Genomic DNA, 50,089 nt, shown 5'->3' on the forward strand with positions numbered 1-50,089 from the left:
GGGGCCTTAGCTCAGCTGGGAGAGCGCTTCCATGGCATGGAAGAGGTCATCGGTTCGATCCCGTTAGGCTCCACCAATCTCGCTCTGACACTTTGATATCCCCTCCTGCCGCCACCCGCCCGATGCGCCCGCGTCGTGCGGTTCTTCGCGTTTCGCCTGCCTCGTCGCGGCGCGGTCTCGATCCCGAGGAATACGGCATGCGTGCGAAATAGGGGTTGAGGCGGCGGCCCGATCCCAGTATGTCACCGCCATCGCCGGTGCGGCTCAGGGCCCTCCGGTGCGAACGACCACCTTGAGCGCTCCAGAGCCAAGGTGTTGAGAGTGGGGCCTTAGCTCAGCTGGGAGAGCGCTTCCATGGCATGGAAGAGGTCATCGGTTCGATCCCGTTAGGCTCCACCAAAACTTCCCTGAATCGCTCCGACATCGACGTGGACCTTTCCGCACCTGCTGCGTATGGCGGTGCGGTATGAGCACGCGCGGCGGCCACGACGTCGCGCGATGCAGGTGAATTGGACGTGGTTCGGTGCTCAGGGCTTCGGTGTTCATGGCGACGTCCCTCCCCGGCGACCCGGTCACGATCCCTGCTGCGTCGACCCTCCTGACCGACCTCCGTGATCGCCTGCTCGCCGGCCCGAGCGCCACTGCGGTCCTCGAGCAATGGTGCCTCGAACGCGGTCTCGCGCAGGACCCGGGTCTCGTCGCCCATGCGGTCCCGGCGCCCGAGCGCCCCGCAAGCCCGACTCAGCGGGAACGCCTCGCGGTGCCCCCCGAAGCGCTGGTGCGCTATCGCCGGGTCCGCCTGACCTGCGGACCCCTCGTCCTGTCGGAGGCCGAGAACTGGTACGTCCCGTCGCGCCTCACACCCGCGATGAATTGCCTCCTGGAAACCAGCGAGGTGCCCTTCGGGCGCGTCGTGCAGGCGTTGTCGCCCTCGCGCCGGACCCTGTCCCTACGCCTCCTGTCCGCTGCCGCTATCCCGGAAAAGGCCGGCCTCGCCGAACCGCTCTTCGCGATCGAAGCGCTGCTCCTGCGGAAGGACGGCCTGCCCCTGTGCGAGGTCGGCGAGGTCTATACCGGGGCGGTCCTAGGGTCCGCCTGAACCGGGGGCCGCGCCTTCTCGCGTGAGGTCTGGCCAGTGCCGAGGCCTAGCGCTATGCCCCTCGCCCTGAAGGGGCTCAGGTCGAGGAATTCGGACATGGCGATCACGGGACGGGTGCTGCGGAGTGTCGGATTAGCGGGCGCGCTCACGTTCCTTCCCGGGAGCGTGGCGACGGCCCAGCAGGGGAAGGACGCCTCGGGCCTGTGGCTGACCGAGACCGGTGCGTCGAAGGTGCGGATCAGCCGCTGCGGTGACGGCTATTGCGGCACGCTGGCGAGCGTCGCCGGTCCGGGGCTCGACGCCAAGAATCCGGATCCCGCCCTGCGCTCCCGCAGCCTGGTCGGCGTGCAGATCATGAACACCCGCACCGCCGGGACGAAGGGTTACGAGGGGACGCTGTACAACCCCAACGACGGCAAGACCTACGCCGGCACCATGACCATCAAGAGTCCCGACACCGTCGAGGTCTCGGGCTGCGTGATGAGCGTCTTCTGCAAGACCCAGAGCTGGAAGCGCGTGAACTGAGCGACCGCCTGCCCCTCCGGATTGCGCGGAGGGGCGGTCCTGTCAGGGTCAGGCGGCGAGCGCGGCGCGGATCGCGTCGATGGCCGCCTGGGCGCCCGCGCCCTCCGGGCCGCCGGCCTGGGCCATGTCGCGGCGTCCGCCGCCGCCCTTGCCGCCGAGATGCCCCGCGCCGGCCCGGACTAGGGCCACGGCGTCGAAGCGCTCGGTGAGATCGGGGGTCACGCCGACGACGAGACCGGCCTTGCCGTCGGGGGCGATGCCCACGATGGCGACGATGCCGGAGCCGAGGCGGGTCTTGCCCTCGTCGGCGAGGCTCTTGAGGTCGCGCATCTCGACGCCCTCGACCACCCGGGCCATGACCTTCACGCCGGCGATTTCCACGATGCCGTCGTCGCCACCCGAGCCGGCGCCGCCCATGGCGATCTTCTTGCGCGCGTCGGTGAGGTCGCGCTCGAGGCGGCGGCGATCCTCGATCAGGGATGCGAGGCGGTCCGGCACGTCGGCAGGGGAGGCTTTCAGCAGGCCCGCGATCTCTGCGAGCGTCCGGCTCTCCTCGGCACGGTGGCGCCGCGCGGCATCCGCGGTCAGCGCCTCGATGCGGCGCACGCCGGCACCGACCGCGCTCTCGGCGACGACCGAGACCTGGCCGATCTCCCCGGTGCGCCCGGCATGGGTGCCGCCGCAGAGCTCCACCGAGAAGGCCTTGGTGCGCCCGCCCTCGCCCGCGACCGGCTCACCCATGGAGACCACGCGGACCTCGTCGCCATACTTCTCGCCGAACAGCGCGCGGGCGCCGGACTCGATCGCCTCGTCCACCGCCATCAGTTTGGTGACCACCGGCGTATTCTGCAACAGCACCGCGTTGGCGATGTCCTCGACCGCCCGGACCTCGGCCTCGTCCATCGGCTTCGGGTGGCTGAAGTCGAAGCGCAGGCGGTCCGGGGAAACCAGCGAACCCTTCTGGGCGACGTGGTCGCCGAGCACCTGGCGCAGGGCCTCGTGCAGCAGGTGGGTCGCCGAGTGATTGGCGCGGATCGCGGAGCGGCGGCCGTGGTCGACGGCGAGTTCCACGGCCTGGTTCAGCGACAGCGTGCCCGCATCCACGGTGACGTGGTGAACGAACAGGTCTCCGAGCTTCTTCTCCGTGGCCGTGACGCGCGCCTCGAGGCCCGAGGCCGACAGGATGCCCGTATCGCCGACCTGGCCGCCGGATTCGCCGTAGAACGGCGTCTGGTTGACGAGGACGAGGCCGGTTTCGCCCGCCGTGAGGCTTTCCGTCTCGGCGCCGTCGCGCAGTAGGGCGGTGACGATGCCTTCGGCGCTCTCGGTCTCGTATCCGAGGAACTCGGTGGCGCCGACGCGCTCCTTCAGGCCGTACCAGACCGTCTCGGTGGCGGCTTCGCCGGAGCCCGTCCAGGCGGCACGGGCCGCCTTGCGCTGGCGCTCCATGGCCTGGCCAAAGGCTTCCGTGTCGACGCCGATGCCGCGCGCCTTCAAGGCATCCTGGGTCAGGTCGAGGGGAAAGCCGTAGGTGTCGTAGAGGGTGAAGGCGGTTTCGCCCGAGAGGTTCTGACCGCTGCTCAGGTCGCGGCTCTCGGCGTCGAGGATCGCGAGGCCGCGCTCCAGGGTGCGGCGGAAGCGGGTTTCCTCGAGGCGCAGAGTCTCGCCGATGAGCCCTTCCGCGCGGGTCAGTTCCGGATAGGCCTGGCCCATCTCGCGCAGGAGCGTCGGCACGAGGCGGTACATCATCGGCTCGCGGGAGCCGAGGAGCTCGGCGTGGCGCATGGCGCGGCGCATGATGCGGCGCAGGACGTAGCCGCGGCCCTCGTTGCCCGGCAGAACGCCGTCGGCCACGAGGAACGCGGCGGCGCGCAGATGGTCGGCGATGACCCGATACGAGGCGACGTTGCGGGGCTCCGGCGGGCGGCCGACCGCGTGGCTCACGGCGTCGATGAGGGCGCGGAACAGGTCGGTGTCGTAGTTGCTCTTCACCCCCTGGAGGATCGCGGCCATACGCTCAAGGCCCATGCCGGTGTCGATGGAGGGGCGCGGCAGGGCGAGGCGGTTGCCCGGCTCGACCTGCTCGTACTGCATGAACACGAGGTTCCAGAATTCGAGGAAGCGGTCGCCATCCTCGTCCGGCGAGCCGGGCGGGCCGCCCTGCAGCGTCGGCCCCTGGTCGATGAAGATCTCGGAGCACGGCCCGCAGGGGCCGGTATCGCCCATCTGCCAGAAATTGTCGGAGGTGCCGATGCGGATGATGCGGTCGTCCGAGAAGCCCGCGATCTTGCGCCAGAGCTCGGCGGCCTCGTCGTCGTCGGCGTAGACGGTCACCAGGAGCCGGTCCTTGGAGAGGCCGAACTCCTTGGTGATCAGGTTCCAGGCCAGCTCGATCGCCCGCGGCTTGAAATAATCGCCGAAGGAGAAGTTGCCGAGCATCTCGAAGAAGGTGTGGTGCCGGGCGGTGTAGCCGACGTTGTCGAGATCGTTGTGCTTGCCGCCGGCGCGGACGCATTTCTGCGCCGTGGTCGCGCGATCGTAGGGCCGCTTCTCGACGCCGGTGAAGACGTTCTTGAACTGCACCATCCCGGCATTCGTGAACATCAGCGTCGGGTCGTTGCGGGGCACGAGCGAGGAGGACGGCACCACTTCGTGGCCCGCTGCTGCGAAGTAGTCGAGGAAGGTCGACCGGATCTCGTTGACGCCGCTCATCGCATCACAACTCTGTCGAAGGGTGCCGCCGGATGCGGACGCGCCGGGCTCGTCCGATGCGCACGCATGCCGCGCGCGGAGCGCCCCGCCAGTTTGGAGGTGTCCCACGCCGGCGCACTCATAAGGAGCGTTCCGGCGCAAGTCACGGTCGTTTCGCTTTTGCTCACCGCCGAGCTAGGAACGCGTCTCTCTTTCCAACACGGACATCCCGCCATGCCGGTCGAAATACGCCTCCTTGCCTGGTCCTGCCTGCTCGGCCTCGTCCACGTCATCGCCGCCTCCATGAGCGGCGTGCAGCAGCGAGGCGGCTTCGGGTGGGCGTCCAGCAACCGCGAGGGGCCGACGCCCGAGGTGACGGGCGCTGCGAGCCGGTTGGAGAAGGCGTCGAAGAATTTCTTCGAGACCTTCCCGATCTTCGCCGCCCTCGTCCTCGCCTGCGTGGCGACCGGCCGGCACAATACGGCGGTGGTCCTCGGTGCCTACCTCTACTTCTTCGCCAGGCTGGTCTACCTGCCCGTCTACGGCTTCGGCATCCCGAAGGTGCGGTCCCTGGTCTGGCTGGTCTCGATCGCCGGCATCCTGTTCGTGCTGTGGGGCCTGTTCATCAAGCTTCTGCCCTACACGCCCTGAGGCACCGGCGGCACGGCGACCGCGCTCCTCCCCTTGTCGGCGCGCCCGGCAGGCGCATATCGTCGGAGCTCAACCGCCCCGATCATGCGGGCGGATTCCGGGAGACATCCATGCGATCGGTCCTCACCGCAACGCTGCTGGCCGGTTGTGCCGCGCTGGCGCTCACAGCCGGCGCCCTCGCGCAGGGCGCGGCCCCCGCCGAGACCAAGGCGAAGGCCGACGCCCTCGAGAAGCTCACGGGGATGCAGAGCACCGGCACAGCCGAGGCGCCGGAGATTCCCCAGACCGGCCGCCGCGCCGACGCGTTGCGCAAGACGCTCGCCAAGATCAAGCTGCCCGAGGGCTTCAAGATCGACCTCTACGCCGTGGTGCCGGATGCCCGCTCGATCGCGGTCGGGCCCAATGCCGGCGTGCTGTTCGTCGGAACCCGCAAGTCGAAGGTCTATACGGTCACCGACCGCGACAAGGACCGCGTCGCCGACGAGGTCCGGGCCTTCGCGCCCGGCATCGACTTCAAGATCCCCAACGGCGTCTGCTTCTCGAAGGACGGCGTCCTGACCATCGTCGAGCAGAACCGGGTCCTGTCCTTCCCGGCAGCGGAATTCTTCTACGAAAGCCCCGACGTCGCCGCCGGCGTGCTGGTGAAGCAGGGCGATCTGATCCCCGCCGCCGAGGAGAGCTACAACCACACCGCCCGGATGTGCCGGGTCGGTCCCGATGGCAAGACCTACATCTCCCTCGGGCAGCCCTACAACGTGCCGCCCGCGGCCAAGCGCGACCTCTACGCCAAGACCGGCATCGGCGGCATCGTCCGCATGGATGCCGACGGCAAGAACCGCGAGGTCTACGTGACCGGCATCCGCAACTCGGTGGGCATGGACTTCAACCCTGCCGACAAGGCCCTGTGGTTCACCGACAACCAGGTCGATGGCATGGGCGACGACATCCCGCCGGGGGAGCTGAACCGCATCTCGAAGGCCGGCGAGAATTTCGGCTTTCCGTGGTTCGGCGGCGGCCATGTCCGTACCGTCGAGTACAAGGACGAGACGCCGCCGAAGGACGTGGTCTTCCCGCAGGCCGAATTGCCGCCGCACGCGGCCGATCTCGGCATGACCTTCTACAACGGGCGCATGTTCCCGGATTCCTACAAGGGCGGCATCTTCACCGCCGAGCACGGTTCCTGGAACCGGACCCAGCCGCTGGGCGCGCGGATCATGTTCGTACCCGTCGACAAGGACGGCAAGGCCGGCGCACCGAAGCCCTTCGCCGAGGGCTGGCTGACGCAGGACGGTGAGTATCTCGGCCGCCCGACCGACGTGGCGGTGCTCCTCGACGGCTCGCTCCTCGTGGCCGACGACACGGCCGGCGCGATCTACCGCATCTCGTACGAGGGCAAGTGAGGGTGATCCGCGCCCGTCACATCACGGTGCTGCTCTGCCTGCTCGCATCCGCCACGATCCCGTCGGCTGCACACGCAGGCGACGCGAAGGCCGGACGCAAGGCCGCCATCGCCTGCCAGACCTGCCACGGCCTCGACGGAGTCTCGAAGCTGCCCGAAGCCCCGAATCTCTCGGGTCAGGTCGAGCCCTACCTGGTCAAGGCGCTGACGGAGTATCGGGACGGCGTTCGCCGCAACGAGATCATGAACGTCGTGGCAAAATCCCTGACCGACGCGGAGATCGCCGATCTGGCCGCCTACTACGCGGGGATCCAGATCGACGTTCTTCCGCCGGGATAGGCGGCAGGTCCGTTTGGCCGAGACGCTTGAAGCTTCAAAAGAAGAAGGCCGTCGGGTGTGTCCCGGCGGCCTTCCTCGTCTGCGATCAACCACTTCTCCGCCGCTCGGCGGAGAGTGCCCTCCTCAGGCTTCGCCCTCGTCGAGCTCGTCCTCGGTCGGCTTGGCATTCTCGAGGATCTTCTCGGCGACGAGGCCGGAATTCTGGCGGATCGAGGCTTCGATCTTGCCGGCGATCTCCGGGTTGTCGCGCAGGAAGCCCTTCGAGTTCTCGCGGCCCTGGCCGAGGCGCTGGCTGGCATAGGAGAACCAGGCGCCGGACTTCTCGACGATTCCGGCCTTGACCCCGAGGTCGATGAGCTCGCCGACCTTGGAGACGCCTTCGCCGAACATGATGTCGAACTCGACCTGCTTGAAGGGCGGCGCGACCTTGTTCTTGACGACCTTCACGCGGACTTGGTTGCCGATGGCCTCGTCGCGATCCTTCAGGGTCGAGATGCGGCGGATGTCGAGGCGCACCGAGGCGTAGAACTTCAGCGCATTGCCGCCCGTGGTGGTCTCGGGGCTGCCGTACATCACGCCGATCTTCATGCGGATCTGGTTGATGAAGATGACCATGCACTTCGAGCGCGAGATCGATCCGGTGAGCTTGCGCAGGGCCTGGCTCATCAGGCGGGCCTGGAGGCCGGGCTGCGAATCGCCCATCTCGCCCTCGATCTCGGCGCGCGGCGTCAGGGCCGCCACCGAATCGACCACCAACACGTCGATGGCGCCCGAGCGAACCAGGGTGTCGGTGATCTCGAGGGCCTGCTCGCCGGTATCGGGCTGCGAGATCAGGAGGTCATCGAGCTGCACGCCGAGCTTGCGCGCGTAGACCGGGTCGAGGGCGTGCTCGGCATCGACGAAGGCGCAGACGCCGCCCTTCTTCTGGGCCTCCGCGATGGTGTGCAGGGCCAGCGTGGTCTTGCCCGAGGATTCCGGGCCGTAGATCTCGATGACGCGGCCACGGGGAAGGCCGCCGACGCCGAGGGCGATGTCGAGGCCGAGCGAGCCGGTGGAGACCACCTCGACCTCCTGGACCTTGTCGTTCTTGCCCAGGCGCATGATCGAGCCCTTGCCGAAGGCCCGCTCGATCTGCGACAGCGCGGCGTCGATCGCCTTCGCCTTGTCCTTGTCCACCATCGGGGATTCCACAACTTTCAGCGCGGGCTGGGCCATTCGTCGGCATCCTTATGCATGGGGGAGGAGCAAGGCTCAATGCGCCCCGGATGTCGATTGTGTACCTGTTTTGTTCTCATTGGACAAGGGTGGCGCCGGAGAATTCGCGCTTCGTGGGCCACGAATTCGCCGGTGTCGCCATTCAGCGGGCGATGATCTCCTTCACCGTCTCGACGAGCTGCTTCAGGCTGAAGGGTTTAGGCAGGAAGTTGAAATCCTCGCCGTCGGGGAGGTTCTTGCGGAAGGCGTCCTCTGCGTAGCCCGAGACGAAGATCACCTTGAGGTCGGGGGATTGCTTGCGGAGCTCGCGCAGTAGGGTCGGCCCGTCCATCTCGGGCATCACCACGTCCGAGACGACGAGGTCGATGGTCTCGGTGGTCTCGGCGATGATCCGCAGGGCGTCGAGACCGGAGGCGGCCTCCAATACCGTATAGCCGCGGGCCGAGAGGGCGCGGCTGTTGACGGCGCGAACGGGGTCCTCGTCCTCCACCAGCAGGATCACGCCCTGGCCGGTATGGTCCGGCGCGGGCTTGCGGGGCGCGGGCTTCTCGCCATCGGGTCGCGCGCGGTCCGAGGTTCCCTTGAGCCGGCCGGCCGCGATGGCGGCGGTCGTCTGCTGCGACGGGGGCGCCAGCGCGACGTCCGTCTCGGGCGCGGGTTCGGCGGTGGGTTCGTGGCGGGGGAAGTAGATCCGGAAGGCGGTGCCCTCGCCCACCGTGGAGCGCACGTCGATGGTGCCGCCGCTCTGCTTGACGATGCCGAACACCGTCGAGAGGCCGAGGCCGGTGCCCTTGCCGATCTCCTTGGTGGTGAAGAACGGTTCGAAGATCTTCTCCATGACGTCGGGCGGAATGCCCTGCCCGGTGTCCAGGACCTCGATCAGCACGTGGTCGCCCACCGGCATGCCGACGCGGTTCTCGCTCGGCACGGCCTCGTGCGCGACGTTGGCGGTGCGGATCAGCAGGCGCCCGCCCTCCGGCATCGCGTCGCGGGCATTGACCGCGAGGTTCACGATGACCTGTTCGAACTGGTTGACGTCGGCCTTGATCGGCCAGATGTCGCGTCCGTGCTTCAGGTCGAGGTCGACGCGCTCGCCGAGCAGGCGCTTGAGCAGCAAGGTCAGGTCGGACAGCGCCTCGCCCACATTCATCACCTCCGGGCGCAGGGTCTGGCGCCGCGAGAAGGCCAGCAGCTGGCGCACCAGGCTCGCGGCCCGGTTGGCGTTCTGCTTGATCTGCATGATGTCCTGGAAGGCCGGATCGGTCGGCCGGTGGCTGGCCAGGAGCAGGTCCGAATAGCCGATGATCGCCTGCAGGACGTTGTTGAAGTCGTGAGCGATGCCGCCGGCGAGCTGGCCCACCGTGTCCATCTTCTGCGCCTGCGCCACCTGCTGCTCGAGCTGGCGCTGCGCGGTGGTGTCGAGGGCGTAGAGGATGACCCGCTCGCGGTCGCTCTGCTCGGCCTCGTCCCGTCCGACCCCGGTCGCCTCGCCGCCCGCCGGGCTCAGCCAGACGCGGGCCGACCGGTTGCCGGGACCCGACAGGGCGATCTCGATGGGCTCGACCTCGACGAGGCCGGCCGCGGCCTTGCCCAGGGCCGCCTCCAGGCCCGCGCGATCCCGTTCGGCGACCGCGTCCCACATGGTGGGTTCGCCCTGCAGGTCGTTGCGCCCGTCGGGGAGCGCCTGGCGCGGGAGGCCGCCGAACAGGCGGGCGAAGGAGGCGTTGGCGCGGGCGATATGGCCGCCCTGGTCCAGGGTCGCGATGGCGATCGGACTGTTGTTCAGGAAGCGTGCGAGCCGCACCTCGGCGACACGCTGGGGTTCGTCGCTCTCGGCGCCGGCCGAGCGGTTGAGCACGAAGGTGCGCGACGGGCCGGGCCGGCCGTCCTGGCCGAAGGCGACGCGATGGTAGAGGCGCGCCGGGAGCGGATGGCCGTTGCGGCGGCGCAGGTCGAGGTCGAACCGGTCGGTCCGGACTTCGCCCGGCAAGCCCTCGGATGCGGTGAGGACGTCGGCGCCGGGGGCGATCTCGGGCAGGCGCAGGCCGCCGGAGCCGACCGTCGCGAGGTCGTAGCCGAGCCAGGCTGCCAGGGTCGCGTTCATGTAGACGATCGAGCCGGCCGGATCGATCGAGAGGAAGCCGGCAGGGGCGTGGTCGAGGTAGTCGATCGCGTGCTGGAGCTCTTGGAAGACGTTCTCCTGACGCTCGCGCTCGTGGGTGATGTCGCTCACCGTCCACAGGGTCGCGGCGCGCCGGGGCCGTTCGATCGGGCGTACGCTGATGCGGAACCACGCGAAGGCGCGTTCGGCGGCACTCCCGGGCGGCGGAGCCATCCGGATCTCCTCGGCGTGCCCGAGGCCGTCGCGGGACGCCTGGGCGAGGCGATAGACCGCCTCGGAGACTTCCGGCGAACCGACGAAGACCCGCTCCACCGGACGCAGGCTGGCGAAGGTCTCGCCGCCGGCGATGCGCAGGTAGGATTCGTTGGCGTAGATCAGGCGCCCGCCTTCCTCGACCACGATCGCGCCCTCGGGCGCCGCGTCGACGATCGCCTTGGTGATGTCGTCGCGCGTGGTCTGACCTGCGAACTGGATCGCCCCGATGGCGAGGGCGAAGAGGCAGAACACGCCCGCCATGGCGAGGAGCGCCAGGAGGCCGAGGATCAGCGGCTGCGCCTGCTCGCTCGCCACGAAGGACAGGCCGACGGCCGCCCCGACGAGGAGGCCCGCGAGGACGAGAAGGAGCCCGACGCGTCCGGGCCGCTCCGAGCGATCGATCGCGTTCGACGCGGGCTTGCCGTGTCCGCTGAACTCAACCATCCGCCGCCGACCCACCCCTGAAGCCCATCCGGTTAGCGCCCCGCTTCCGCTCGCAGCAAGGGCAAACCGGCGTATGTCGCCGAGAATTCTCACGAAAGAGGGTGCATAAAGCGTGGCGAGCGCAAGCGCCAATCCTCACGCGGCCCGCCGGCGTAGGCGCATGACGTAGCCGATGACCTCGGCCACCGCGCGGTAATGCTCCGCCGGGATCTCCTCGTCGATCTCGACGGTGGCGTGCAGCGCGCGCGCGAGCGGCGGGTTCTCGAGGATCGGGACATCATGGTCCTTGGCCACCGCGCGGATCTTGAGGGCCAGCGAGTCGACACCCTTGGCCACGCAGACGGGCGCGGCCATGCCGGCCTCGTAACGCAGGGCCACCGCGTAGTGCGTCGGGTTCGTCACGATGACGGTGGCCGTGGGGACGGCGGCCATCATCCGCTTCTTCACGCGCTGGGCGCGGATCTGCTTCATGCGGCCCTTCACCTCGGGGCTGCCTTCGCTTTCCTTGTGCTCCTGCTTCATCTCCTCCTTGGACATGCGCAGGCGCTGGCGCCAGCGGAAGCGCTGGTAGAGGGCGTCGCCGAGGGCGATGGCGATGAAGACCCCGAGCATGCCCGCCATCAGCTTGAGGGCCAGGGTGAGGATCGCCGCGAGGACGGCGGCGGGATCGAGGCGCGCGAACACCTCCATCCGGTCGCGCTCGCCCCACAGGATGGTGCCGGCCACCACGCCGACCATGCCGAGCTTGGCGAGCCCTTTCAGGAACTGGAACAGCGCTTCCATTCCGAAGACACGCTTCACGCCGGCCATCGGCGAGACCCGGTCCCACTTGGGCCCCAGGGCCTCGGTGCTGAAGACGAAGGGATGCTGGATCAGGCCGGCGGCGAGACCGGCCACCACGACGAGGCCGATCGGCACCGCCAGCGCCTGGGCGCAGATGATGAGCGTGCGCACGCCCATCTCGGTGTAGGCCGTCGGGTCCGACGGAACCATGTGGGCATTCATCAGGAAGCCGCGCAGGCTCGCCACGAGGTTCTGGGCGATCATGCCCGAGGCCATGAGCAGGGCCATGGTGAAGGCAGCCAGGATGAAGAAGGTGTTGATCTCGGGGCTGTTGGGAACGTTGCCCTGCTCGATCGCCTTCTCGATCCGCCGTGGGGTCGGGTCTTCGGTCTTGTCTTCCGGATCGGAATCGTCCGCCACCGCTCAGGCCTCCCCAGCGTGGCTCAACGCCCGGCGAGATCCGCCAGGTAGCGCCCGATATCGTCGAGGAAGACGCCCATCATGACGCCGAGGCTGCCCAGCAGCAGCACCATGCCGATCAGCACCGAGGCCGGGACGGCCACGAAGAACACCTGCATCTGCGGCATGAGCCGCGCCAGGACGCCGAGCCCGACATTGAACAGGATGCCGAAGGCGATGAACGGGGCCGAGATCTGAACCCCGAGGGAGAACCCGCGGGCGATGGCCTTCAGCGCGAGGCTCGCCGCCTCGCCCATGCCCGGCACCCCGTCCGGTGGAATCAGGACGTAGCTGCGCCCGATCGCCCCGAGGGCGACGTGATGGAGGTCGGTGGCCACGATGAGGGTGACGCCGAGAAGCGCCAGGAAATTGCCGATCGCCGTCTGCTGTCCGCCCTGCGTCGGGTCCACCGTCATCGCGTAGGACAGACCGAGCTGCTGCGAGACGATCATGCCGGCGGTCTGAAGGGCGGCGAGCACCATCCGCACGGTGAGGCCGAGCACCAGGCCGACCAGCAACTCGCCGATGAGCAGCGCGATCAGGCCGGGTCCCGCGATGGCGCCGCCCTGCATCGGCAGGAGGGGGCGCACCGTGGGGAACAGGATCAGCGAGAGGAGCAGCGCGAAGGCGAGGCGCAGCCGCGGCGACACCAACTGCTCGCCCACCCCCGGCATCAGCATCACCAGGGTGCCGATCCGCGCGAAGGTCAGGAGGAAGGCCGCCGCGATGCCCGGCAGGAGGAGATTCATGCCCTCTCATAGCAGGCTTCAGCCGCCGGACACGATGCGCGCGGCGATCCGGGTCATGTAGCTGCCCAGCGCATCACCCATGAAGGGCAGCATGAGCAGCAAGGTCGCGAACACGGCCACGATCTTGGGGACGTAGATCAGCGTCTGCTCCTGGATCTGGGTGAGGGCCTGGAACAGCGAGACCACGAGGCCGACCACGAGGGCGACCAGCATGATCGGCCCCGCTACCTTGAGGAAGACGAAGATGCCGTCGCGGGCGACGTCGATGATGGCGAGACCGGTCATGAGGGGGATGTCATCTCGCGTCAGGGCGGAGGTGTCGGACGAGCAAGGGCGGCTGCCCCGGCGCAGCGAGGCGGCGACGGGCTAGATCTGCATCCGCATGATTTCCTCGTAGGCGGAGATCACCCGGTCGCGGACGGCGACGAGGGTCTGGAGGGCGGTCTCGCTCTCGGCCACGGCCGTCACCACGTCGACCACGTTCGCCTTGCCACCGGCCACCGCAAGCGCCTGACTGTCGGCCTTGCGCCCCGCCTCGCCGACGTTGTCCAGGCTCGAAGTCAGGAGCGAGGTGAAGTTCGAGCCCGAGGCACCGGTGGCCGGCGCGATCTTCGGAGCACCCTTTGCGCCGATGTTCTGAATCGCCGCGTAGGCGCCGGCGGCGAAGGCGTTGGTGGTCATGGCGGCGGACTTTCAGGCGGGTCGGAAGCGGGGATCAGGCCTTGAGGATCTCGAGGGTCTTGGCGACCATGCGGCGGGTCGCCGTGACCATGTTGAGGTTGGCCTCGTAGGAGCGCTGGGCCTCGCGCATGTCCATGTTCTCGATCAGGCCGTTGACGTTGGGCATCGCCACCTCGCCCTTGGCGTTGGCGCTCGGATTGCCCGGGTCGTACTTGGTCCGGAACGGCGAGGTATCGCGGCGCACCCGGCCCGCCTCGATCAGCGACGCGCCGGTCTCCCGGTCCACCTGCTGGGTGAAGGTCGGGATCTTGCGCCGGTAGGGTTGGCCGCCGACCGAGGTGGGCGCCGAATCCGCGTTGGCGATGTTCTCGGCGATGATCCGCATCCGGCTCGACTGGGCCTTCAGGCCCGAGGCGGCGGTGGTGAGGGATTTCAGGAAGTCCATGGCGCGCTCCGTGAGACGATGGATTGCCGCTCAGCGCTTGCCGATGGCGATTTTGATGGTCTCGAGGCTCTTTTGATAGAGCGAGGCGGCCATCTGGTAGTCCGCCTGATTGTCGCCGGCCTTCATCATCTCCTCCTCGAGATTGACCCCGTTGCCGCTGGGGCGGATCTCGAAGCCCTTCACGCGGCGCGGATCGGCGCCGGGGCCGTCCGGGCCTCCGCCCGGCGCGATGTGAGATGCGTTGGTGACCGCGAGGCTGCTGCTCGTCGTGGCGCCCGAGGGCTGCGCCAGGACGGGGCCGGAACGCCCGAGCTCCGGACTCGCGAGGTCCCTCGGCTTGAAGCCCGGCAAGTCGGCGTTGGCGACGTTCTCGGCCAGCAGCTTCTGGCGGGTCTGGTGCCACTGCATGCGGGTGCGCAGCATGCCGAGGATGGGCAGGTCGGTGACGGACATGGGCTGGACCCTCGCCTCACCCGGAAGAATCTGCCCGGTGGGACCGGCAAAATCTGCCGCCCCCATGGTTAACGCCCGGTTAAATCTTCGGGCGCGTCCGCGCGGAGGAGGGTCTCAGGGGGCCCGCCGGGTCGGCTGCTGCGCCTGCGGGCATTCCGGCGGCGCCGGCCCGCTCGGGTTGAGGGGGGCGCAGGCGACGGGTGCGCCGGCAGTCCGCGCATCCTCGCTCGGATGGCGCAGCGCGCCTCGGCTCCAGAGGAGCCCCATGGTGACGGCCGCCGCGACGAACAGGGCGGCTGCGAGGAACGGGATCCAGCGCGGAACGGTCATCGATGTCAGCCTTTCTCGGATGAGCCCTGTCGGCTCTGCCAGAGCGCGTAAGGATGGTCGTCGACCGCGACGGGGCGATGTTCCACGCGCATCGGCTGCTCGCTCAGGGGCCGGCAGAGTTCGGCGTAGATGCCGGCGCCGATCAGGCCGTAGCGGTCGCCCTCTTCCGCGGTGTAGGCGAAGTAGGCCTGCGTGATCCCGGCCAGACGCATGGCCGCGTGACACATCGGGCAGGGCCGCCCGCTGGCGTAGACGATGCAGCCGTCGAGCTTGGCGCGGCCGAGATGCCGGCTCACCTCCCGGATCGCCACCATCTCGGCATGGTCGGTCGGGTCGTTGGTCACGGCCGTGGTGTTGACGGCCCGCGACAGCACCGCACCGTCGCGCACGATCACCGCGCCGTAGGGACGCCCGCCCTGGAGAACGTTGTCCCGGGCCAGCGCGACCGCGTCGCGCAGGTGTGCCTGATGCTGGTCTTCCACTGGTTCCACCCCGACCCGATACGGCGATGCCACTTCGCCAACGCGCCAGGAACGCCGGCGGGTCCCGTTTCGAGACGGCTCACGCACGAGCCTTTGATCGGCCGCTAACCGCAGCCGCCGCACCATCGCTCCAGGCCGCGTTGCGTATCGGCTCCGTCGTGGAGACACGGCACGCCCCGCCGTCCCGAACCCGGACGGTGGGGCACCGCACGACCCCTAAGCCTCGTCAGCCATTGCCGAACCCCGTTCGGGCAAAGGAGCTGTTAACGAAGTCTTAACGGAGTTGCCCGCGCTGGCGCCGGACATGATAGTGGGGGCTCAAGTGTTGCGTCGGGCCACGAGCCCCAAAAGCGAGAGACCCCGGTCTTGTCATCGTTCTTCAGCTCGGATGGCTCTTTTCCCCTCCAGTTCGCCATCATCTTCGTCGTCATCTTCCTCGTCCTCGCGGCCGGTGTCTTCCTGGTCCGGCGCCTCGGTGGGAAGGGTTCACCCCTCTCCGGCAAAAACACCCCGCGGGGCCGTCAGCCACGGCTCGGCATCGTCGACATCTACGAACTCGATCGCCAGCGTCAGCTGATCCTCCTGCGCCGCGACAATGTCGAGCACCTGCTCCTGGTCGGCGGGCCCAATGACGTGGTGATCGAGCGCAATATCCTGCGCGGCATGAGCGCCCGCTTGGCGGCGGAGGAAGCCCCCTTCGACGAAGCGCCCGAGCCGGTGCTGAACCCGATGCCGGAGCCGCCGGTGAGCCAGCAGGCTTCGATGCCGAGCCTGGCACCGGTGGTCCCGCCCGTCCCGACCTACCGCGAGCCGTCCTTCGAGATGCCGGTGACGGTCGCGCCCGTCGTCGAGGTCGCGGCGGCACCGCCCGAGATCGCGCGCGGACGCGGGGCAGTCCCCGAGCCCGGCCCGAGCCTCACGATGCCGGATCCGGCGGTTGCACCCCGCCAGCGCGATTCGCAGCTCGCGCGCGTCATTCGCCGGACCCCACCCACCCTGGCGAACCTCGTCCCGGCCGCGATCGCGGAGCGGGTCGGCCTGCCGGAACGCGGATCCGAGGCCGAGCCCGCCCGCGACGCGCAGAGTGCCGCCGCGCCGCCGCCCGTCGTTCCGGCACCGGCGGCCCGCGCGATCGATGCCGCGATCCTGTCCGACATGGCCCGCCAGCTGGAGGAGGCCCTGCGCCGGCCGTCCGCGGCTGTCCGTCCGGCCGCTGCGGATCAGTCCGCGGCGCGCGAGCCGGACCTACCTCCCGCTGCACCTCAGTCATCCGCACGCGTGGAGCCGGCGCCGCAACCCGAGCCGACCCGGGAAACGCTCGCGGGTCCGCCCGACGTCGATCCGATGGCGGCCGCGATGGCCGCCACGGTGCAGGCTCCGGCCTCCGAAGCGCAGGCAATCGAGCCCGAGCCAGCCACGGACGACGCGCTCTTCGCCGAACGCCCCGAGGACCGGGACGTCGAGGTCGCGTCGGCGGAGCCACCGGTTCCTCCTGTATCCGCCCCGGCCGAGCCGCCTCCGATATTCCGCGCGTCGCTCGCCGATGCGGCGAAGGTCGAGGCGATCACGCCACCAGAGGTGCCGCCGGCCGCCGTCGAGCCGGCGCCCGTCCCTGCGCCGGCCCCGCCGCCTTCCCCGCCGGCGCCCGCGAAGGCTCCGGCCAGTCCCAACCCCTTCTCCGTGGAAGAGATCGAGGCGGAGTTCGCGCGCCTCCTCGGCCGCCCTCTCGATCGCAAGCAGTAGGTCGTCATCGGCGGGCCGGAACCCGCCCGGGTGTCGCTGCCGAACGGGGCCGTCTCGGGTTCGTTCGGGGATGCGCGCCGGGCCGTGGATGATAAGAGGGGGCGCGGCCGCGTCGCGCCGCATCGTCCGGAGCCGGTATGTCCGAACCCCGCCCCTCGCTGCGAAGACGGCTGCGCCTGCCGATCCTGGTCGGTCTGGCGCTGGCCTGCACGACGGCGGCGGTACGGGCTCAGAGCCTCTCGGTCGATCTCGGCACGGGTGGGGTGACCGAGCGGGCGCTGCAACTCGTCGCGCTCCTCACCGTCCTGGCCCTGGCGCCCTCGGTGCTGGTGATGGCCACCTCCTTCACCCGGATCGTGGTGGTGCTGTCGATCCTGCGCTCGGCTCTGGGAACCCAGAGCGCGCCGCCGAACGCCGTGGTCACAAGCCTCGCGCTGTTCCTCACAGCGTTCGTCATGGCGCCGGTGGGGCGGGAGGCCTACCGCACCGGCATCGAGCCGCTGATCGCGGGGCAGATCACCCAGAGCGTCGCCTTCGAGCGGGCCTCGGCTCCGTTCAAGACCTTCATGCTGAAGAACGTGCGCGAGAAGGACCTCAAGCTCTTCCTCGACATGGCGAAGGCCCCGGTGCCGGCGGGACCCGAAGCCGTCGGCCTGGAGGTGGTGACGCCGGCCTTCATGATCTCCGAGCTGCGCCGGGCCTTCGAGATCGGCTTCCTGCTGTTCATCCCCTTCCTGATCATCGACCTCGTGGTCGCCTCGATCCTGATGGCCGTCGGCATGATGATGGTGCCGCCCGCCACCGTGGCCCTGCCGTTCAAGCTGATCTTCTTCGTTCTCGTCGACGGCTGGACTCTGGTGGCCGGCTCCCTGGTGCAGAGCTACGGCACCTGAGCGGCAGCGCGGAAGGCGAGCGCACAGGAAAAAGGGCGCCCGAGAGCGCCCTTCACCGTCAGCCAGAGAGAACGTTGCGAGCGATCAGCGCTCGAGATAGCTCTTGAGGGTCGAGATGCGGTTGCCGACGAGGCGGACCGCGCGCTTCAGGCGGTCCTCCGACACGCCGAGGCGTGTGGCCATCGCGGTGCGCTGCTGGCTGTCGAAGATGTCGAGGTGGGTCTTTCCGGCCTTGGTGTCGAGCGGTTCCGTGAGCATGGGGAGGCCTCTGCTGTGCCGGCTGGAACGTGCGCCGCACGGGTGATAGCGATTGAGGGCAGAACGTGGCGCGGACGCGTTTGTTGCGCTCGCGCGAACAGAATTCGCCGAATCGCATCAAGCTTTTACGCCGCATGGTGGACCTGCTCCCGAAACGCGCGTCCGGCGCCTCCGAGCGGCGTCGGCGCGGTTCAGCCAGGCGGTGTCGCCGAGGTCTGCGCGTCGGCCCGCGCATCCGCTTCGCCCTTGCCCGGAGCCGGAACGGCGCTCTCGGGATAGCGCTTGCGGTACTCCGAGAGGAACGCCTGGAGGGTCTGGGCGCTGGTGGCCTTCTGCGCGATCTCGCGGAAGCCGGCGGTGCGGACGGCGTTGAACTGGCTGAGGAGCGCGAAGGTGCGGGCATCGACGCTCTCGGCCATCGGACCCGCGAACTTCGCACGCAGGCGCTCCAGGCTGAGGGTCTCGCTGGCGAGCCCGTAGGCGATCGCCGCCCGCAGCACGTCCGTCCGGGCGGCGTCGTCGAGGGGTGCGCGCCGGCGCCAGGCATCGCCGACCAGCGCCTCGTGGGCCTCCCCCGCCTCGCGCCAGCGCCGCCCGGTCCACAGGATGTCGGCGCGAAGGCGCTCGGCATCCGCTCCCGTTTCGCCCTCGATGGTCTCCAGGGCGAGGTCGGTGCGCGACAGGTCGGACAGGGCGCGGGCCCGCAGCAGGGCCCGCGCGCGGCGAAGGTCCTCCGGCAGTTCCGGCAGGTAGGTGACGTCGAGCGTCTGGAGGGCCTGGAGCGGCTTCTCGTCCATGAGGCGGATCGCGGCGAGCCGCGCCGCGACACCGGCTTGGCTCGCGCCGGTCAGGCGATGATCGACCTGATGCTGCAGCAGCTCGCCCGCCGAATCGAGGAGATCGAGTTCGACGAGCCGGTCGGACAGGCGGCGGACGATCTCGTCGCCGCGTCGGCCCAGGGGTGCGAAGTCCTTGAAGTCGAAGTACATCGCCAGGGCCTCCACCCCCGGCACCTTGAGGCTTCGTTCGCCGAGATAGAGGTCGTCGAAGAGCGCCTGAGCCATGTCGTGCACCTCGCGCACGACGGGCGTATCCGTCCCGAGGGCATCGGCGCGACGTGCGGTGAGGAGCGCCTGGCGCCAGCGCCCCGCCTCCATGTAGAGCTTGGCCAGGCCGGCGATCGTCCGCGGCTCGATGTCGCCGCCGTGCCAGGCCAGGGCCAGCCGCTCGAGGCGCTCGATGGCGTCCGCCGTCGGGATCTTGCCGGCGGCGTGGCCGAGCAGGGTGGCGCGCAGGCGCGCCGCGGCGGCGACGTCCGCCTCGCTGCTTTCGCCGAGGCGCTCATAGGCATCGAGGGCGGCCACGGTCTGGCCCGTGACCTCGTCGATCCGCGCCCGCAGCAGCGAGAGGTGTTCCTGGGTCGGCCCGTCGGCGACCCGGGTGGCCGCGATGATCTGGCGGTTGGCCGAATCCCAGTCGCCGGTCTCGACCGCGGCCTCGGCCGCCGCGGTGCGCAGGAGGGCCTGGAGATCGTTCGGGTAGCGGTCGAGCACGCTCGCCGTGGCGCGGAACGAGCCGTCGGCCGCGCTCCAGCGGCCTTCTTGGGCCTCGGCGTAACCCTGCCACAGGCGCGCCTCGGGATCGTTCCTGAGGATGTCGACGGCGAGGCCTGCGCGCGCGTCGCCGGTGCGCCCCATCAGGGCGTTGCCGATCACGGTCAGCATCGGAATGTCGCGCTGGCCGGCCAGGACCGGATCGTCCGAATAGATGCTCTTCAGGACGCCGAGGGCTTCCAACGAAAGCCGATTGGCCAGCATGGTCCGGGCCAGAATCAGCCGGAGGGGGCCGCGCGAGGCACGCGGCGCCTCGGCGGCGGCCTGCAGCTGGTCGCGCATCAACTCGCGAATGTCCCCGCGCTGGGAAGCTTCCCAAGGCCCCCGGTCGACGGCGAGGTCGCTGAGAGTCGTGAGGGGGACCTCGGCCGGGCGCGCCACGCCGGAGACCGCCATGCCGCCCTCGCGACCGATCGCGACCCCGTCGAGATCCGGCCGTACGAGGAGGTCGTCGGCCTGCGCCAGGACCGCGACGCCCTGGCGGCTCGGCAACAGCTCGAAATCGACGAAGGCCTGTCGCTTCGGGATGCCCGCCGGCTTCGGGCCGCGACCGGTGACGACGGCGATGCGCTCCCCGTCGAGGTTGAGCCAAGATGCGACGCCGGGGTTCGGCAGGCGTACGCCGATGCCGATCCGACCGGCCGGGTCGGTGATCCGGATCGCCGCGAGGGCCTCGCTCGCGGACAGATTCTCACCGGCGACCAGTTCCCACCCGGTCGGCGCCTCGGCCGGGCCGACGGGCACGAGGTCGAACAGGCGGTCGCGCGGGACGGGAAAGCGCAAGGTCACGACGCGCCCGGTCCGCTGAGGTGGGCCGAGGGGCGTCAGCATCGGATCGCCGGGAGGCGCCCCGACGTCCTCCGCGGTCTCGAACACGAGGTTCGCGATGCCGGCCCGCTCGAACAGGGCGGCCGGAGGCAGGGTCTTGAATGGAAAGACGAGGCCCGGACCGCTCGGGCGCGGGACCGCCACCGCAGCGGGGGCCGTCGGTTTGTTCTCGGCGGGCTCCGCGCTCCGGCTCGGCATGCGCACCGGAGGCTTGTCGGACCTGGCTTCTGCGGTTCTGGGGTCGGCTGACCCGATCTCGTCGAGCTTGATGTCGACGACCTTGGCCTCGCCGGCGGGCATCGCCCCCTCCCCGGCCTTCGCGTCCGCTGCCGCGGCGGATTTCGGCTTCTCGGCGGGTTTACGGACGACGTCGAGGGTCGCCCCGTCCTCGTCGTGGAAGGTCCGGATCTCGTAGCCGGCGGCAGGGGTCACGAGGAGGCGGGCACCGGTCTCGTCGCCCTCGACCGCCAGGGTTTCGATCGCTGGCTTCAGGCGCCCCCGGGTGGCGACATCGTCGATCCGCCACGCGCCCGGAATGGCGAGGCGGGTGGCGGGGCCGACGGCGCCGAATTGCGGCGCGGCGGATGCCGGCGCCCGCAGGCTGAGGCGCGTCAGGGTCGGAAGATGGGCGAGTTCCAGCCGCAGGGTCTTCGGTTCGGCGGGCGGCCTCGCCGCGCGCAGGGCCGCTTCCGCCGCCTGGGTCCGCCGAAACAGCTCGGCCACCACCTCCGGCGGCATCGCCGGAGGCAGCCCGGTCCAATCCTGAGGCAGGAGGTCGACGAACACCGTCTCGCCGGCGTCCTGGACGTTGATGCGGTAGGGACGCTGCAGCGCGAGGCGCAGGCCGAGGCCGTCGGGATCGCGTCGGACGGCGGAGACGTAGTCCGGCATCTCCGCGGCGATCCGCTCGGGGCCGGCGCTCGCCTTCTCCGAGAAGCCGAGGACGAGCACTGACCCGGAAACCCGCGCCTTGACCGAAACGGGGGCGTCGAAGGTCAGGACGAGGCGACCGTAGCGCTCGATCTGCGCGCCCTTGATCGCCGTGAGGCGGGCGGCAATCGCGCCCGTGCCCCCGCACAGGGTCACGGCCACGATCGACATCGCGGCGAGGCCAGCCCGAAGCCGACGCCGTCGTGTCGGAATTCCGGCACCGAGAGCCATCGCAGGATACGCCAAACCCATGGGACGGACCCGCTCGCACCCGAGCCGGTTCGCCTTACGCCGCACTGTCCGGGCACTCTCGCCCGTCGAGGCTAACGGGCGCTTAAGACGCCGGGCGGCTTTGTCCCGACCGCTAACGTTTCGCGATCAGGCCAGGGATCGTCCGGCCGGTCTCGCCGAAATTCTCGGCGGCGCGGGCACAGTTGGCCGGAACGTCCTTGCCGTAGATCTCCGTATAGGCCCGGCTGCGGAGCTTGAGGTCGCCTTGGGCGAGATCGTCCGGCGCGACACCGAGGCCCGAGACGACGGAGTTCAAGCGCTCGGTGTTCGGCTTGAGATTCGGACAGGACGTCTCCACGAATGCGAGCAAACCGGCGAGCTTGGCCGCGCTGTTCTTCTGGCGCTCGGCCCTGGCCTCGGCCGCCGTCGGCGGGGGGCCGGGCGGCTTCTCCGGAGGCTGCTCCTCCTGGGCACGCGCGGAGTGCGCCAGCGATCCGGCCAGCAGCAGGGCGGTCAGGCTTCGGGTCAGCAGGGCCGATCTCTTCACGGGTACGCTCCTCGGGTTCGGCCCCGCCACGGTCCGGCTCAGTTCGTCAGGGCGGCGGCGCGGGCCAGCGCATTGGCGAAACCTTCGAGCGGAACCGTGATGGTGACCGGGTCCTTGGCCTCCGGCTTGATCCCGGACACCAGCAGGTTCTTGGCGGTCTTCATCGTGTCGGTCGCCAGGGTGGGAAGGCTGATCGGGACGAGACATCCCTCCTGGCTGCAGGACAGATAGGGCGCGCCCTTGCCGAGCACGGCCTCGTCGAGCTTGAACGAGATGCCGGGCTCGATGGCGAGGCCGAGGGGCATCAGGATGAAACCCTGGGCCCGGCCGTCGCTCGGCGGCCGGATCTCCAGCGCGAATTCCCGCCGGCCCTTGGCGCCCTGGGCCTGCATGATCGCACATTCGGCCTTCGCCTCGGGTTTGGCCTCCCTGGCGCAGGTCACGGTCCAGTCGCCATAGACCTCGCTCAGGGAGGTCGCGCCCGCGGGCCAGCCGGCGACGGGCGCCGGCGTCGCGGCAGAGGTCGGGTTGGGCGCCGCTTGCTTGGCGGGCGCCGGCTTCGGCGGTGCGGGCTTGCGCGGCTTCGGCTTGGCCGGCGCCTCGGCGGCCTCTGGTACTTCGGCGTCCTGCCCGCGGGAGGGAGCCGTCGCCAGGAGGGCGAGGCCAAAAGCGGCGAGGAATCGAATCAGGCTGGTGGACGGCACGTGCTTTGGCTCCCCGAACCCGCGCGGCGGGGACCTGACCCGCCCGGGATGCCTGCCCCTAGTCGGGCGCGGCCGAACGCGCAATGGACGGCGGCACAACCCGGTGGACGAGCGCCTGCAAGGCTCAGCGCCGTGGCGGGGGCTGCATCGGTGCGTCGATCGCCGGCAATTCGTTGGGACCGAGGCCGGCCGCGACCGTCGCGGCCGGGCCGCCGCCTTGCCCGCGCGCCCGGTTGGCCAGGGCCACGGTGAGCTTCTCGGCGGGTTCCGACTGCATGAGGGCCAGCACCTCGGCCATCTTGCGGGGGTTCATCGCCAGGACGATGGGCACGAGCACGTCGAGGCTGAGCCGGTCGAACACCCGCGCGGCGTCCTTGGGCTTCATCGTCTCGTACATCGTGACGATGTTCTTCAGCGCGGCTCGCTCGGCTTCCGCGCGCTGCGAGCCGCTGCCCTCGGCCTTGTCCTCGCCCTGCTTCAGGGTGTCGACGCCCTCCTCCAGCTTGCGCTCGGCGGTGCCGAGAAGCTGCTCGCGCAGGTCCAGGGCGTCGCTGCGCTGCTTCAGGGTGTCCCGCCGCGCGGCGAGCCGCTCCAGGATCGCGCGCTCGGAGGCCGGCATCGGCTCCGGGGGCGGCGGCGGACGGGGGGCCGGCTTCTCCGGCTCCGGCGGTGGCTTCTCCGTCTCCTTCGGGGTGACCGAGCCGGTGGTGGAGGGATCGGCGGGCTCGTAGTTCGTGCGGGCCTTGGCGAGGACGCGCGCGAATTCGGGCAGCGGCGCCGTGAGATCCGGCTTGGATTCTTCGACGGCGATGGCCGCGACCTTCAGCACCAGAAGCCCGGCGGCCGCGAGGGTCACGGCATCGATCAGGCGCAGCTTCAGCGGCCGCGTCTGACGGAACCGGACGAAGCTGTTGGATCGCCTGGCGGGCGCCGGCTTCGTCACGCGGCCTTGCTCCGCAGCCGGCCGAGGGCGCGCTCGGACATGGCGAGAGCGGCCGCGGCCGCGACCCCGAGGCGCTCGCCGTTGGGGCTGGGCGGCGCGACGCGGACGGGCGGAACCACGCGCTCGAGATCGCGCGGTTCCGGGACCGGCGCCGGACTCGCGGTCCGCGCGATCTCGCGGGCCGGGGCGGCCTGGGCGACGATGGAGGCGATGCGGGCGATCACCGTCTCGCCGGCCGCCACGTGCGCGGCGAGATCCGTGGCGTAGCGCTCGGCGGTGCCGAGGCGGTCGGCCAGGGTCCGGTCACACTCGTCCAGTGTCGCGCGCAGGCCGACGATGGCCCGCTCCGCGGTGGAGCTCGCCATGACGAGGTCGCCGATGGTCTGGCGCAGGGCCGCCTCGTCGGCCTTGAGCTTGGTGATGCGACCGCTCAGGCGCATCGAGGAGACGATGCTGGCGACGAGCAGGACGGCGACGAGGCCGTCGGCGAGGAGGGTGACGAGGAGGCTCATGGCTGGTCGCGTCACCCGTCGTTGCGGTTGTTCATGGAGGCCTCGAAGGCCTGGAGTGTGGTGCGCGACCGGCGCAGGGGCCGGGTGAGCTGCACGGCGATGTTGTCGTCGATCCGGCCGATCCGCCCCTGCGTCAGGGCCCAGTCGCCGCAGCGGACCGCGATGAGATCCGACGGCTTGGTATCGAACATCAGGGTGTCCCCGACCTTGAGCGACAGCACCTTCTTGAGCGGCAGCATCATCTCGTGCAGCACCGCCTCCATGGTCGCGTCGGCCTGCCAGATCTCGGTGGCGAGGTGGCTTTCCCAGACGTGGTCACGGCCGAGCTTCTCGCCCATGAAGCTCTGCATGAGCAGTTCACGGATCGGCTCGATGGTGGCGTAGGGAAACAGGATCTGCAGCAGGCCGCCGCGCCCGTCCATGTCGAGCTTGAGGCTGATCAGGATCGCGGCGTTGGCGGGTCGGGTGATGGTGGCGAAGCGCGGGTTGGTCTCGATCCGGTCGATGGCGAAGCGCACCGGCGAGAGCGGCTGGAACGAGAGCTCGAGGTCCGTGAGGATGATCTCCACGAGGCGCCGCACGAGCTGCATCTCGATGGTGGTGAAGGGGCGCCCGTCAAGGCGGGTCGACGAGCCGCCGCGCTTGCCGCCGAGGAGCAGGTCCAGGGTCGAGTAGGCGAGGTTCGACTCCACGGTGACGAGCCCGGAATTCTCCCAGGCATCGGCGCGGAAGACGCCGAGCAGGGTCGGCAGCGGAATCGCGTTGAGGTAGTCGCCGAAGCGCACCGAAGTGATGTTGTCGAGGGTCACCTCGACGTTGTCCTGGAAGAAGTTGCGCAGGCTCGTCGACAACAACCGGATCATCCGGTCGAAGACGATTTCCAGCATCGGAAGGCGTTCGTACTGGACGACGCCGGAATCGACGATGGCGCGGACGCCGCCCGCCCCGGAGGCCGAGAGCTCGCGCAGGGAGAAGCCGAGGACGCCGTCGATCTCGTCCTGATTCAGGATGCGGTCGTTGCCGGCGAGTTCGGGGAGATTGTCGGTCTCCCCGTCCTCGATCATCGTCGCCCATTCGGCGGCGACGTCGCTGGCATGGGTCGTGGTGCCCTGCTCGGCCAGCGCCGCGCCCCACTCGTCGGCGAGCGAGGCTTCACCGCCCTCGCCGTTCTGGGCGATGAGTGCGGCGGCCCAGTCGTCCTCGTCGATTTCGTCGTCCGGTCCGGCCATCAGACTCTCGTCACCTGTAAAACTTCGAAACATCCCGGCACGAGGCCGCGGCCGCCTACTGGATGACCACGTCCTTGAACAGGACCGCCTCGGCCCGGGCCGGCTGGATGGCGACGTTGACCCGGCGCAGCAATTCCTCGCGCAGGCGGTAGATGCCGGCCGACCCGGCGAGATCGCTCGCGCGCAGATCGCGCAGGTAGACCTGGAAGGCGTCCTCGATGCGCGGCATCAGGGGCTTCACCTCCCCCTCGACCTTGGCGTCCTTGAGTTCGATCGCGACCTTGATCTTGGCGAAGCGGGTCCGGTCCTGGCCCGGCTCGTTGGCCAGATTGACCATCATTTCGCGGACATCGAGGAACACGACCGGCTTCTTGACCTCGGCGACCGCCTCGCCGTGTCCGTCGCCGGCCTTCTTCTTCATGAAGAAGAAACCGCCGCCGCCGGCGAGCGCCAGCACCACGGCGCCGATGATGACGAGCTTCTTCTTGCCGGCCTTCGGGGCTTCGCCTTCGGCGCCCTCCTCACCCTCGGCGGCGGCCTTCTTCGGCTTCTTGGCCATCGTTGGACCTCGGGACTGCGCGGTGGGGTGAGCGACTGCCGCTCGACGGCGTCGGCATCTCAGGATGTCGGCACTCCGGAAGGTATCGGGCGAACAGGGTTAACGTGTCGTTAAGGCGGCAAAAGCTGCCGGGTCGGAGTTGCCGCGCGGCCGGGACCGGCAGGCGCTGCCGCCCAGCGGAATCAGACGTAAATCCATGAAATCGAATGGTGATTCGTTTCGTGATGGAATGGCACGGCCCGTGCGGAGATGGAGGCGTCGTCGCTCGTCGGGGCTGAGAGTGTCATGCAGAACGCATTGTTCGTGGGGGTTTCGAGCCAGGTCGCGCTCCAGCGCGAGCTGGACGTGATCGCCAACAACATGGCCAACATCTCCACCAACGGCTTCAAGGGGCGCAACAGCCGCTTCCAGGAATACCTGATGCCGGTGGCGAGCGCGGACTCGTTCCAGAAGCCGGACCGGCGCGTCTCCTACGTGATCGACCAGGGCACCGCTCTCGACCTCGCTCAGGGACCGATCGAGCAGACCGGCAACCCCCTCCACGTGGCGGTGCGCGGCGAGGCGTTCCTTGTGGTGCGCACGCCGAACGGCGACCGCTACACCCGCAACGGCGCCTTCGAGACCGACGCGCAGGGCACCCTGGTGACCAGCGACGGCTACCCGGTCCAGGGCGAGGCGGGTCCGATCCAGATCGGCCAGCAGGAGACCGGGATCGCCATCGGCCCCGACGGCACGGTCTCCACCAATCTCGGAATCCGCGGCCGCGTCCGCCTCGTCACCTTCGCCAATCCGCAGGCTCTCACCAACGAGGGCGCGAACCTCTACGCCTCCACCGCGCAACCCCAGGCGGCGGGTCTCGCCGGCCGGGTGGAGGCCGGTGCCCTGGAGCGCTCGAACGTGAAGCCGGTGATCGAGATGACCCGGCTCATGGACGTGAACCGCACCTACACCATGGTCTCGGGCGTGATCTCGCGCCTCGACGACCTGCGCGGCACGGCGATCCGCCGTCTCGCCGACGTCGCGTAAGGAGCTCCGCAGATGCGTGCCCTCTACGCCGCCGCCACCGGCATGGCGGCCCAGGAACTCAACGTCCAGGTCATCTCGAACAACATCGCGAACCTGCGCACCACGGGCTACAAGCGCCAGCAGCCGCATTTCCAGGACCTGCTCTACCAGAACCTGCGCCGGGCCGGCTCCTCCACCTCCGACCAGAACACCCAGCTTCCCGCCGGCCTCGCCATCGGCTCGGGCGTGAAGACGACCTCGACCGCGCGGGTGATGTCGCAGGGGACGCTGACCACCACCGAGAAGGAATACGACGTCGCCATCCGCGGCGAGGGCCTGTTCCGGGTGACCCTGCCGGACGGGCGCACCGCCTACACCCGCGACGGATCCTTCGACCTCTCGGCCCAGGGCCAGCTCGTCACCCGCGACGGCTATCTCGTCGATCCCGGCGTGACCGTGCCGAACAACGCCACCTCGGTGACCATCAGCGCCCAGGGGGCCGTCCAGGCCACCGTGCCGGGACAGACGGCGCCGCAGGCGCTCGGCCAGTTCCAGCTCGCCCGCTTCGTCAACAAGGTCGGCCTCGAATCGATCGGCGACAACCTGTTCATCGAGACCGCCGGCTCCGGCCCGGCGATCAACGGGCTGCCGGGTGCGGAAGGATTCGGCAACCTCCAGCAGAGCTACCTCGAGGAGGCGAACGTTAACGCCGTCACCGAGATCTCGTCGCTGATCGCGGCGCAGCGCGCCTACGAGATGAACTCGAAGGTGGTGACCGCCGCCGACCAGATGCTCTCGACCACCTCCCAGATGTTCCGCAGCTGACCGGGGTCCTGACCATGCATGCCCTCAGACAGATCACGCCTCGCCGCCGGCCCCGGGTCTCGACCCTGAGCGTCTCCGTCGTCGGCCGGACCCTGCTGGCCGTGCTGGCCTTCTCCTTCCTCACCCTTCAGGTGCTGGCGCAGGAGGTCCGGTCCGGCGCCGCGAGCCTGCGCCTGCGCGGCGACGTCACCGCGGGCGGCGACGTCCTGACCCTCGGCGACCTCGTCGAGGGGGCGGCGCCCGAGGCGGCGCAGCGTCCCTTGTTCCGGGCGCCGGCCCTCGGCGCCACCGGCACGATCCAGGCGCGGCGCATCGCCGACGCGGTTGCCGGCCTCGGGCTCGGCCCGGTCGAGACCGGCGGTCGTGTCCAGGTCTCGGTCCAGCGCGCCGCGCGCCGGGTGACCCAGCCCGAGATCGAGGCCGCCCTGAAGCGCGCCCTGGAATCGGGCTTCGGCGTCGATCCGCGCAACCTCGCCATCCGTCTCGACGGCGAGGCCCCGACCCTGCTGGCGCCCCTGGAGCTCAACGGCCAGGCGGTCGCCCTCGACCTCAGCTACGATCCACGCTCGCGCCGGATCGCCGGTCTGATCACCCTGGGCGAACGGCAGGCCTCACTTCGGGTCTCGGGCCAGGTCATGGAGATCCGCGAGGTCGCGATCCTGGGCCGCAGTCTCAACCGCGGCGAGACGATCAACGCCGCCGACCTCTCCCTGGAGCGCCGCCCCCGCGAGGCGACGCCGTCGGACGCGCAGGGATCGCTGGGCGACCTCGCCGGGCAGGTGGCCCAGCGCGGCCTCAGCGCCGGCGCGATCCTGCGCTCGGGCGACCTCGCGCCGCCCGACCTCGTGGCCCGGGGCGAGGCCGTGACCATCGTGTTCGATTCCCCGGGCCTCAATCTCTCCCTCCGGGGTCAGGCCAACGAGAGCGGCCGCCTCGGTGCCGTGATCACCGTTACCAATCCGGTCTCGAAGAAGATCCTCTCCGCCACCGTGACCGGACCCGGCCGTGTCTCCGTCGGCCCCGCGCCCCTGGTGCGACAGGCCAATGCCGCCCTCGACGGCTCCGCGCTGCAGCGCTGATCCGCTTCGTCCGCGCCCCTTTCCGGTTTGCCAAAGGTCCGGTCCCGATGACCCACCGCGCTTCCCCCGTCCTCGCCGTCGCGCTGCTCTGCACCGGCCTCGGTGCCTGCAACACCGCCGACCGCCTCTCGCAGATCGGTGCGACGCCGGCCCTCTCGGCCATCGAGGACCCGACCGCTCAGGCCGGCTACAAGCCGGTGCGCCTGCCGATGCCGGAGATCCAGCCGGTCTCCTACGCCCCGAACTCGCTGTGGCGGACCGGTTCACGCGCCTTCTTCAAGGACCAGCGGGCTGCGCGGATCGGCGACCTCGTCACCGTGAAGGTCAATGTCACGGACAAGGCGAACCTCAACAACGAGACCAAGCGCTCGCGCTCGAACGCCGAGGGCTTCGGCCTGCCCAACGCCTTCGGCCTGGAGAGCAGCAAGGGGGTGGCGGCGGCCGGGATCACCCCCGACAAGCTCCTCAACGCCACCTCGACCACCTCGAGCGACGGCGCCGGGTCGGTTCAGCGGAACGAGACCGTGACCACCAGCGTCGCGGCGATCGTCACCCAGGTTCTGCCCAACGGGAATCTCGTGGTGGAGGGCAAGCAGGAGATCCGCATCAACTTCGAGGTGCGCGAACTCATCGTGGCCGGCGTGGTCCGGCCCGAGGACATCGAATCCGACAACACCATCGATTCGAGCAAGATCGCCCAGGCGCGGATCGCCTATGGCGGACGCGGCCAGATCACCGACGTGCAGCAGCCGCGCTACGGTCAGCAGCTGGTCGACGTGCTGCTGCCGTTCTGAGCCTCGGAGCGGGCGCTCGAGGTTCGAGGCCCGCGCCGCGGTGTGGCTCCGCTCAGTCGTCGCGGTAGACGCGCTCGCGGCGCTCGTGGCGCTCCTGCGCCTCGAGCGACAGGGTCGCGATCGGGCGGGCATCCAGGCGCTTCAGCGAGATCGGCTCGCCGGTCTCCTCGCAGTAGCCGTAGGACCCGTCCTCCAACCGCGCCAGGGCGGCGTCGATCTTGCCGGTCAGCTTGCGCTGCCGGTCGCGGGCCCGCAACTCGATCGCCCGGTCGGTCTCGGACGAGGCCCGATCCGCAAGGTCGGGATGATTTTCGTTCTCGGTCTGTAACGCGACCAGCGTATCCTGAGCCTCGCGCAGAATATCAGACTTCCATCCGAGCAGTTTGCGGCGGAAATACTCCCGCTGCCGATCGTTCATGAACGGCTCGCTCTCGCTCGGTACGTACCCGTCCTCAATCGTGACCTTCGCCATTCGCGCCTCTTGCAGCCGGTCCGCGGCGATCATTTTGCGTGGCTATAATGCAGGGGGCAGGCCACGACAACGCATCGTCGTCCCTGCGCACCGCAATCCTCTCGGATGTTTTGCGCGCTGCGGCAAACACGCAACGGCTGCAAAGACGCCACTGAACGCTGTGCACTGCAACACTGGCCCTGCTTTGTCACTCACTTTCCGCCTTGCGTTAAATTGCAGGTGTCCAAGCGATCGCGGCGGGCCGTCCGTCGCCCCGAAACGCCGAGGTACCCCGGCGCGCAGAATTCCGCGGTTTACATGAGGTTGATCTGAGCGATATGTCTCAAGTAAAATCTCCGGAGAATTCGACTGTGTTATCTTTCTGGGATCAATTTACTTTGGTCGACGACAGTCGAATTATTCGATGTATTACAGTTTGATCGATTCCTGCGATCGCCTCCGATCGGTCGACGAAGCCGAGGGAACAGGCATCGAGCCGTGCGGTTCACCCGAGGCGATGCTGGCTACGGCGTGCGGGTCCCCGTTCGGGACCCTCCTCGCGAGCGCGCCCCTTCCGCACCATCCTCGATCAGGAGACCGCCCCATGGCAGCCAAGGCCAAGACCCTTCACGACGCGTTCTACGAGACGCTCAAGGACGTCTACTACGCCGAGAAGCAATCCGTGCGAGCCCTGAAGAAGTCGGCCAAGGCGGCCGAGCACGAGGAGCTGCGCAGCGCCTTCGAGACCCATGCGGAGGAGAGCGCCGAGCAGGTCGAGCGCCTGCAGCAGGTGTTCGAGATCATCGGCAAGCCGGCCCGCGCCAAGACCTGTGAGGCGATGCAGGGCATCACCTCCGAGATGGAGGAGGACCTCGAAGATTTCGGGGACAGTCCGGCGGCCGATGCGGTGCTCGCGGCCTGTGCCCAAGCCGTCGAGCACTACGAGATCGCCCGCTACGGCACATTGAAGACCTGGGCGCGCCAGCTCGGCTACGCGGATGCCGCCAAGCTCCTGGAGCAGACGCTCGAAGAAGAGAAGAAGACCGACGCACTGCTCAGCCAGATCGCCGAGCGGATCAACACCGAGGGCAGCGAGTCCGGCGACGAGGCGGACGACAGGCCGCGCGCCAAGACGAAGAAGGGCTGAATTCGGACCGCGCGCCGGTCCCTCTCCCGCCTCAGGCGGCGCGGGCGGCGGACAGCTTCGCGAGCTCGACGGCGGCCCGCAACTCGATCTCGGCGATCAGAGCGTCGAGGCGCGGGTCGCCGCTGCTGCCTCCGCGCTCGGCCAGGCGCCCGGCAATGGCTTGCAGGTCGCGTGTCGAGACGCGGCCCATGATCAGCGAGGCCTTGAGCCGGTCGAGCCCGTCGAGCAGATCGTTGCCGCGCCGGGCCGACCGACGCCGGCGCTCCTCCGGCGTGTCGGCGTTGCTCTGGAGAGTGAGGATCGCGTCGAGGCCGGCCAGCGACGCCGCCGCTGTCGCGCCCGGGCCGCTGGCATGGGGGGCCGGACCTGCGACGGCGAAGGCCGGTGCGCCTTCGCTCCGGCGTGGTCCCGCATTCGGGCTGGTAGGGGCAGTGACGAAGCGGGTGTCGACGCGCATGAGGTGGGACCGATCGGGGCGGAGGTCCGCCCGGCTCCGGCAGAATTCGTCCGCCCTGGTTAACCGGTCGTAAACGACCCGGCAGAACCTGCCGACCCGGCACGAAGCGACCCTGTCGCGCAGCGGACAGGTGCCGGTACTTTCAAAAAAGATCGTTCAAAACCAACGCATTGGCGAAATCGTCCGGTTGGCATGGCCCTGGCAGACTGTTGGGAGACCTTCCCGCCGCAAAGTGCTCCATGACCGACGCTCCGAACGGCCCCACGCGAATCCGGCGCCTCGCCCTCTGCATCCTGGCAGGGTGGGCGATGCTGGTCGGCCAGGCGACGCCCGCCTCCGCCCTGTCACGGGTCAAGGACCTCGCCAGCGTCGAGGGCGTGCGCCAGAACCAGCTCGTGGGTTACGGCATCGTCGTCGGGCTCAACGGCACCGGCGACACCCTGAACAACATCCCGTTCACGAAGCAGTCCCTGCAGGCGATGCTGGAACGGCTCGGCGTGAACACCCGCGGCGCCACCATGCGCACGCAGAACCTGGCGGCCGTGATGGTGACGGCGAGCCTGCCGCCCTTCGCCACGCAGGGCAACCGCATCGACATCACGGTCTCGTCCCTCGGCGACGCCAAGTCCCTCCAGGGCGGCACCTTGCTGGTGACCCCGCTGCTCGGCGCCGACGGCGAGGTCTACGCCCTCGCGCAGGGCTCCGTCGCCATCGCGGGCTTCTCCGCCGAGGGCGACGCGGCCAAGATCACCCGCGGCGTTCCCACCAACGGGCGCGTGCCCAACGGCGCGATGATCGAGCGCGAGATGGCGTTCAAGATGAACGACATGCGTTCGCTGCGGCTGTCCCTGCGCAATCCGGACTTCACCACCTCGAAGCGCATCGCGGCCGCGATCAACGACTTCATGGGCGCCGACACCGCCGAGCCGACCGACCCGGCGACGGTGACCCTGCAGATCCCGGCCCGCTACAGCGGCAACATGATCCGGCTCGTGACCGAGGTCGAGCAGCTCAAGGTCGAGCCCGACCAGACCGCCCGGGTCATCGTCGACGAGCGCTCCGGCATCATCGTGATGGGCCGCGACGTTCGGGTCTCCACGGTGGCGATCGCCCAGGGCAACCTGACGGTGACGATCACCGAGCAGCCGCAGGTGAGCCAGCCGGCCCCGTTCTCCAACGGCACCACGACGGTCGTGCCGCGCACCGGCGTCAAGGTCGATACCGGCGACGGCAACAAGCTCGCCCTGGTCAAGGAGGGCGTGACCCTGCGCGAACTCGTCGACGGCCTCAACGCCCTCGGCATCGGCCCGCGCGACCTGATTTCGATCCTGCAGGCGATCAAGGCCGCCGGTGCCCTCCAGGCCGACATCGAGGTGATGTGATGATCGCCGCCACCCTCCCCCATTTTCAGACGGAGAGCTGATCCCATGCTGTTCGCGCCCCTCGCCGCCAGCGCCGCCCTCGGGGTCGGCAAGGCCATCGTCGGCGACATCGCCAAGACCGTGCAGAGCGCGGTCGGTTCCAGCGCCGGCTCCGCGGCCAAGTCGGCCGCCGAGGCGAAGGCGAAGAAGGCCTCGACCGATTTCGAATCGATGTTCCTGGAGCAGTCCCTCGACCGCCTGTCGCAATCGGAGGGCACAGACGGCCCGCTCGGCGAGAACGGCACCGGCGGCGGCGTCTATCGTTCGATGTTGACCAAGGAATATGCCGGCCAGATCGTGAAGAGCGGCGGCGTCGGGATCGCCGATCAGGTGTTCCGCGAGATGATGAAGATGCAGGAGGGCACCGGTGCAAAGGTCAGCTGACGCCCCGCCGCCCCGCGTGTCCGACCGGGCCGGGGCGACGGCCCTGGTGGCGGGCGTGATCGCGAGCCTCGAAGCGCTGGAATCCGTACTGGCGCGGGAGAGCGATCACATCCGGGTCGGCCGGCTGCGGGAGGGCCTCGCCGAGACGGAGCGGAAATCCGCCCTCGCCGCCGCCTACTTCCAGGGTCTCGAGGCGACGAAGGCCAACGCCATCGCGCTCGCCCGCTTCGCGCCGGAGGGCATCGCCACCCTCAAGGCCGCCCATGCCCGCTTCACCCAGGCGCTGGAGACCAACCAGGCCGTGCTGGCCACGGCCCGGACCGTGTCGGAAGGCCTGGTGAAGACCCTGGCGGACGAGATCGGTCGGACCCGTACGCCGACCGTCTATGGCCGCCCGTCACAGGCGCCCTCCCCCTATAGCCGCAGCGGGGTCGCGCGCAGCCAGCCCCTCGTGCTGTCGCGCAGCCTCTGAACGACTGCGCCGCGCGGAGGGAAAGCCGATCCGCGCGAAGTCAGGGTCGCCCGTGGCCCATGCGGACGAAGGCGCGCACGGGCCCGAGTTCGGATTCGCTGCGCGTATCGATGGAGAGCTGTCCCGCGGTGACCGGCGCGGCGCCGTGGCCGCCGATCGCGATCCCGCCCACGGCGCGACCGCTGAGGCGGATGCAGGTGGGCGAGCCCGGCACGCGAACGAAGCCGGCCCCCTGCTTCGGACAGGGTAGGCGTGTCTCCCCCTGCACCTGCGGCCGAGGCCGCTCCGTCGCGCCGGCTCCATTCATGCCGCCGCAGACTGCCGGCACCAACACGGCCAGTGCGGTGCGCATCCTTTGTTTCATGACCCGGCTCCCGCGTTCGAACCGGCCCTGGTTAGGCCATCCCGGCCGCCGGACCAACGCTCGCCCCGTCACGCTCCTCAGCTGAGGTAGTTCACGAGGTTGAGCTTCGAGAGCATCGAGGTCACTTGGTAGCTCGCCTGGAGCTGGGTCTGGAGCTGCAGCAGCTGCGCGGTCACGTCCTCGGCCGAGATGTTCTCGACGCCGTCGAGGGATCCCTGCAGCGCAGCGCGGCTGGTTCGGTTGTCCGTCTTGGTGTCGGAGAGCGTGCTAGCGGCCAGGGCGAGGTCGCTGGCGATGCCGGGCACGCCGCCCGTCGTGTTGTCCGAGACGAGCAGGGTGCGGGCGTGATCGGACAGGGCGCTGAAGCGCTGGGCCTCCGGCGTTCCGCTCACGGCGGTGGTGCCCGCATCGGCCGCGATCATGGCGAGCCCGGCGAGCACGGTGCGGATCGGCGCTTCGTTCGCCTGCACGCCGATGTTCAGGACCCGGTTCCCGCTGATCTGCGCCGTGGCCGTGCCGCGCGGATCGGCCGAGGTATCGTCTCCGGTGTACCAGATCACGGTCTTGGTGCTCGCCTGCTCGGCATAGCCGTTGCCGTCGGCGCTGATGCGGCGGGGCGCGAGCCCGGCGGATTGCGATCCGGCGAAGAAATCCTGCGCGGCGCGCGAGGCCGAGCTCGCCGCCAGGCTCGTGGAGGCCGCGCCCTTCAGGGCGTTGGTGACGGCATTGCTGAGACTTTTGGCGACGGCGGCCTGATCGCCCGCCAGGGAGAACGTGGTGGCGGAGGCGGGGTCTGCGGTGGCGGCGGCCGTCAGGGTCAGCGTCTGGGTCGTGCCGTCCCGCAGGGCGACGCTCACCGTCACCGTATCGCCCGCGACCGGCGTTCCGGTGACGCCCAGCGTCAGCGAGGCCGGCGTTCCGGTCCCGAAATCGGCCTGAACCCCGAGGCCGGCGGGGCCCTGGATGCTGGCGACGTTCGCGGTCTTGAAGCGGTCGTTGAGGTAGGTCTGTGCCTCGGCCGCCGTGGCGAAGACCGGCATGGTGTCGGTTGCACCCGGGGTCGCGGACGCCTTCGCGGTCAGATCGACGAAGCTCTGGGTTCCGTCCGGCTGGTTGACCGCGATCCGGAGCCGGTCTCCCTCGGCCGGCGGCTTCGCCAGGGTGAAGGTCACGGCGGGCGCGGTCGCGGGCGTGGTCGCGCTCGCGGCGATCGCCGCCGCGTTCGAACTCGTCGCCGAAAGCAGCCGAAAGCCGAAATTGGCGCGTGTCTCAGTCCCGGCGGCCCCGGTGCCGTCCTCGCTGATCGTGACGGTCTGGCCCGTCGTTCCGGTCACGTTCGCGCTGAGATGTCCCGTGCCGGTTCCGAGATCGGCTTTCTTCTGCTCCGCGATCAGAGTCTTGAGACCGTCGAGGCCCTTCGCGACGTCGCCGTTGAGAATCGTATCCGAGGCGACCACCGGCGGCGAATCGGTGGCGCGGCCACCGAAGATGTACTGGCCCGCGAGATCGACGTTGAGGGCGTCCACCGCCGCGTCGAGGCTGTTGCGGGCGATCTGCGGCGTGTTGGCGACGGTCGAGTTGTTGCTGGCGGTCAGCGAGCGCTGCAGCCCGGCGCCGAGGGTGTTGATCTGGGTCACGCTCGCATTGGCGAGGGTGACCCGGGTGGTGGCGTTCGTGATGGCCGCGTCGTAGCCGTCGAGGGCGCTGAGAGCGGCATGCGCGCTGAGGCTGGTGGTCCGGCCGGTGCCGAGGCCGCCATATGTGGCGGCGACCTTGCCGCTGGAGAGCTGGTTCGTCAGCGTGTCGAGGCGGCTCTTCAGCCCGACGAGGTTGGCCGTGTTGCGGTCGCCCAGATAGGTGCTGGCGTTGAAGGGAGCGATGCTCATCGATGCCTCTGAAGCGTGGGGGGCCTCGGTGGGGTTCGGCGCAGGGGGGATCCGGACATGGCGGTCTCGGCCTAGATCCGCAGCAGGGTGTCGAGGAGGTCGCGGGCGGCCGTGAGCACCCGCGCATTGGCGCTGTAGGCGGTCTGGAGCTGCACGAGCTTCGACATCTCCTCGTCGATGCTCACGCCGGACACGGAGGCGACGCGGGACTGGGCGGTGGCCAGCGCGATACCCTGACCCTCGTCGAGATTCTGCGCGGAAGCCGCGCCGGCGCCCTGCGCGTCGATGATGCGCTGGGCGAAATCCTGCACGCTCGCGGTGTAGGGCGCATCGACGCCGCCGATGCCGCTCGCCGCCGCGAAGGTCCGGCTCGCCCCGGTGAGGGCCTGGTAGAGGTATTGCGGCCGCGACGCGTCCGAAGCCAGGGTCTTGGAGGAGGTGTTCACGAGGTTGGCGGTGTTGCCGACCACCGCCTGGTTCACGCTGATGCGCTGCGCGAAACCGGTGAGCTGAGAGCCGCCGTCGAAGGAACCCGTATAGAGAGTGCCCTTTCCGTCGCCGTCGACGAAGAGCGGAATCTGCAGCTGCCCGCTTTGGAAGTCCGCCGTGGTCTGGGGCTGCGTGACGCTGGCGCTCACACCGAGCAGGGTCGGTGCCCCGCCCGTCGGATTGGTGAGGATGCGCAGGCCGCCCGTGCCGGCGCTGGGCTGGCTGGTGACGCTGAAGCTCGACCCGAGGGCGGTCTGAATCGCGTCGCGCAGCCCGGTCGCCGTGCCCGTCAGCTTGATCGGGAGGATCGTCGCCGTCGGATCGTTGGTGTCCGCCGGGTCGATGCTCGGCGGCTGGTCCGAGGTGTAGGGCATCAGCACGAGGTTGCGCTGCGTGCCGGCGGCGTCCCGCACGCTCACCGTCACGGCATTGCCGGCGCTGAGCCCGCCGAGGTCGATGTCGAAGCCTGTGGAGGTCCCCGACGTCACCGCCGTCCCCGCGGCGCTGCGATCCGAGAGGGAGCGGGACAGGCCGGCCGCCAGTTCGTCGAGCTGCCGCTGGGCCTGCGGCAGGACCGCGTCGCGCAATTCGACCCCCGCCGCGAGCGAGCCCGACCGGATCGCCTTGGTGGCGATGAGGTCGATCCGGGAGCCGCCCGGCGTGGTCGCGGTGATCGTCCCGACGCCGCGCGTGGCCGGGTTGTCGGTGAATTCCGAATCGGGTGACAGGGTGCCGCGCCCGTCGAAGCTCAGGATCGCCGCCGCGCCGCGGTCGACCAGCGTCATGCCCGAAGTGGTGATGACCGAGACGGTGCCGTCGCGCTGGTCGACGGTCTGTACGTCGAGGAAGGCGGACAGGCCGGTGATGGCCTGGTCGCGCTGATCGAGCAGGCTTGCGCGGGCGCCCTCGTCGGTGGTGCCGGTGACCTGCATGTTCAGCTTGGCGATCGAGGCGAGGTACTCGCTCGCCTTGGCGGTATCGCTGCCGAGCTGGCTCTCGGTGGCCGAGCGCAGGTCCTGCACGCCTTGCGCGATGGTGCCGATGGTGGAGGCGAGGTTCGCGGCCTTCGTCACCACCGTGGACCGGGCCGGCGCCGAGGTCGGGTCGCTGGCGAGCGATTGCAGCGACAGGGCGAAGTCGTTGACGACGCCGTCGAGGGCGGTGGCCGTCCCGGGTGTCCCGTAGAGCTGGTCGAGCTGCGTCCGCACCGCCGAGAGGGAACCCGTATAGGCGGCGCCCGAGGTCTCCATGCGCAGCTGCTTGAGCGAGGCCGCATCGAGGGCCCGGCCGATCGTACCGACCGAGACGCCGGAATTGCCGACGCCCGTCGAGACCGAGTCGAGGGTGCGCTTCGTGTATCCGACCGTGCCGACATTGGCGATGTTCTGCGAGACGACGCCGATCGCGGCCTGAGTCGCCTTCAGGCCGGCGGAGGCGGTGTTGATGGCGTTGAAGCTCACGAAGCCCCTCCCCTGGGTGTCGGATCGCGTCCGGTGTCAGGCGTCCTCAGCGAATGATGTTGATCAGCGCGGACATCATGTCCTGGGAGGTCGAAATGACCTTCGTGTTGGCCGAATACGCCTGTTGGGTTACGATCATCTTAGAAAATTCGCTCGCGATGTCGGTATTCGACTGCTCCACGTTGCTGCCCACGACGGTGGTGCCATTCAGGCCCACGAGGGGCGTGCCGGATTCGAGGGTCTGCTGGTAGGTGCCGTTCGAGTTCGCCTTCAGGCCGTCCGAGTTGGTGAACTGCACCACCTTGATGTTGGCCAGCGCGATCGTGTTGCCGTTACTGTAGGTGCCCGAGACCTTGCCGTCCGTGGTGATGCTGAGGTTGTTCAGCGTGCCGGAGGTGTAGCCGTCCTGGGTCAGCGTGTTGGTCGTTACCGTGCCGGCCGCCGCGGTGTAGGCGGTCAGGCCGCCGCTGCCGTAGCTGAGCTGGATGTTGCCGAGGTTGACCCCGTCCACGGTCAGCGCCGGGATCGTCACGCCTGTGGCGGAGGGCGATGTGAGCTGACCGCTGCTGTTGAACTGGAAGGCCGTGCCGGCATTGGTCCAGGGGGTCGCGGTGCTCGTGACGGTGCTCTGGTTGGCGTAGAACAGGTTCCAGACGTCGCTGGTGCCGTTCGCCGTGTCGGCGTTCTGGACCTTGGCCCAGCGGGTCTGGATGCCGACGGGGCCGCCGCTCGCCGTGTAGGCGGTCAGCGACGGGCCGGCGATGCTGCCGTTGATGAAGCTCGACGCATCGGCGGCCGACACCGTCGCGGCGCCGGTGCCGGAGAGGATGGCGGGGTTGGCGCCCGAGGCCAGGGTCCCGAGGAGCTCGGAGCCGGCCACGTTCGCCTTGGCGTTGGTGGTGGCGGGCGTCTTCGGCAGGTTGGCCGAATACGTGATGGTCGAGGTCGGATGGGCCGGCAGGATCGTGTTGGCGACCCGGATCGGACCCTCGCTCGTCGCCTGCCCGGTGACGGGGTCGAGGCTGGTGCCCTTCAGGTAGGAGCCGCCGCCGTTGACGAGGTAGCCGTCCTTGTCGAGGGCGAAGTCGCCGCGGCGCGTATAGGTGTCGCCGCTCGCGAAGTTCGCCTGCCCGTTGGCGTCGCCGGACTTCGACGTCACGGCGAAGAAACCCTCGCCGTTCAGCGCCATGTTGGTGCCGATGTCGGTGGCGTTCAGGCTGCCCTGCACCGTGGTCGTCTGGCGGGAATTGGCCGCGACCGTCCCGGCGACCTGCCGGCTCGGCGTCTGCTGCTCGGCGACGAGATCGACGAAGCTCGTATCGACCCGCTTGAAGCCGGTCGTCTGCGAGTTGGCGATGTTGCCCGAGATATTGTCGAGGGCGAAGGACTGCGCCTTCAGGCCGGAAACGGCCGTCTGCATCGCGGTGAAGACATCCATGGCCGAGAACCTTGCGTCACGGTGGCGGTGCCGGCGCGTTCCCGCCCGGGTCCCTGGGCCGTCGAGCAATCGGTGTGCCAGAGACAAGTGACTGTTTTCAATGGATTTTCTCAAACGTAGACCCGGCAGGAACCGCCTATCGCGTGGCGACACGGCAGGTTTTGCCGGGTCGACCGGTGCGGAGGCGGACGTTTACGCGGCGTTATCGTCGTCCCGCCTATGGTCGCCGGACCAAGGTGTTGGATCGCGATCATGAGAGCCAAACGGTCGACCCTCGTCCATCTGATCTACTTCTCGCGATTGAACCTCGCGGCGGATGCGCCCACGCGCACCCGGCAGATCGGCGAGATCACGCGGCAGGCGCAGAAGAAGAACGAATTCTCGGTGATCACCAGCTTCCTGGTCATCGAGCAGAACTTCGCCGCCCAGGTCATCGAGGGCGAGCGCACGTCGGTGAGCGAGACCTTCGCCCGGATCAGCAACGATTCGCGGCATCGCGACGTGCAGATCGTCGAGTGGCGCGAGATCCTGAAGCGGGAGTTCGTGAACTCCTTCACCACCGGAATCCGTGGCCCGGTGAACGATGCGATCTTCCAGAAGGCGAACCTGCTCCCGATGTTCCAGCGCGGGACCCCGAAGGGAATGGCCATCCATGCCCTCGCGGCGACGCTTCAGGCGGAGTCGATGACCAAGCAGGGTATCGATCACCTCTTCGTCTGATCCTGCGGTCGCCTGGCGCGCCGTCCTCGCGCCGTTCTCGAGAACCCGTGAAATTCCATGAGCGATACGCCCGCGATCCTCATCGTCGATGACCAGGAGAAGTTGCTCAAGCTGGTCATCCTGCTGATGAACCGGCTCGGCTTTCCCGACGTCGAGGGTGTGACCGACGCGGTCACGGCCCTCGAGCGCATGCGTCAGCGGCGTTACGCCCTCGTGATCTCGGATCTCGACATGGAGCCCATGGACGGACTCTCGTTCCTGCGCGAGATCCGGGCGGACGACGCCCTGATGAACACGCCCTTCCTGCTGACCGAGGCGTCCTTCGATTTCGAGGACATCAACCTCGCGCACCAGGCCGGCGCCGACGCCTTCATCCTCAAGCCCTTCGACATGTCGGTGCTGAAGGCCAAGCTGAAGCAGGTCATCAACCGCAAGCCGCGCCGGCGCGAGGCGCCGCTCGCTACCGAATCGGCGATCAGCATCGATTTTCCGATGCTGGGCAAGTTCTGAAACAGGGCAGGTTCTGAAACAGGGAAAATTCTCAGGCGTTCGGATCCGGCGCCAGGCCGGATCGGTCCAGGCACCCGGGCCTTATCGACGGGGACGGGCGAACCCTCGCCGATCGAGGCGCCGGCGGCGGCGAACGTCTCAGGCGGGGATGACCCGCCTGTAGAGGTGCCAGGTCGCGTGACCGAGGATCGGCATCACCACGGCGAGGCCGACGAAGAGCGGCAGGGAGCCGAGGATGAGCAGCCCGGCGACGACGAAGCCCCAGGCCGTGAGGGTGCGCGGGTTGCGCCGGAAGGCGGCGAGGGAAGTCTCGATCGCGGTCAGCATGTCGACATCCCGGTCCACCAGCATCGGCACCGAGACCACGCTGACCGCCAGCACCACCAGGGAGAAGGCGAAGCCGACGAGGTTTCCGATGACGATCAGGGCCCAACCCCGCGGCGTCGTCAGCACGTCCTGGGCGAAGGCGAAGATGGAATCCGGCACGCTCGCTCCGTAGAGCGCCCAGTAGATCCCCTGAGCCGCCACCAGCCAGCAGGCGAAGACCACCGCCAGGAGCAGCCCGAGCCCGGCGAGCGCGCCCGCCGCCGGCCGCGTCAGGTTGGCGAAGGCATAGGCCCAGTCGGTGGGCAGGCCCTGTTCGCGGCGGCGACTCAGTTCGTAGAGGCCGATCGCCGCGAAGGGGCCGATCAGGGCGAAGCCCGCCGCCAGCGGAAACACCAGCGGCAGGACCTCGGTGCCGAAGGCGGCGGTGGCCAGGACGATGCCGACGATGGGGTAGATCAGCCCGATGAACAGGGCGTGGGTCGGCATCGTCAGGAAGTCGTCGACGCCGCGGCGCAGGGCCGTCGAGAGGTCGTGCCCGTCGATGGCGTTCACCACCGGGCGGGCCATGCTGTGGCCGAAATCGTGGACGGGAAGGGTCGTCATGGCTCAAGCCCTCACGCAGGAGGAAAGCTCACGACGTCGACGCCCAAGCGATTTCTCGACAGATCGCGCCCATCCGGGCGGTTCCTGCCGCGCATGCCCGGGCGTGATGGCGCCGAGAGCGGATGTCCCCGACGCTAATCCCTTTTCGCGATCCTGTCTTCAGAGTGTAAGTCCGAAGGCGAAGATTTTCGGATACTGATCTTGCGGTGCGAAAGCTTGACGTTTCGCGCCGCGGATCAGACCGCGCGCTTCTGGTAGTCCTTGATGTCGCTGAAACGCACCTCCGGCGCCCGCTCCTCCTCGTAACGCAGGGAGAAGGCGGTGGTCGCCATGAAGACCGGGGCGCCGTCGAGGTCGCTCGCCATGGCGGAGCCGTGGCTGCCGATGAACTTGTCGAGCTCGGGCTCCTTCTCGGCGGTGATCCAGCGGCAGATCGAGAACCGGGTCGGCTCGTAATCGATCGGCAGGCCGTATTCGGCCTGGAGGCGCTCCTTCAGCACGTCGAGCTGGAGGGCACCGACGACGCCGACGATGGCCTGGGAGCCGTCATGCGGGCGGAAGACCTGCACCACGCCCTCCTCGCCCATCTGCTGCAGGGCCTCCTTCAGCTTCTTGGCCTTCATGGCATCGGTGAGCTTGATCCGCCGCAGGATCTCGGGGGCGAAGCTCGGCACGCCGCGGAACACGATCTCCTCGCCCTCCGTCAGGGTATCGCCGATGCGCAGGGTGCCGTGGTTCGGGATGCCCACGACGTCGCCCGCGAAGGCCTCGTCGGCGATGGCGCGGTCCTGGGCGAAGAAGAATTGCGGCGCGGACAGCGACATCGGCTTGCCGGTGCGCACCAGCTTGGCCTTCATGCCCCGGTTCAGCCGCCCCGAGCAGACCCGCATGAAGGCGATGCGGTCCCGGTGATTCGGGTCCATGTTCGCCTGGATCTTGAAGACGAAGCCGGTCATCTTCGGCTCGGTCGGCTCCACGAGGCGCTTGTCGGCATCCTGGCCGCGCGGCGGCGGCGCGAAGCGGGCGAGCCCGTCGATGAGGTCGCGCACGCCGAAATTGCGCAGGGCCGAGCCGAAGAACACCGGCGTGAGGTGCCCTTCCCGGAACGCCGCCAGATCGAAGCGCTTCAGCCCGGTCTCGGCGAGTTCCGCCTCCTCGCGCCAGGTCGCCGCCTCCCCCTCCTCGGTCAGCAGCTGGTCGAACAGCGGATCCTCCACGCCGGTCACCGCCACGGTGCCGGCATCGTCGGCCGCATCGAGGCGGCGCACCCGGCCGTTGCCGAGGTCGTAGGTGCCGGCGAAGCTGCGGCCGCGCCCGATCGGCCAGGTCACCGGCGCCACGTCGAGGGCCAGCACCTTCTCGATCTCATCCAGAAGCTCGAAGGGGTCGCGTGCCTCGCGATCGAGCTTGTTGATGAAGGTGACGATGGGGATGTCGCGCAGGCGGCAGACCTCGAACAGCTTGCGGGTGCGCGCCTCGATGCCCTTGGCCGCGTCGATCACCATCACGGCCGAGTCGACGGCCGTCAGGGTGCGGTAGGTGTCCTCGGAGAAGTCCTCGTGGCCCGGGGTGTCGAGGAGGTTGAAGACGCAGTCGCCGTACTCGAACGTCATCACCGAGGTGACGACGGAGATGCCGCGCTCCTTCTCGATGCCCATCCAGTCCGAGCGGGTCGACACCCGGTTGCGCTTGGCCTTGACCTCGCCGGCGAGCTGGATCGCGCCGCCGAACAGCAGCAGCTTCTCGGTCAGCGTGGTCTTGCCGGCATCCGGGTGCGAGATGATCGCGAAGGTGCGGCGGCGGGCGACGGGGTCGGCCTTCGCCTCCGGCGGCTTGATCTCAGACTGCATCAGCATGGCGGGCAAATATTTCCGGGTCCGCGCCTGGCGGCTTTGCGTTCGCGACGGGTAAGCGACGAAGGGCTGTTCTGTAGGCGTTTCGGGCGCGATGCGCAAAACTCAGCCGCGTCCGAGATAGGGCATGGCGGTGGCGACCACGGTGAGGAACTGGACGTTGGCCGAGAGCGGCAGGCCCGCCATGTAGACCACCGCGTCGGCCACGTGCCGCGCATCCATCACGGGCTCGGGACGGATGCTGCCATCCGCCTGCCGGGCGCCCTTGGCGATGCCGGCCGTCATCTCCGTCTCGGCATTGCCGACGTCGATCTGTCCGCAGGCGATGTCGTAGGGGCGCCCGTCCAGGGAGGTCGCCTTGGTCAGTCCGGTGATCGCGTGCTTGGTGGCCGCGTAGGGGGCCGAGTGCGGCCGCGGCGCCTGCGCGGCGATGGAGCCGTTGTTGATGATGCGCCCGCCCCGCGGATCCTGCGCCTTCATCATCCGGAAGGCGCCCTGCGTGCACAGGAACGCGCCGGTGAGGTTCACGTCCACGGAGCGCCGCCAGTCGTCGAGGGCGACCGCGTCGATCGCCGCCGCGGGCGTGAACACGCCCGCATTGTTGAACAGGAGGTCGAGCCGCCCGAACCGCTCGCCCACCCGGGCGAACAGCCGCGCCACCGAGTCCGCATCCGCCACGTCGGTCTCCACGGCTTCCGCAACGATTCCGGCCGCCTGTGCCAGACGAGCCACCTCCTCGAGGGGCGCGAGGCGCCGCCCCGCCAGGGCCAGGTCATAACCCGCCGCGGCGAGCGCCAGGGCGACGTCCCGCCCGATCCCCGACCCCGCCCCCGTGACCACCGCGATCCGCCCGCTCATGTCCCGATCCCTCCCGCCGAACCCGCGAGAGCCATAAGCGCCCCCTCCCCCTGTTGCCAGCACCCGACACTGCGTCTAGACACACCTCCGCCGAGCGCGATGGGGCGTCGCCAAGTGGTAAGGCAGCGGTTTTTGGTACCGCCATTCCCAGGTTCGAATCCTGGCGCCCCAGCCAATCTCCTGACTCGATCGCTGACGTTTTGAACCTCTCCTTTTTGGACGAGCGATGTCGGCCCATCATGATGCTGAGTCGTTGCAATCATCCATGGCGCTCAGGTTTGTTCATCAGTCAAACCGACTGATGCCAATTGACCACGCTCTGACCGTGCCAAATGCGATTGGAGCTTGCTCAAATGGCTTTCGGAACTCCGAGTCATCAAATAAACAGATGAAAGCTTAGTAGCGGGCATTGCTCGAGACGCCCAAAGCTGTGGCTTGAGCCGCCCACCGCGACCATCCCTAATATTTTGCTCGACGTGGACGTCTCCGATACGCTGAGCCAGCTTTGCTTATTTACGTATCTGTGCTGCGTCAGGCTTCGAAACCTGCCGTCCAGAAAAATGGGTTCGTTCTGCGAAAACGTCGCCTTCGGCTCGCTTGGGCTCAAATCGCTGGGCGCTCTTCTGGCACAACCTTTCTATGCATTGGTATAAGATGATGCTACATGTCTGCACCACCGAGATGATTCAGATCTGAATGTTATTTATTCAGAATGAGTCAATGTCCATCAACGGTTGATATGTTATGTAAAAACTAATTAAACGAGATCATTTTTATTTAGACCGTAAGCATATTTTTTCAAACATTGAGTTAATTTGAAATATTAATATGAAATCTGAGATTATTACTGCTAATATGACTAAATTTGGAAGTACCGCGCGTTTTTGAGTTAAACCTCGCATCGTCCACGCCCGGTAAGCTTTCAGCTTAAAGCCGAATCATCGCACCCACTGGTAGGTGTTCACGAAAGTTTTTTGCCCCCCGTTTTGATTGCCATCCTCCCGGAGCATAGCGAACTTGCTCGGGCATGTTGCCGATTCGTTCTTGCATTTACGGCCGCGAGCCGAAAGGGTGCGAGCGTATGTCTTAATCAACGCCGCGTTCGGCTTGGACGTGAGTTCTGAGCCTGCGCTAGATCCCGCTTCTCGCTAAGCGACCGGGCTGATAGCAATCCTGAGAGTGTGATGCCACGAACCATGCGAGTTGCGACGGCAGTGCCGTCCGACAAAGTCAGATCAACATCAAGGCGTTCAACGCCATCTGCTCGTTCGAGCCAGAACGAAGTGCTCCGTGTATACCCGTCCGGTGCAGAAGATATCATGGAGGCAGCCGAGAGTGCGCTGAGGCATAAGGCTGTCGAGATGGCGCTTGGCGGTGACGCTGGGATGATGCGGTACTGCCTTGGAGAGCTCTCGGCTCAGCGTTTGCGGTCCTCGGGATTCGTGCTGCCCGAAATCACCACGATTAAGGATCTTCCGAAAGCAACCTACGCTATCCTGCAAGCTGCAGCGAACGGCACGATAAATTTTCAGGAAGCGAATGAGCTTGCAAAGCTCGTGGGTGTTCATGCCGAGGCGCTGGGGGACGAAGAGCTCAGCCGGCGTATTGCGCATCTTGAGGAGAGGCACGGCTTGTGACTAATCGAAAGGCCTACGGACGTCGTGTACGGCGCTTAGAGCATGCCATGTGTCGGCAGGGGCTTTCCTTCATTATACATTGCCGTGATGGAGAAGAAGACAGTGAGAGAACAGATCGGTTATGTAGTAAAATCGAGCAAGATTACGGTCCGCTGAATGCATCTAAAGATCAAATAATAATTAGCCGAGTATTTGGAGAAACATCTTATATTTCGGATGAGGTGCTGGTATTACCGATATCAAATCCATAAAGTATGATGAATTTTTTACAAAATTATTATTAAACCGATTAAATCAAGCCGGTGTTGATACGACCGTAGAAGCGCAGCTATCCATTGTTCAATTTGTGTCAAAGGGCTGTTTTTCTGCCTGGCGCTTTTGACGAAATCGAACGCCGGCTCCTCCGCCGTTTTCAGGTATAAACTCGATACCGGCCGATTCAAGTGCTTGCCGTAAAGCCGATATGGTTGGCCCATGAGCACCGAGATCGCCAGGCTTCGCCTCGAGTCGTTTGATAGTTGGCAACGAAACCCCTGAAGCGAGAGCTAGATCCTTCTGCTCCCACCTGATGAGAGCACGTGCCGCGCGCAACATTTCGCTAGTCAGCGTGTGCATTTTTTCGGTTCCTCAAGGCTTAAATGATGCCTCAGGTATTGACAGTAGTGGGCGGCAAAGTGATACTCAGGGCATCAAAGCCCGGAGGCGCTTATGTCATCTCGTCGATCAATCTCATGGTCTTCTGCGCTTCAGAGTTTGCGAGCTGACCGAGTGCAAACGCCGCCGGCGGAACGACGCCTTCACCTACAAGCTACGGCGTTCGCTAAGCTGGCTTTCCATCGCGCACAAGCGCTAGCGCATAATTATCCGATGATTGTCTTCGGAGCTTACGATCGACGTACCATCATGCGTTTGGCTGCGGTGGCTGCAAACGCAAGGCGCTTAGCGACTGGCGAGACCTGGCGAGCGTGCATCTCCGCCGCACTTCGAGGAACTTGGGCAGCAGCGAAAGCGCTTCGCCAGTCGGCCAAACGACAACAAAGCTGCTGCGTTGCAGACAGGAGTGAAATGTCCGTCTTCACCGGATTTTAATCGAAGCTTCCGGAGGTACGCATAGAAAATACTCGCTTCACATTGGATGCATCATCAGAATAAACGTCTTTGTATCTGGCCGAATACAACTTCCATCTGCTTTTTATTTTTACAGATCCGTTCACCGAAATTCTACGCGAAGTAGGTTCGTTGGATTAAGTTGAATTTGCGGCTGAACTCACCGCTTTAAACGGCCCACCCTCCTGGCCGCGCGATCGTATCACTAATTCAACCTCAGCCGGAGGCCCACAATGCCCCACAATAAACCGTGTCAGCGCGCGGCTGATCCTGCACGTCCAACAGTGGCTACCTTAGGTCTCCAGGTGAGACTCGTAGGCCGTGAAGAGGATGAACAGCTCAGGGCGTTGATTGAGCGATATGAGCAACTCCTTTGCGACTGGGAGCAGCTGTCCTTCCAGGCTCTGAAGGCGCTCGCTGATCGTCCGACTCTCAAAAGTGGGCGCTCTGATGCCGTACGTCGCGCTTGAGGACGTTGGCACAACGCGACGCGGGGCTATGTCGAATCGCCGTCGGCTTCAGGCTTGGGAGAGGACGGGCGGGACCTGCGTGGTTTGCGAGCGCCGCATCGACGGTGCGCGGGATCGCTGGATCGTCGAGCATATACGCGCTCTCGAACTCGGTGGGCCGGACGAGATCCAGAACCTTGGGCCAGCGCATGAGGCATGTGGGCGTGAGAAGACGCGAAGTGATCATGCCCGAGCTGCCGAGGCGAAGCGACAAAAAGTTCGCCATCTCGGGGCAGCGGTTGTCACCCGTCCGATGCCTGGGTCACGAGGTTCTGCTCTGAAGCGCAAGGTCGATGGAACGGTTGTCCGTCGGGATGAGCATGCACGACCTCGCCGCCCGATCGAATGTGTCGGGTCTGAACGCGCGATCGATGATACTGAAGCATCCGCTGCAACGCCGATCGTGGTGGATCCCGTGGCCAATCTGACCGAACGCCTTTGTCCGCGGGGGATGCTTTCGGATAACAAGAGCGAGTCAGAGGCGGTGGATCAAATGGCGAACCGAACGACATCGAAGGCGAAACTGGCGAGCGTTAGCGAAGGGGATGCCGCGACGTCAGGAGACGTCCTTCCTGCGATCCCCGCCCACCTCGACTTTTTGTTCAGCGACCGTCCCCTGCTGCCGGGCGAAGAGCCCGATCATTACGAGACTCTTCTTCGCAGCATCGTTCATCAAATCCGCCCTGCCGACGTTATCGAGGCGATCTGGGTCAAGAACATCACCGACCTAATCTGGGAGGCCAATCGAATCCGGGGCTGGCGTAGGCAAATTCTGGTTCAAGCTCAGCTACAAGCAGCCGGGGATTTGATCCGGCCTGCACTTCAGAACGCGGATCCCATGGGATTGAACCAGTTCATGGCGCCATCGGCTGATAGCCTCGCCGCAGGCTGGATGGCTGGCGACGCGGAGCCGCGCGCCCAAGTCGACGCCCTTCTTCACGACCGTGGACTCACGGCAGAAAATGTCGCTGCACATGGCTTCCTTTTAAATCTGCCTTCTATTGAGCGAATCGATCGATTGGCCTCGTTGGCTGACCAACGTCGAGATTCCCTCCTCCGCGAAATCGAGCGCAAGCGAGAAGGCTTCGGCCAGCTTGCTCGGAAAGTTGCCGCGGATGTGCTTGACGTCGTGCGTACCGGCGAGCGATGAATCGTATCCATCAAAATCCGAGGCAGTGATGACGTCTCAGCGCGCCAGCCATGCCAATCATCGCAATTCCGCAAGGAGCACAGGACCCCGAACACCTATTGGGAAGGCACAATCGAAACAGAATGCTCGCAAGCACGGCCTCTCAAGCGTCGATCTCAATCCAAAGATGGAGGCGGAGATCGAGCATTTGGCCGAACTCATCGCCGGTAGCTACGGCATCGCCAAGGGCATTGTGGAGGCGGCCCGTAATGCTGCTGAGGCACAGGTATATTTCCAACGCGTACAGGCATACAAAATTGCACGTCTAAGGTGTGGCGTAGTAGAAACAGCCTCAGAAGCCGTGGCAGAGCAAAGCTTCCTGCGCGAATTTTTTACAGAGACTTCCATGCAGATTGAGCGATTGGATCGGTATGAGGCTCGAGCTTTGTCTCGACGCAAGTTCGCTTTTCGACAGCTTCTTGAACTAGTCGACCGTGAAGCCAGATCCTAGGTCATCGGATCAGGAGGGCTCTCTGGTCTTCCTGTGCAAGTTTGAAGAGAGTTTGTCCGTAGCCGGTTTTGCCAATTAGAGTTAAACATTAACCCTGGACCGACCTATAACTCGGTCTCCGGCTCAATTTCAATAATAATCAATGTATACAAGGCGATCCAGCGAGCTTCCAGCAAATCGATCTTGCTGCGGCCATATATCTGGCCCTGCATCGATATGCACGCGGCGTCGAGGAAGCCGCGGCTGGGGTTTTCAATGAGGTGCTAGCGGTCGGTGACCTGGAAACCATCGGCAAAGCGCGGGTGACAGCCTCTCTATATCACCCGTCCGGCCTGTATCAACCGCCAGACCCCATGTCAGCCTCACCGAAGGCCAAGCTTGTCACGCCTATCCGAAGGTCTGGCGCGAGGCTTTCCTGAACCTCCGGCCGAGCGCCGTCCCGTGCCCAGGCTTCATGCTCCGATCCTAGTGGTTGAGGTCTGACGGTTGAGTCCGCGTGGGGTTTTGGTTTGAGGCCTGTCCTGCGAGTCTGGCGGAATGC

General features: G+C 67.7%; 49 protein-coding genes and 3 tRNA genes. 23 read left to right on the forward strand and 29 right to left on the reverse strand.

Annotated features, from left to right (window positions below):
* From AC0IWM_RS17550 to AC0IWM_RS17565, 4 genes are all read left to right on the forward strand, one after another.
* A tRNA-Ala gene (locus AC0IWM_RS17550) sits at positions 1–76 on the forward strand.
* 247 nt (positions 77–323) lie between these two features.
* Positions 324–399, forward strand: a tRNA-Ala gene (locus tag AC0IWM_RS17555).
* 145 nt (positions 400–544) lie between these two features.
* The gene (locus tag AC0IWM_RS17560) at positions 545–1,099 is read left to right on the forward strand and encodes a hypothetical protein (protein ID WP_471757045.1); all 555 of its coding nucleotides are present in this window, start codon (positions 545–547) and stop codon (positions 1,097–1,099) included.
* Between the two features lie 96 nt (positions 1,100–1,195).
* Positions 1,196–1,624 carry a DUF2147 domain-containing protein gene (locus AC0IWM_RS17565; protein ID WP_471757047.1) on the forward strand — a complete coding sequence of 143 codons (429 nt, stop codon included), beginning with the start codon at positions 1,196–1,198 and terminating at the stop codon, positions 1,622–1,624.
* A gap of 48 nt (positions 1,625–1,672) precedes the next feature.
* Here AC0IWM_RS17565 and alaS read toward each other — a convergent pair whose 3' ends face one another.
* Entirely contained in the window at positions 1,673–4,336 is a 2,664-nt protein-coding gene (gene alaS, locus AC0IWM_RS17570) for an alanine--tRNA ligase (protein WP_471757049.1), read from the reverse strand.
* A 213-nt stretch (positions 4,337–4,549) separates the two neighbouring features.
* Here alaS and AC0IWM_RS17575 point away from each other — a divergent pair, with 213 nt between their 5' ends.
* The 3 genes from AC0IWM_RS17575 to AC0IWM_RS17585 all read left to right on the forward strand — a co-directional run bounded on the left by AC0IWM_RS17575 (position 4,550) and on the right by AC0IWM_RS17585 (position 6,704).
* A complete protein-coding gene (locus AC0IWM_RS17575; RefSeq protein ID WP_056470207.1) occupies positions 4,550–4,966 on the forward strand; it encodes an MAPEG family protein in 417 nt (138 codons plus the stop codon).
* Between the two features lie 110 nt (positions 4,967–5,076).
* Complete coding sequence (locus AC0IWM_RS17580; RefSeq protein WP_471757051.1) at positions 5,077–6,366, forward strand: PQQ-dependent sugar dehydrogenase; 1,290 nt, start codon at positions 5,077–5,079, stop codon at positions 6,364–6,366.
* A gap of 2 nt (positions 6,367–6,368) precedes the next feature.
* On the forward strand, positions 6,369–6,704 hold the full coding sequence (locus AC0IWM_RS17585) for a c-type cytochrome (RefSeq protein ID WP_471757053.1): 336 nt from the start codon (positions 6,369–6,371) through the stop codon (positions 6,702–6,704).
* Positions 6,705–6,827: 123 nt separating this feature from the next.
* Here the strand turns inward: AC0IWM_RS17585 and recA are convergent, their stop codons facing one another.
* The 10 genes from recA to AC0IWM_RS17635 form a co-directional block, all read right to left on the reverse strand.
* The gene (gene recA / locus AC0IWM_RS17590; protein ID WP_056470214.1) at positions 6,828–7,919 is read right to left on the reverse strand and encodes a recombinase RecA; all 1,092 of its coding nucleotides are present in this window, start codon (positions 7,917–7,919) and stop codon (positions 6,828–6,830) included.
* 142 nt (positions 7,920–8,061) lie between these two features.
* A complete protein-coding gene (cckA, locus tag AC0IWM_RS17595; RefSeq protein WP_471757055.1) occupies positions 8,062–10,740 on the reverse strand; it encodes a cell cycle histidine kinase CckA in 2,679 nt (892 codons plus the stop codon).
* Positions 10,741–10,875: 135 nt separating this feature from the next.
* Entirely contained in the window at positions 10,876–11,943 is a 1,068-nt protein-coding gene (flhB, locus tag AC0IWM_RS17600; RefSeq protein WP_471757057.1) for a flagellar biosynthesis protein FlhB, read from the reverse strand.
* Between the two features lie 23 nt (positions 11,944–11,966).
* Positions 11,967–12,731 carry a flagellar biosynthetic protein FliR gene (gene fliR / locus AC0IWM_RS17605; protein WP_056470228.1) on the reverse strand — a complete coding sequence of 255 codons (765 nt, stop codon included), beginning with the start codon at positions 12,729–12,731 and terminating at the stop codon, positions 11,967–11,969.
* Positions 12,732–12,749: 18 nt separating this feature from the next.
* Positions 12,750–13,016 (reverse strand): flagellar biosynthesis protein FliQ, encoded by a 267-nt coding sequence (fliQ, locus tag AC0IWM_RS17610; protein ID WP_056470232.1) that lies wholly within the window; start codon positions 13,014–13,016, stop codon positions 12,750–12,752.
* 81 nt (positions 13,017–13,097) lie between these two features.
* Positions 13,098–13,412, reverse strand: coding sequence for a flagellar hook-basal body complex protein FliE (fliE, locus tag AC0IWM_RS17615; RefSeq protein ID WP_471757059.1), 315 nt, complete (start codon positions 13,410–13,412; stop codon positions 13,098–13,100).
* Between the two features lie 34 nt (positions 13,413–13,446).
* Entirely contained in the window at positions 13,447–13,857 is a 411-nt protein-coding gene (gene flgC / locus AC0IWM_RS17620) for a flagellar basal body rod protein FlgC (protein WP_056470240.1), read from the reverse strand.
* A 30-nt stretch (positions 13,858–13,887) separates the two neighbouring features.
* Positions 13,888–14,310, reverse strand: a complete 423-nt coding sequence (gene flgB, locus AC0IWM_RS17625; protein ID WP_056470243.1) for a flagellar basal body rod protein FlgB — start codon at positions 14,308–14,310, stop codon at positions 13,888–13,890.
* 114 nt (positions 14,311–14,424) lie between these two features.
* Positions 14,425–14,640, reverse strand: a complete 216-nt coding sequence (locus tag AC0IWM_RS17630; RefSeq protein ID WP_471757061.1) for a molecular chaperone-like protein — start codon at positions 14,638–14,640, stop codon at positions 14,425–14,427.
* 5 nt (positions 14,641–14,645) lie between these two features.
* Complete coding sequence (locus AC0IWM_RS17635; protein WP_471757063.1) at positions 14,646–15,122, reverse strand: nucleoside deaminase; 477 nt, start codon at positions 15,120–15,122, stop codon at positions 14,646–14,648.
* A 366-nt stretch (positions 15,123–15,488) separates the two neighbouring features.
* Here AC0IWM_RS17635 and AC0IWM_RS17640 point away from each other — a divergent pair, with 366 nt between their 5' ends.
* Positions 15,489–16,865, forward strand: coding sequence for a flagellar biosynthetic protein FliO (locus AC0IWM_RS17640; protein WP_471757065.1), 1,377 nt, complete (start codon positions 15,489–15,491; stop codon positions 16,863–16,865).
* A gap of 137 nt (positions 16,866–17,002) precedes the next feature.
* The gene (gene fliP / locus AC0IWM_RS17645) at positions 17,003–17,758 is read left to right on the forward strand and encodes a flagellar type III secretion system pore protein FliP (protein ID WP_471757067.1); all 756 of its coding nucleotides are present in this window, start codon (positions 17,003–17,005) and stop codon (positions 17,756–17,758) included.
* An 84-nt stretch (positions 17,759–17,842) separates the two neighbouring features.
* Here the strand turns inward: fliP and AC0IWM_RS17650 are convergent, their stop codons facing one another.
* The 8 genes from AC0IWM_RS17650 to fliL form a co-directional block, all read right to left on the reverse strand.
* A complete protein-coding gene (locus AC0IWM_RS17650; RefSeq protein ID WP_471757069.1) occupies positions 17,843–18,016 on the reverse strand; it encodes a DUF3606 domain-containing protein in 174 nt (57 codons plus the stop codon).
* Positions 18,017–18,207: 191 nt separating this feature from the next.
* Positions 18,208–21,558, reverse strand: a complete 3,351-nt coding sequence (locus AC0IWM_RS17655) for a hypothetical protein (protein WP_471757071.1) — start codon at positions 21,556–21,558, stop codon at positions 18,208–18,210.
* A gap of 193 nt (positions 21,559–21,751) precedes the next feature.
* Entirely contained in the window at positions 21,752–22,165 is a 414-nt protein-coding gene (locus tag AC0IWM_RS17660; RefSeq protein ID WP_471757073.1) for a hypothetical protein, read from the reverse strand.
* A gap of 38 nt (positions 22,166–22,203) precedes the next feature.
* Complete coding sequence (locus AC0IWM_RS17665; RefSeq protein WP_471757075.1) at positions 22,204–22,869, reverse strand: invasion associated locus B family protein; 666 nt, start codon at positions 22,867–22,869, stop codon at positions 22,204–22,206.
* A 124-nt stretch (positions 22,870–22,993) separates the two neighbouring features.
* Positions 22,994–23,812 (reverse strand): MotE family protein, encoded by an 819-nt coding sequence (locus tag AC0IWM_RS17670; RefSeq protein ID WP_471757077.1) that lies wholly within the window; start codon positions 23,810–23,812, stop codon positions 22,994–22,996.
* Entirely contained in the window at positions 23,809–24,324 is a 516-nt protein-coding gene (locus tag AC0IWM_RS17675; protein WP_471757079.1) for a DUF6468 domain-containing protein, read from the reverse strand. The genes AC0IWM_RS17670 and AC0IWM_RS17675 overlap by 4 nt, the downstream gene beginning before the upstream one ends.
* An 11-nt stretch (positions 24,325–24,335) precedes the next feature.
* Positions 24,336–25,553, reverse strand: a complete 1,218-nt coding sequence (gene fliM, locus AC0IWM_RS17680; RefSeq protein ID WP_056470274.1) for a flagellar motor switch protein FliM — start codon at positions 25,551–25,553, stop codon at positions 24,336–24,338.
* A 55-nt stretch (positions 25,554–25,608) separates the two neighbouring features.
* Positions 25,609–26,112, reverse strand: a complete 504-nt coding sequence (gene fliL, locus AC0IWM_RS17685; RefSeq protein ID WP_056470277.1) for a flagellar basal body-associated protein FliL — start codon at positions 26,110–26,112, stop codon at positions 25,609–25,611.
* A 285-nt stretch (positions 26,113–26,397) separates the two neighbouring features.
* Here fliL and flgF point away from each other — a divergent pair, with 285 nt between their 5' ends.
* From flgF to flgH, 4 genes are read left to right on the forward strand one after another with little or no spacing between them, the layout of a single operon-like run.
* The gene (gene flgF / locus AC0IWM_RS17690; protein WP_471757081.1) at positions 26,398–27,138 is read left to right on the forward strand and encodes a flagellar basal-body rod protein FlgF; all 741 of its coding nucleotides are present in this window, start codon (positions 26,398–26,400) and stop codon (positions 27,136–27,138) included.
* 12 nt (positions 27,139–27,150) lie between these two features.
* Positions 27,151–27,942, forward strand: a complete 792-nt coding sequence (gene flgG, locus AC0IWM_RS17695) for a flagellar basal-body rod protein FlgG (RefSeq protein ID WP_471757083.1) — start codon at positions 27,151–27,153, stop codon at positions 27,940–27,942.
* Positions 27,943–27,956: 14 nt separating this feature from the next.
* Positions 27,957–29,021 carry a flagellar basal body P-ring formation chaperone FlgA gene (gene flgA, locus AC0IWM_RS17700; protein ID WP_471757084.1) on the forward strand — a complete coding sequence of 355 codons (1,065 nt, stop codon included), beginning with the start codon at positions 27,957–27,959 and terminating at the stop codon, positions 29,019–29,021.
* A 47-nt stretch (positions 29,022–29,068) separates the two neighbouring features.
* Positions 29,069–29,815: a flagellar basal body L-ring protein FlgH gene (gene flgH, locus AC0IWM_RS17705; protein WP_056470294.1), complete on the forward strand. Its 747-nt coding sequence runs from the start codon at positions 29,069–29,071 to the stop codon at positions 29,813–29,815.
* A 52-nt stretch (positions 29,816–29,867) separates the two neighbouring features.
* On the opposite strand, the gene dksA is transcribed toward flgH, so the two are convergent.
* Positions 29,868–30,287: an RNA polymerase-binding protein DksA gene (gene dksA / locus AC0IWM_RS17710; RefSeq protein ID WP_055951344.1), complete on the reverse strand. Its 420-nt coding sequence runs from the start codon at positions 30,285–30,287 to the stop codon at positions 29,868–29,870.
* A gap of 583 nt (positions 30,288–30,870) precedes the next feature.
* Here dksA and AC0IWM_RS17715 point away from each other — a divergent pair.
* Complete coding sequence (locus AC0IWM_RS17715) at positions 30,871–31,413, forward strand: YciE/YciF ferroxidase family protein (RefSeq protein WP_056470297.1); 543 nt, start codon at positions 30,871–30,873, stop codon at positions 31,411–31,413.
* A gap of 31 nt (positions 31,414–31,444) precedes the next feature.
* Here AC0IWM_RS17715 and AC0IWM_RS17720 read toward each other — a convergent pair whose 3' ends face one another.
* A complete protein-coding gene (locus AC0IWM_RS17720) occupies positions 31,445–31,870 on the reverse strand; it encodes a flagellar assembly protein FliX (RefSeq protein ID WP_471757086.1) in 426 nt (141 codons plus the stop codon).
* Between the two features lie 308 nt (positions 31,871–32,178).
* On the opposite strand from AC0IWM_RS17720, the gene AC0IWM_RS17725 reads away from it, so the two are divergent.
* From AC0IWM_RS17725 to AC0IWM_RS17735, 3 genes are read left to right on the forward strand one after another with little or no spacing between them, the layout of a single operon-like run.
* On the forward strand, positions 32,179–33,252 hold the full coding sequence (locus AC0IWM_RS17725) for a flagellar basal body P-ring protein FlgI (RefSeq protein WP_243214644.1): 1,074 nt from the start codon (positions 32,179–32,181) through the stop codon (positions 33,250–33,252).
* A gap of 45 nt (positions 33,253–33,297) precedes the next feature.
* Positions 33,298–33,675, forward strand: a complete 378-nt coding sequence (locus AC0IWM_RS17730) for a rod-binding protein (protein WP_471757088.1) — start codon at positions 33,298–33,300, stop codon at positions 33,673–33,675.
* The gene (locus AC0IWM_RS17735; protein ID WP_471757090.1) at positions 33,659–34,147 is read left to right on the forward strand and encodes a hypothetical protein; all 489 of its coding nucleotides are present in this window, start codon (positions 33,659–33,661) and stop codon (positions 34,145–34,147) included. Before AC0IWM_RS17730 ends, AC0IWM_RS17735 begins: the two co-directional genes overlap by 17 nt.
* A gap of 40 nt (positions 34,148–34,187) precedes the next feature.
* Here the strand turns inward: AC0IWM_RS17735 and AC0IWM_RS17740 are convergent, their stop codons facing one another.
* The 4 genes from AC0IWM_RS17740 to AC0IWM_RS17755 all read right to left on the reverse strand — a co-directional run bounded on the left by AC0IWM_RS17740 (position 34,188) and on the right by AC0IWM_RS17755 (position 39,784).
* Positions 34,188–34,511 carry a porin gene (locus tag AC0IWM_RS17740; RefSeq protein WP_471757092.1) on the reverse strand — a complete coding sequence of 108 codons (324 nt, stop codon included), beginning with the start codon at positions 34,509–34,511 and terminating at the stop codon, positions 34,188–34,190.
* Between the two features lie 77 nt (positions 34,512–34,588).
* Complete coding sequence (locus AC0IWM_RS17745) at positions 34,589–36,397, reverse strand: hypothetical protein (RefSeq protein WP_471757094.1); 1,809 nt, start codon at positions 36,395–36,397, stop codon at positions 34,589–34,591.
* 71 nt (positions 36,398–36,468) lie between these two features.
* Entirely contained in the window at positions 36,469–38,346 is a 1,878-nt protein-coding gene (gene flgK / locus AC0IWM_RS17750; RefSeq protein WP_471757096.1) for a flagellar hook-associated protein FlgK, read from the reverse strand.
* A gap of 46 nt (positions 38,347–38,392) precedes the next feature.
* Complete coding sequence (locus AC0IWM_RS17755) at positions 38,393–39,784, reverse strand: flagellar hook protein FlgE (protein WP_471757098.1); 1,392 nt, start codon at positions 39,782–39,784, stop codon at positions 38,393–38,395.
* Positions 39,785–40,036: 252 nt separating this feature from the next.
* On the opposite strand from AC0IWM_RS17755, the gene AC0IWM_RS17760 reads away from it, so the two are divergent.
* Positions 40,037–40,504 carry a BLUF domain-containing protein gene (locus AC0IWM_RS17760; protein ID WP_056470325.1) on the forward strand — a complete coding sequence of 156 codons (468 nt, stop codon included), beginning with the start codon at positions 40,037–40,039 and terminating at the stop codon, positions 40,502–40,504.
* Between the two features lie 57 nt (positions 40,505–40,561).
* On the forward strand, positions 40,562–41,014 hold the full coding sequence (locus tag AC0IWM_RS17765; protein ID WP_471757100.1) for a response regulator: 453 nt from the start codon (positions 40,562–40,564) through the stop codon (positions 41,012–41,014).
* A gap of 138 nt (positions 41,015–41,152) precedes the next feature.
* Here AC0IWM_RS17765 and AC0IWM_RS17770 read toward each other — a convergent pair whose 3' ends face one another.
* From AC0IWM_RS17770 to AC0IWM_RS17780, 3 genes are all read right to left on the reverse strand, one after another.
* Positions 41,153–41,944: a DUF2189 domain-containing protein gene (locus AC0IWM_RS17770; protein WP_471757102.1), complete on the reverse strand. Its 792-nt coding sequence runs from the start codon at positions 41,942–41,944 to the stop codon at positions 41,153–41,155.
* Between the two features lie 236 nt (positions 41,945–42,180).
* A complete protein-coding gene (locus AC0IWM_RS17775; RefSeq protein WP_471757104.1) occupies positions 42,181–43,800 on the reverse strand; it encodes a peptide chain release factor 3 in 1,620 nt (539 codons plus the stop codon).
* A gap of 102 nt (positions 43,801–43,902) precedes the next feature.
* On the reverse strand, positions 43,903–44,655 hold the full coding sequence (locus AC0IWM_RS17780; RefSeq protein ID WP_471757106.1) for an SDR family oxidoreductase: 753 nt from the start codon (positions 44,653–44,655) through the stop codon (positions 43,903–43,905).
* 100 nt (positions 44,656–44,755) lie between these two features.
* Between AC0IWM_RS17780 and AC0IWM_RS17785 the strand changes: the two genes are divergently transcribed.
* Positions 44,756–44,830 (forward strand) — tRNA-Gln (locus AC0IWM_RS17785).
* Between the two features lie 1,144 nt (positions 44,831–45,974).
* Positions 45,975–46,292, forward strand: coding sequence for a hypothetical protein (locus AC0IWM_RS17790; RefSeq protein ID WP_471757108.1), 318 nt, complete (start codon positions 45,975–45,977; stop codon positions 46,290–46,292).
* Positions 46,293–46,631: 339 nt separating this feature from the next.
* On the opposite strand, the gene AC0IWM_RS17795 is transcribed toward AC0IWM_RS17790, so the two are convergent.
* Positions 46,632–46,907 carry a helix-turn-helix domain-containing protein gene (locus AC0IWM_RS17795; RefSeq protein ID WP_471757110.1) on the reverse strand — a complete coding sequence of 92 codons (276 nt, stop codon included), beginning with the start codon at positions 46,905–46,907 and terminating at the stop codon, positions 46,632–46,634.
* Positions 46,908–47,948: 1,041 nt separating this feature from the next.
* On the opposite strand from AC0IWM_RS17795, the gene AC0IWM_RS17800 reads away from it, so the two are divergent.
* Entirely contained in the window at positions 47,949–49,058 is a 1,110-nt protein-coding gene (locus AC0IWM_RS17800) for an HNH endonuclease (protein ID WP_471757112.1), read from the forward strand.
* A gap of 28 nt (positions 49,059–49,086) precedes the next feature.
* Positions 49,087–49,548, forward strand: a complete 462-nt coding sequence (locus AC0IWM_RS17805; RefSeq protein ID WP_471757114.1) for a hypothetical protein — start codon at positions 49,087–49,089, stop codon at positions 49,546–49,548.
* The last annotated feature ends 541 nt before the right edge of the window (positions 49,549–50,089 follow it).

The sequence above is a fragment of the Methylobacterium sp. AC433 genome, from assembly GCF_979253015.1.

Excerpts from the sequence above, each read along its gene's own strand:
- fliE (WP_471757059.1), bottom strand. The coding sequence starts at position 13,412 with ATGACCACCAACGCCTTCGCCGCCGGCGCCTACGCGGCGATTCAGAAC.
- AC0IWM_RS17740 (WP_471757092.1), bottom strand. The coding sequence starts at position 34,511 with ATGAAACAAAGGATGCGCACCGCACTGGCCGTGTTGGTGCCGGCAGTC.
- recA (WP_056470214.1), bottom strand. The coding sequence starts at position 7,919 with ATGGCCCAGCCCGCGCTGAAAGTTGTGGAATCCCCGATGGTGGACAAG.
- flgB (WP_056470243.1), bottom strand. The coding sequence starts at position 14,310 with ATGTCCGTCACCGACCTGCCCATCCTCGGCATGCTGCGCACCCGCATG.
- AC0IWM_RS17630 (WP_471757061.1), bottom strand. The coding sequence starts at position 14,640 with ATGACCGTTCCGCGCTGGATCCCGTTCCTCGCAGCCGCCCTGTTCGTC.
- AC0IWM_RS17575 (WP_056470207.1), top strand. The coding sequence starts at position 4,550 with ATGCCGGTCGAAATACGCCTCCTTGCCTGGTCCTGCCTGCTCGGCCTC.
- cckA (WP_471757055.1), bottom strand. The coding sequence starts at position 10,740 with ATGGTTGAGTTCAGCGGACACGGCAAGCCCGCGTCGAACGCGATCGAT.
- AC0IWM_RS17765 (WP_471757100.1), top strand. The coding sequence starts at position 40,562 with ATGAGCGATACGCCCGCGATCCTCATCGTCGATGACCAGGAGAAGTTG.
- AC0IWM_RS17675 (WP_471757079.1), bottom strand. The coding sequence starts at position 24,324 with ATGAGCCTCCTCGTCACCCTCCTCGCCGACGGCCTCGTCGCCGTCCTG.
- fliQ (WP_056470232.1), bottom strand. The coding sequence starts at position 13,016 with ATGACCGGTCTCGCCATCATCGACGTCGCCCGCGACGGCATCTTCGTC.
- AC0IWM_RS17780 (WP_471757106.1), bottom strand. The coding sequence starts at position 44,655 with ATGAGCGGGCGGATCGCGGTGGTCACGGGGGCGGGGTCGGGGATCGGG.
- fliP (WP_471757067.1), top strand. The coding sequence starts at position 17,003 with ATGTCCGAACCCCGCCCCTCGCTGCGAAGACGGCTGCGCCTGCCGATC.
- AC0IWM_RS17805 (WP_471757114.1), top strand. The coding sequence starts at position 49,087 with ATGACGTCTCAGCGCGCCAGCCATGCCAATCATCGCAATTCCGCAAGG.
- flgA (WP_471757084.1), top strand. The coding sequence starts at position 27,957 with ATGCATGCCCTCAGACAGATCACGCCTCGCCGCCGGCCCCGGGTCTCG.
- AC0IWM_RS17795 (WP_471757110.1), bottom strand. The coding sequence starts at position 46,907 with ATGCACACGCTGACTAGCGAAATGTTGCGCGCGGCACGTGCTCTCATC.
- AC0IWM_RS17790 (WP_471757108.1), top strand. The coding sequence starts at position 45,975 with ATGGAGGCAGCCGAGAGTGCGCTGAGGCATAAGGCTGTCGAGATGGCG.
- fliL (WP_056470277.1), bottom strand. The coding sequence starts at position 26,112 with ATGGCCAAGAAGCCGAAGAAGGCCGCCGCCGAGGGTGAGGAGGGCGCC.
- flgG (WP_471757083.1), top strand. The coding sequence starts at position 27,151 with ATGCGTGCCCTCTACGCCGCCGCCACCGGCATGGCGGCCCAGGAACTC.
- AC0IWM_RS17650 (WP_471757069.1), bottom strand. The coding sequence starts at position 18,016 with ATGCTCACGGAACCGCTCGACACCAAGGCCGGAAAGACCCACCTCGAC.
- AC0IWM_RS17770 (WP_471757102.1), bottom strand. The coding sequence starts at position 41,944 with ATGACGACCCTTCCCGTCCACGATTTCGGCCACAGCATGGCCCGCCCG.
- flgF (WP_471757081.1), top strand. The coding sequence starts at position 26,398 with ATGCAGAACGCATTGTTCGTGGGGGTTTCGAGCCAGGTCGCGCTCCAG.
- AC0IWM_RS17775 (WP_471757104.1), bottom strand. The coding sequence starts at position 43,800 with ATGCTGATGCAGTCTGAGATCAAGCCGCCGGAGGCGAAGGCCGACCCC.
- AC0IWM_RS17745 (WP_471757094.1), bottom strand. The coding sequence starts at position 36,397 with ATGAGCATCGCTCCCTTCAACGCCAGCACCTATCTGGGCGACCGCAAC.
- dksA (WP_055951344.1), bottom strand. The coding sequence starts at position 30,287 with ATGGCGAAGGTCACGATTGAGGACGGGTACGTACCGAGCGAGAGCGAG.
- alaS (WP_471757049.1), bottom strand. The coding sequence starts at position 4,336 with ATGAGCGGCGTCAACGAGATCCGGTCGACCTTCCTCGACTACTTCGCA.
- AC0IWM_RS17565 (WP_471757047.1), top strand. The coding sequence starts at position 1,196 with ATGGCGATCACGGGACGGGTGCTGCGGAGTGTCGGATTAGCGGGCGCG.
- AC0IWM_RS17720 (WP_471757086.1), bottom strand. The coding sequence starts at position 31,870 with ATGCGCGTCGACACCCGCTTCGTCACTGCCCCTACCAGCCCGAATGCG.
- AC0IWM_RS17580 (WP_471757051.1), top strand. The coding sequence starts at position 5,077 with ATGCGATCGGTCCTCACCGCAACGCTGCTGGCCGGTTGTGCCGCGCTG.
- AC0IWM_RS17760 (WP_056470325.1), top strand. The coding sequence starts at position 40,037 with ATGAGAGCCAAACGGTCGACCCTCGTCCATCTGATCTACTTCTCGCGA.
- AC0IWM_RS17725 (WP_243214644.1), top strand. The coding sequence starts at position 32,179 with ATGCTGGTCGGCCAGGCGACGCCCGCCTCCGCCCTGTCACGGGTCAAG.
- AC0IWM_RS17560 (WP_471757045.1), top strand. The coding sequence starts at position 545 with ATGGCGACGTCCCTCCCCGGCGACCCGGTCACGATCCCTGCTGCGTCG.
- AC0IWM_RS17715 (WP_056470297.1), top strand. The coding sequence starts at position 30,871 with ATGGCAGCCAAGGCCAAGACCCTTCACGACGCGTTCTACGAGACGCTC.
- AC0IWM_RS17730 (WP_471757088.1), top strand. The coding sequence starts at position 33,298 with ATGCTGTTCGCGCCCCTCGCCGCCAGCGCCGCCCTCGGGGTCGGCAAG.
- flgC (WP_056470240.1), bottom strand. The coding sequence starts at position 13,857 with ATGGACTTCCTGAAATCCCTCACCACCGCCGCCTCGGGCCTGAAGGCC.
- fliR (WP_056470228.1), bottom strand. The coding sequence starts at position 12,731 with ATGAATCTCCTCCTGCCGGGCATCGCGGCGGCCTTCCTCCTGACCTTC.
- flgH (WP_056470294.1), top strand. The coding sequence starts at position 29,069 with ATGACCCACCGCGCTTCCCCCGTCCTCGCCGTCGCGCTGCTCTGCACC.
- fliM (WP_056470274.1), bottom strand. The coding sequence starts at position 25,553 with ATGGCCGGACCGGACGACGAAATCGACGAGGACGACTGGGCCGCCGCA.
- AC0IWM_RS17655 (WP_471757071.1), bottom strand. The coding sequence starts at position 21,558 with ATGTCGATCGTGGCCGTGACCCTGTGCGGGGGCACGGGCGCGATTGCC.
- AC0IWM_RS17755 (WP_471757098.1), bottom strand. The coding sequence starts at position 39,784 with ATGGATGTCTTCACCGCGATGCAGACGGCCGTTTCCGGCCTGAAGGCG.